This is a genomic window from Lactococcus petauri (assembly GCF_023499275.1).
Lineage (GTDB): Bacteria > Bacillota > Bacilli > Lactobacillales > Streptococcaceae > Lactococcus > Lactococcus petauri.
In genome coordinates, this window is sequence record NZ_CP094882.1 from 115,344 (window position 1) to 172,221 (window position 56,878).

General features: G+C 37.3%; 64 protein-coding genes (2 of these 64 only partly in view). 59 read left to right on the forward strand and 5 right to left on the reverse strand.

Translation table 11 applies throughout. The annotated features are described in order from the left end of the window. Window positions 1-203: the 5' portion of an Asp23/Gls24 family envelope stress response protein gene (locus lgb_RS00580; RefSeq protein WP_026063759.1), read on the reverse strand. The gene continues 160 nt to the left of window position 1, outside the view; only the first 203 of its 363 coding nucleotides appear in the window; its start codon is at window positions 201-203; its stop codon lies off the left edge, out of view. Window positions 204-494: 291 nt separating this feature from the next. Next, a complete protein-coding gene (rpmB, locus tag lgb_RS00585) occupies window positions 495-689 on the reverse strand; it encodes a 50S ribosomal protein L28 (RefSeq protein ID WP_003133678.1) in 195 nt (64 codons plus the stop codon). A 181-nt stretch (window positions 690-870) separates the two neighbouring features. Here rpmB and lgb_RS00590 point away from each other — a divergent pair, with 181 nt between their 5' ends. The 24 genes from lgb_RS00590 (at window position 871) to lgb_RS00705 (ending at window position 28,087) form a co-directional block, all read left to right on the forward strand. Further along, window positions 871-1,521: a DUF1129 domain-containing protein gene (locus tag lgb_RS00590; RefSeq protein ID WP_003133681.1), complete on the forward strand. Its 651-nt coding sequence runs from the start codon at window positions 871-873 to the stop codon at window positions 1,519-1,521. A gap of 103 nt (window positions 1,522-1,624) precedes the next feature. Beyond that, complete coding sequence (locus tag lgb_RS00595; protein WP_019293031.1) at window positions 1,625-3,943, forward strand: HAD-IC family P-type ATPase; 2,319 nt, start codon at window positions 1,625-1,627, stop codon at window positions 3,941-3,943. 151 nt (window positions 3,944-4,094) lie between these two features. Continuing rightward, window positions 4,095-4,964 carry a glucose-1-phosphate thymidylyltransferase RfbA gene (gene rfbA / locus lgb_RS00600; RefSeq protein WP_019292678.1) on the forward strand — a complete coding sequence of 290 codons (870 nt, stop codon included), beginning with the start codon at window positions 4,095-4,097 and terminating at the stop codon, window positions 4,962-4,964. After that, on the forward strand, window positions 4,965-5,561 hold the full coding sequence (locus lgb_RS00605; RefSeq protein WP_019292677.1) for a dTDP-4-dehydrorhamnose 3,5-epimerase family protein: 597 nt from the start codon (window positions 4,965-4,967) through the stop codon (window positions 5,559-5,561). 1 nt (window position 5,562) lies between these two features. Beyond that, complete coding sequence (locus lgb_RS00610; RefSeq protein WP_019293030.1) at window positions 5,563-5,820, forward strand: hypothetical protein; 258 nt, start codon at window positions 5,563-5,565, stop codon at window positions 5,818-5,820. 22 nt (window positions 5,821-5,842) lie between these two features. Beyond that, entirely contained in the window at window positions 5,843-6,886 is a 1,044-nt protein-coding gene (rfbB, locus tag lgb_RS00615; RefSeq protein WP_019293029.1) for a dTDP-glucose 4,6-dehydratase, read from the forward strand. A gap of 15 nt (window positions 6,887-6,901) precedes the next feature. Then, window positions 6,902-7,798 carry a dTDP-4-dehydrorhamnose reductase gene (rfbD, locus tag lgb_RS00620; RefSeq protein WP_019291773.1) on the forward strand — a complete coding sequence of 299 codons (897 nt, stop codon included), beginning with the start codon at window positions 6,902-6,904 and terminating at the stop codon, window positions 7,796-7,798. 110 nt (window positions 7,799-7,908) lie between these two features. Next, on the forward strand, window positions 7,909-9,060 hold the full coding sequence (gene cps2T, locus lgb_RS00625; RefSeq protein WP_019293028.1) for a beta 1-4 rhamnosyltransferase Cps2T: 1,152 nt from the start codon (window positions 7,909-7,911) through the stop codon (window positions 9,058-9,060). Between the two features lie 21 nt (window positions 9,061-9,081). Continuing rightward, window positions 9,082-10,023, forward strand: coding sequence for a glycosyltransferase family 2 protein (locus lgb_RS00630; RefSeq protein WP_019293027.1), 942 nt, complete (start codon window positions 9,082-9,084; stop codon window positions 10,021-10,023). Then, window positions 10,020-10,829, forward strand: coding sequence for an ABC transporter permease (locus tag lgb_RS00635; RefSeq protein ID WP_019293026.1), 810 nt, complete (start codon window positions 10,020-10,022; stop codon window positions 10,827-10,829). The genes lgb_RS00630 and lgb_RS00635 overlap by 4 nt, the downstream gene beginning before the upstream one ends. 10 nt (window positions 10,830-10,839) lie before the next feature. Then, window positions 10,840-12,000, forward strand: coding sequence for an ABC transporter ATP-binding protein (locus lgb_RS00640; RefSeq protein ID WP_019293025.1), 1,161 nt, complete (start codon window positions 10,840-10,842; stop codon window positions 11,998-12,000). Beyond that, a complete protein-coding gene (locus tag lgb_RS00645; RefSeq protein WP_019293024.1) occupies window positions 11,997-12,887 on the forward strand; it encodes a polysaccharide pyruvyl transferase family protein in 891 nt (296 codons plus the stop codon). Before lgb_RS00640 ends, lgb_RS00645 begins: the two co-directional genes overlap by 4 nt. A 10-nt stretch (window positions 12,888-12,897) precedes the next feature. Beyond that, window positions 12,898-14,232: a DUF2142 domain-containing protein gene (locus lgb_RS00650; RefSeq protein ID WP_019293023.1), complete on the forward strand. Its 1,335-nt coding sequence runs from the start codon at window positions 12,898-12,900 to the stop codon at window positions 14,230-14,232. Window positions 14,233-14,250: 18 nt separating this feature from the next. Beyond that, on the forward strand, window positions 14,251-17,184 hold the full coding sequence (locus lgb_RS00655) for a rhamnan synthesis F family protein (protein ID WP_019293022.1): 2,934 nt from the start codon (window positions 14,251-14,253) through the stop codon (window positions 17,182-17,184). Window positions 17,185-17,267: 83 nt separating this feature from the next. Next, window positions 17,268-18,509, forward strand: a complete 1,242-nt coding sequence (locus tag lgb_RS00660; protein WP_019293021.1) for a glycosyltransferase family 4 protein — start codon at window positions 17,268-17,270, stop codon at window positions 18,507-18,509. 5 nt (window positions 18,510-18,514) lie between these two features. Continuing rightward, on the forward strand, window positions 18,515-19,381 hold the full coding sequence (locus lgb_RS00665; RefSeq protein ID WP_019291782.1) for a glycosyltransferase: 867 nt from the start codon (window positions 18,515-18,517) through the stop codon (window positions 19,379-19,381). Between the two features lie 2 nt (window positions 19,382-19,383). Then, on the forward strand, window positions 19,384-20,115 hold the full coding sequence (locus tag lgb_RS00670) for a glycosyltransferase family 2 protein (RefSeq protein WP_019291783.1): 732 nt from the start codon (window positions 19,384-19,386) through the stop codon (window positions 20,113-20,115). After that, window positions 20,115-20,474, forward strand: coding sequence for a DUF2304 domain-containing protein (locus lgb_RS00675; RefSeq protein WP_019293020.1), 360 nt, complete (start codon window positions 20,115-20,117; stop codon window positions 20,472-20,474). The genes lgb_RS00670 and lgb_RS00675 overlap by 1 nt, the downstream gene beginning before the upstream one ends. Before the next feature lie 57 nt (window positions 20,475-20,531). Continuing rightward, entirely contained in the window at window positions 20,532-21,329 is a 798-nt protein-coding gene (locus lgb_RS00680) for a glycosyltransferase (protein WP_019293019.1), read from the forward strand. A gap of 36 nt (window positions 21,330-21,365) precedes the next feature. Then, on the forward strand, window positions 21,366-22,352 hold the full coding sequence (locus tag lgb_RS00685; RefSeq protein WP_019293018.1) for a glycosyltransferase family 2 protein: 987 nt from the start codon (window positions 21,366-21,368) through the stop codon (window positions 22,350-22,352). Between the two features lies 1 nt (window position 22,353). Then, window positions 22,354-23,361, forward strand: coding sequence for a stealth family protein (locus lgb_RS00690; protein ID WP_019293017.1), 1,008 nt, complete (start codon window positions 22,354-22,356; stop codon window positions 23,359-23,361). A 58-nt stretch (window positions 23,362-23,419) separates the two neighbouring features. Further along, window positions 23,420-24,847, forward strand: coding sequence for a flippase (locus lgb_RS00695; protein WP_019293016.1), 1,428 nt, complete (start codon window positions 23,420-23,422; stop codon window positions 24,845-24,847). 74 nt (window positions 24,848-24,921) lie between these two features. After that, window positions 24,922-26,295 (forward strand): DUF2142 domain-containing protein, encoded by a 1,374-nt coding sequence (locus lgb_RS00700; RefSeq protein ID WP_019293015.1) that lies wholly within the window; start codon window positions 24,922-24,924, stop codon window positions 26,293-26,295. Between the two features lie 4 nt (window positions 26,296-26,299). Beyond that, window positions 26,300-28,087: a hypothetical protein gene (locus tag lgb_RS00705; RefSeq protein ID WP_019293014.1), complete on the forward strand. Its 1,788-nt coding sequence runs from the start codon at window positions 26,300-26,302 to the stop codon at window positions 28,085-28,087. Window positions 28,088-28,507: 420 nt separating this feature from the next. Here the strand turns inward: lgb_RS00705 and lgb_RS00710 are convergent, their stop codons facing one another. Next, window positions 28,508-30,109 (reverse strand): GH25 family lysozyme, encoded by a 1,602-nt coding sequence (locus lgb_RS00710; RefSeq protein ID WP_019293013.1) that lies wholly within the window; start codon window positions 30,107-30,109, stop codon window positions 28,508-28,510. Between the two features lie 168 nt (window positions 30,110-30,277). Here lgb_RS00710 and guaB point away from each other — a divergent pair, with 168 nt between their 5' ends. The 9 genes from guaB (at window position 30,278) to lgb_RS00755 (ending at window position 36,627) form a co-directional block, all read left to right on the forward strand. Then, on the forward strand, window positions 30,278-31,759 hold the full coding sequence (gene guaB, locus lgb_RS00715) for an IMP dehydrogenase (protein ID WP_003133714.1): 1,482 nt from the start codon (window positions 30,278-30,280) through the stop codon (window positions 31,757-31,759). A gap of 125 nt (window positions 31,760-31,884) precedes the next feature. Beyond that, on the forward strand, window positions 31,885-32,061 hold the full coding sequence (rpsU, locus tag lgb_RS00720; protein ID WP_003134539.1) for a 30S ribosomal protein S21: 177 nt from the start codon (window positions 31,885-31,887) through the stop codon (window positions 32,059-32,061). 185 nt (window positions 32,062-32,246) lie between these two features. Continuing rightward, window positions 32,247-33,191, forward strand: a complete 945-nt coding sequence (gene comGA / locus lgb_RS00725) for a competence type IV pilus ATPase ComGA (RefSeq protein ID WP_019293012.1) — start codon at window positions 32,247-32,249, stop codon at window positions 33,189-33,191. Then, a complete protein-coding gene (comGB, locus tag lgb_RS00730) occupies window positions 33,130-34,149 on the forward strand; it encodes a competence type IV pilus assembly protein ComGB (protein WP_256777882.1) in 1,020 nt (339 codons plus the stop codon). The genes comGA and comGB overlap by 62 nt, the downstream gene beginning before the upstream one ends. A gap of 18 nt (window positions 34,150-34,167) precedes the next feature. Then, the gene (comGC, locus tag lgb_RS00735; protein WP_029345656.1) at window positions 34,168-34,473 is read left to right on the forward strand and encodes a competence type IV pilus major pilin ComGC; all 306 of its coding nucleotides are present in this window, start codon (window positions 34,168-34,170) and stop codon (window positions 34,471-34,473) included. Next, the gene (gene comGD, locus lgb_RS00740; RefSeq protein WP_019293010.1) at window positions 34,448-34,864 is read left to right on the forward strand and encodes a competence type IV pilus minor pilin ComGD; all 417 of its coding nucleotides are present in this window, start codon (window positions 34,448-34,450) and stop codon (window positions 34,862-34,864) included. Before comGC ends, comGD begins: the two co-directional genes overlap by 26 nt. 31 nt (window positions 34,865-34,895) lie before the next feature. Continuing rightward, window positions 34,896-35,129 carry a competence type IV pilus minor pilin ComGE gene (gene comGE / locus lgb_RS00745; protein ID WP_019293009.1) on the forward strand — a complete coding sequence of 78 codons (234 nt, stop codon included), beginning with the start codon at window positions 34,896-34,898 and terminating at the stop codon, window positions 35,127-35,129. Next, window positions 35,116-35,550 (forward strand): competence type IV pilus minor pilin ComGF, encoded by a 435-nt coding sequence (gene comGF, locus lgb_RS00750; RefSeq protein WP_029345654.1) that lies wholly within the window; start codon window positions 35,116-35,118, stop codon window positions 35,548-35,550. Before comGE ends, comGF begins: the two co-directional genes overlap by 14 nt. A gap of 231 nt (window positions 35,551-35,781) precedes the next feature. Then, window positions 35,782-36,627, forward strand: coding sequence for a metal ABC transporter solute-binding protein, Zn/Mn family (locus lgb_RS00755; RefSeq protein WP_019336001.1), 846 nt, complete (start codon window positions 35,782-35,784; stop codon window positions 36,625-36,627). A gap of 70 nt (window positions 36,628-36,697) precedes the next feature. Here lgb_RS00755 and lgb_RS00760 read toward each other — a convergent pair whose 3' ends face one another. Then, window positions 36,698-37,582 carry an RluA family pseudouridine synthase gene (locus tag lgb_RS00760; RefSeq protein ID WP_019293007.1) on the reverse strand — a complete coding sequence of 295 codons (885 nt, stop codon included), beginning with the start codon at window positions 37,580-37,582 and terminating at the stop codon, window positions 36,698-36,700. A 75-nt stretch (window positions 37,583-37,657) separates the two neighbouring features. Here lgb_RS00760 and lgb_RS00765 point away from each other — a divergent pair, with 75 nt between their 5' ends. From lgb_RS00765 to lgb_RS00790, 6 genes are all read left to right on the forward strand, one after another. After that, window positions 37,658-39,946: a PBP1A family penicillin-binding protein gene (locus lgb_RS00765; RefSeq protein WP_019293006.1), complete on the forward strand. Its 2,289-nt coding sequence runs from the start codon at window positions 37,658-37,660 to the stop codon at window positions 39,944-39,946. A gap of 168 nt (window positions 39,947-40,114) precedes the next feature. Then, the gene (locus lgb_RS00770) at window positions 40,115-41,950 is read left to right on the forward strand and encodes an acyltransferase family protein (protein ID WP_019293005.1); all 1,836 of its coding nucleotides are present in this window, start codon (window positions 40,115-40,117) and stop codon (window positions 41,948-41,950) included. A 41-nt stretch (window positions 41,951-41,991) separates the two neighbouring features. Beyond that, entirely contained in the window at window positions 41,992-42,141 is a 150-nt protein-coding gene (rpmG, locus tag lgb_RS00775; protein WP_003134525.1) for a 50S ribosomal protein L33, read from the forward strand. A 5-nt stretch (window positions 42,142-42,146) separates the two neighbouring features. Next, entirely contained in the window at window positions 42,147-42,344 is a 198-nt protein-coding gene (secE, locus tag lgb_RS00780; protein ID WP_003133731.1) for a preprotein translocase subunit SecE, read from the forward strand. 108 nt (window positions 42,345-42,452) lie between these two features. Next, window positions 42,453-43,013 carry a transcription termination/antitermination protein NusG gene (gene nusG / locus lgb_RS00785; RefSeq protein ID WP_003133733.1) on the forward strand — a complete coding sequence of 187 codons (561 nt, stop codon included), beginning with the start codon at window positions 42,453-42,455 and terminating at the stop codon, window positions 43,011-43,013. Window positions 43,014-43,059: 46 nt separating this feature from the next. Further along, a complete protein-coding gene (locus lgb_RS00790) occupies window positions 43,060-44,337 on the forward strand; it encodes an MATE family efflux transporter (protein ID WP_019293004.1) in 1,278 nt (425 codons plus the stop codon). A 37-nt stretch (window positions 44,338-44,374) separates the two neighbouring features. Here lgb_RS00790 and mscL read toward each other — a convergent pair whose 3' ends face one another. Next, on the reverse strand, window positions 44,375-44,755 hold the full coding sequence (gene mscL / locus lgb_RS00795; protein ID WP_019291438.1) for a large-conductance mechanosensitive channel protein MscL: 381 nt from the start codon (window positions 44,753-44,755) through the stop codon (window positions 44,375-44,377). 325 nt (window positions 44,756-45,080) lie between these two features. On the opposite strand from mscL, the gene rpsJ reads away from it, so the two are divergent. From rpsJ to rpsH, 20 genes are all read left to right on the forward strand, one after another. Next, window positions 45,081-45,389 (forward strand): 30S ribosomal protein S10, encoded by a 309-nt coding sequence (rpsJ, locus tag lgb_RS00800; protein ID WP_003129973.1) that lies wholly within the window; start codon window positions 45,081-45,083, stop codon window positions 45,387-45,389. 14 nt (window positions 45,390-45,403) lie between these two features. Next, entirely contained in the window at window positions 45,404-46,027 is a 624-nt protein-coding gene (rplC, locus tag lgb_RS00805; protein WP_003133737.1) for a 50S ribosomal protein L3, read from the forward strand. 22 nt (window positions 46,028-46,049) lie between these two features. Beyond that, on the forward strand, window positions 46,050-46,676 hold the full coding sequence (gene rplD, locus lgb_RS00810; protein WP_003133739.1) for a 50S ribosomal protein L4: 627 nt from the start codon (window positions 46,050-46,052) through the stop codon (window positions 46,674-46,676). Further along, window positions 46,676-46,972: a 50S ribosomal protein L23 gene (locus tag lgb_RS00815; protein ID WP_003134519.1), complete on the forward strand. Its 297-nt coding sequence runs from the start codon at window positions 46,676-46,678 to the stop codon at window positions 46,970-46,972. Before rplD ends, lgb_RS00815 begins: the two co-directional genes overlap by 1 nt. A gap of 15 nt (window positions 46,973-46,987) precedes the next feature. Next, window positions 46,988-47,821, forward strand: a complete 834-nt coding sequence (gene rplB / locus lgb_RS00820; RefSeq protein WP_017368757.1) for a 50S ribosomal protein L2 — start codon at window positions 46,988-46,990, stop codon at window positions 47,819-47,821. A 213-nt stretch (window positions 47,822-48,034) separates the two neighbouring features. Beyond that, on the forward strand, window positions 48,035-48,313 hold the full coding sequence (rpsS, locus tag lgb_RS00825; RefSeq protein ID WP_003133742.1) for a 30S ribosomal protein S19: 279 nt from the start codon (window positions 48,035-48,037) through the stop codon (window positions 48,311-48,313). A 15-nt stretch (window positions 48,314-48,328) separates the two neighbouring features. Then, on the forward strand, window positions 48,329-48,676 hold the full coding sequence (gene rplV / locus lgb_RS00830) for a 50S ribosomal protein L22 (protein WP_003133743.1): 348 nt from the start codon (window positions 48,329-48,331) through the stop codon (window positions 48,674-48,676). Between the two features lie 12 nt (window positions 48,677-48,688). Further along, window positions 48,689-49,342 (forward strand): 30S ribosomal protein S3, encoded by a 654-nt coding sequence (gene rpsC, locus lgb_RS00835; RefSeq protein ID WP_003133744.1) that lies wholly within the window; start codon window positions 48,689-48,691, stop codon window positions 49,340-49,342. Between the two features lie 3 nt (window positions 49,343-49,345). Then, complete coding sequence (gene rplP / locus lgb_RS00840; RefSeq protein ID WP_003133745.1) at window positions 49,346-49,762, forward strand: 50S ribosomal protein L16; 417 nt, start codon at window positions 49,346-49,348, stop codon at window positions 49,760-49,762. Beyond that, a complete protein-coding gene (rpmC, locus tag lgb_RS00845; RefSeq protein ID WP_003133747.1) occupies window positions 49,759-49,968 on the forward strand; it encodes a 50S ribosomal protein L29 in 210 nt (69 codons plus the stop codon). Before rplP ends, rpmC begins: the two co-directional genes overlap by 4 nt. Window positions 49,969-49,986: 18 nt before the next feature. Next, on the forward strand, window positions 49,987-50,247 hold the full coding sequence (gene rpsQ / locus lgb_RS00850; protein ID WP_003133748.1) for a 30S ribosomal protein S17: 261 nt from the start codon (window positions 49,987-49,989) through the stop codon (window positions 50,245-50,247). Between the two features lie 21 nt (window positions 50,248-50,268). Beyond that, a complete protein-coding gene (gene rplN, locus lgb_RS00855) occupies window positions 50,269-50,637 on the forward strand; it encodes a 50S ribosomal protein L14 (RefSeq protein ID WP_003133749.1) in 369 nt (122 codons plus the stop codon). 157 nt (window positions 50,638-50,794) lie between these two features. Further along, window positions 50,795-51,100 (forward strand): 50S ribosomal protein L24, encoded by a 306-nt coding sequence (rplX, locus tag lgb_RS00860; RefSeq protein ID WP_003133750.1) that lies wholly within the window; start codon window positions 50,795-50,797, stop codon window positions 51,098-51,100. A 19-nt stretch (window positions 51,101-51,119) separates the two neighbouring features. Then, window positions 51,120-51,662 carry a 50S ribosomal protein L5 gene (rplE, locus tag lgb_RS00865; protein ID WP_003133751.1) on the forward strand — a complete coding sequence of 181 codons (543 nt, stop codon included), beginning with the start codon at window positions 51,120-51,122 and terminating at the stop codon, window positions 51,660-51,662. A gap of 19 nt (window positions 51,663-51,681) precedes the next feature. Then, a complete protein-coding gene (locus lgb_RS00870; protein ID WP_003129946.1) occupies window positions 51,682-51,867 on the forward strand; it encodes a type Z 30S ribosomal protein S14 in 186 nt (61 codons plus the stop codon). 228 nt (window positions 51,868-52,095) lie between these two features. Further along, the gene (locus lgb_RS00875; protein WP_029345653.1) at window positions 52,096-53,697 is read left to right on the forward strand and encodes a Na/Pi cotransporter family protein; all 1,602 of its coding nucleotides are present in this window, start codon (window positions 52,096-52,098) and stop codon (window positions 53,695-53,697) included. 350 nt (window positions 53,698-54,047) lie between these two features. Then, entirely contained in the window at window positions 54,048-54,449 is a 402-nt protein-coding gene (locus lgb_RS00880) for an ArsC/Spx/MgsR family protein (RefSeq protein ID WP_019293002.1), read from the forward strand. A 100-nt stretch (window positions 54,450-54,549) separates the two neighbouring features. Next, on the forward strand, window positions 54,550-55,503 hold the full coding sequence (locus lgb_RS00885; protein WP_019291434.1) for an L-lactate dehydrogenase: 954 nt from the start codon (window positions 54,550-54,552) through the stop codon (window positions 55,501-55,503). Further along, a complete protein-coding gene (gene rfbD / locus lgb_RS00890; RefSeq protein ID WP_019293001.1) occupies window positions 55,500-56,366 on the forward strand; it encodes a dTDP-4-dehydrorhamnose reductase in 867 nt (288 codons plus the stop codon). The genes lgb_RS00885 and rfbD (lgb_RS00890) overlap by 4 nt, the downstream gene beginning before the upstream one ends. A gap of 333 nt (window positions 56,367-56,699) precedes the next feature. Continuing rightward, window positions 56,700-56,878, forward strand: partial view of a 30S ribosomal protein S8 gene (rpsH, locus tag lgb_RS00895; protein ID WP_003133755.1) — the beginning only. The gene runs 220 nt beyond the window's last position; 179 of the gene's 399 nt are visible here — the first part of the coding sequence; the start codon lies at window positions 56,700-56,702; its stop codon lies beyond the right edge, outside the window.

The following is a 56,878-nucleotide window of genomic DNA, read 5'->3' on the forward strand; positions in this document are numbered from 1 at the left end:
GTTTGGTTATCGGTTGTCGTAACGACAACACCTTTAGAATAGTTTTCTTGTCCGAGGATATTACGGAAATTGTCTTTTACAGCATTTTTGCTTGTCATGCCGACAACGCCGAAAATTTCAGTAGTGCTTGCACCTACAACAGTAGCGATAACATCTGTTGCAATGTCAACATTACCATGTTGAGTATTAATAGTAACGGTCATTTTCATATGCGTGCTGTTGAATCATACAGCACTTTCCTCCATAATAATTTATGTATCACTTCATTTTATCATAATTTTGTAAAATAGAACAGTTGTTTTATTGGTTTTTTGGTCAATTTAGCCTTGTAAGTGCTTTAGGGGAGGGGGTCTTAAGTCGAAAGAGTTTTAGAAGATGAAAAAACCAAAGATCAACCGTTAATTATGACCTTTGGTTTTTAAAGTGTTGGAGAAAGAGAAGAAAATAAAAAAGACCAGTAAATAAGATTCACTAGCTTTCTTTATTTTATCCAATTATACACGCTCAACGCCTGCAGGCAATTTTTTCAATGCTTTAGCTGAAGCCCATACAGTTTTGAGTTCACCGTTTTCAAGAATTTGAACTTTTTGAAGATTAGGTTTAACTACACGTTTAGTTTGGTTCATAGCGTGTGAACGGTTATTACTTGATACAGTCTTACGACCAGTAAAATAACATTCTTTTGACATGGTTTGGTTCCTCCTTAAAAATTTTATGCTTTTTTTAAAGAGCATCTCTAAAAATTCAGATCTGAAACACAATTCTTACAGAAACCCTCAAAATAACATACCAAATTAGTATAACATTTTTTTATTAAAAAAATCAAGTTTTATTTCCAAATTTCACCAAAATTTTTATATAATAGGAGATATGGAAAATCTAATCGAGCAACTCACTGCCAAAAATAGCGAATATGTACATAACGTAACAAAGCAATTGATGCTTTTAGGAAAATCAGACGAGGAAATCAAAACAATACTCGCTGAAATCTTGCCGAAAATCATCGAAGGACAAAAGGAAGGTATTCTGGCCCGCAAATTATTGGGGGCACCAATGGAATTTGCGACACAGTATAAACCTGAGGAAGATAAGGTAAAACGTCAGGAAACAGCGAAAAATGAATCACCCTTCTTGATGTGGCTAGATAGTGCTTTACTTTTCTTTGGTGTGATTTCAGTGGTTATGGGACTGATGGGTCTCTTCCAGCCACAAGCAAGTGTTTACGGTCTATTGACAACGCTGGCTTCTTCCGCTCTCGCTGGTTTGGTGATGTACTGGATGTATAAATATTTTTACAGTGCACAACGCCCACAGAAAAAAGGCAAAGGTTTTGCGATGTTAGCTGTTGCGATGGTGGCATGGGCAGGCGTTTCTGTCTTGGTCGCTCTCTTACCAAAATCCATCAATATTGTACTTGCTCCGTACATTACAATTATTCTCGGGGCAGCCGTGATGGGGATTCGCTTTCTTATTCAACGTAAATTCAATGTGCAGTCTTCGATGGCACGTCAAACAAAGTAAACTAATTAACCCTGTCCTCATTGTGACGGGGTTTTATTTCGAAAATGTAAGGTATTTGCTTCTCTAATAATGTTAGGATAGAATAAGAGTTAGGAGAGAGCTTATGTCATTTAAATATGAAGGTTTGTCACAAAAAGAAGTTGAAAATCGTTTAAAATCAGGTCAGGTCAATATCGCAAAGAATGAGAGCAGTAAAACATACGGCCAAATTTTTGCGAGTAATTTGCTGACTTTTTTTAACTTAATCAATATTTTCCTTTTTATTTTAGTGCTTTCAGTGGGCTCGCATCGAAATGCGCTTTTCATTATTGTTGTTGCAGTGAATGCAGGAATTGGTTTATATCAGGAAATTAAAGCACGTCGCTTGCTCGACAAGCTCTCTTTATTGAATACAAGTAAGGTCAAGACTTTTCGTCAAGGGAAACAGATTGAATTAAAACAAGAAGAGCTTGTGCTTGATGACATTATTCTTCTGGGACTTGGAGATCAAATTCCATGTGACTGCCAAATCATTGAAGGGCAAGTGGAAGTAAATGAAGCTTTGCTTACCGGAGAGGCTGACGCGCTGACTAAAAAAGCAGATGCAGAACTTTTTTCGGGTAGTTTTGTCACAAGCGGGACAGCTGTTGCACGGGTTGTTCATGTAGGAAAAGACAATTATATTCATCAATTAGCCCATGAAGCTCAAAAAATAAAGAAACAGAAACGAATGTTGCGTGACAGTTTAGCAAAAGTTGTACGTATCGTAAGTTTCATTATGATACCCTTGGGAATTTTGCTTTACCTCAAGTTGTTTTATGTCATTGATACGGGCCACAAACAAGCCGTTCTAGGAACGGTTGCTGCCCTAGAGGGTATGTTCCCACAGGGGTTGATTTTATTGACCAGTATGGCTTTAACGTTGGGAGTTATCAACTTAGTGAAGCAAAAAGTTTTGGTTCAAGAGCTGCATACGATTGATGCGCTTGCACGAGTGGATGTGCTGTGCTTGGATAAGACAGGGACCATTACGACGGGTGAAATGAAAGTGGAAAAGATTGAGAGTCTGACTGAACATTCTGAGCCGCACATTGTCCATATTATGGGGAATCTTCTAGAAAACCTCCCAGATCAAAACGTCACTGCACAAGCCTTAAGGAAGTATTTTGCTTCATTAAAGGATTACAATGTTTCTCAAGTGTTGCCATTTTCTTCTGAGAGAAAATATAGCGCAGTTGAGTTTACAGAAGGGACCTTTTATTTAGGTGCTTGGCAGTTTTTGTTTCCAAAGGGAAGTGTCGTGTTAGAACAGCACGCACAAAAGTATGCAGAAAAGGGTTATCGTGTGTTAGTCTTGGCCCGCTCAAAACAAGCACTTGATAGAGACCGACTTCCTGAAGACCTAACTGCAGAAGCGCTCATTGTTATTTCTGATGTTTTACGTGACGATGCTAAACAGACTCTGGCCTATTTTAAAAAGCAGGGTGTACGTTGTAAAATCATCTCTGGAGATGATCCTGTAACAGTATCGGCAATTGCGAAGGCTGTTTCCTTACCGGATGCCGAGCAGTATGTTGATGCCAGTCAACTAAAAACAGAGGCAGAACTGGAGTTTGCAGTAGAAAATTTTCAAATTTTTGGTCGTGTCTCCCCACAACAGAAAAAAATGATGGTGCAAATCCTGAAGAAGCAGGGGCACACAGTAGCGATGACTGGAGATGGTGTCAATGATATTTTGGCCTTTAAGGAAGCTGATTGTTCGATTGCCATGCGCGAAGGTAGTGAAGCGGCGAAACAAACCGCCAATCTTATTTTGATGGATAATAACTTCTCGGCGATGCCTTATATTGTTAATGAGGGGCGACGCGTAATTAATAACTTAACACGTACAGGCTCTTTATTAATGGTGCGGATGATGTTTTCGATAGCTTTAACTGTGTTGACTTTATTTGCGGGGAGTGTCTATCCTTTTGAGCCAATCCAGCTTACTGTTTTGACCGCGTTTTTTGTCGGGATTCCCTCTTTTTTCTTGAGTTTTGAGTCAGACTTTTCAAAAGTTGAAGGTCGTTTTTTGCGGACGCTGTTTGAGCGTGCGTTTCCTGTGGGTTTTAGTATTGCTGTTGGCGCAATACTTATCGTTACAATAGGCGGAGTCTTCGGTATTTCACATCCTGAACTTGCGATGATGACGGTTCTCTTTTCTGCATGGAACTACGTTTTGATGCAGCGCAAGATATTTTGGCCTATTAAGCGCTACCGCTTATGGATTTTCACAATCACACAGCTTTCGTTTTTTGTAGCTTTAATTGTGGGTACGGATTTTCTTAATTTAGCATGGCCGAGTCCGCTTCACTTTACATTACTTATCCCATTTCTGATTGTTGCACCTCTTGCACAATATTTACTGACAAAGGGAGCCTTATTCATGTTTAAAAAATTATAATTGAAACATACTAAACAAAAGGTGCTAGAGCGTTGCTTCTAGTCCTTTTTGCTCCTACCTCAGGCAGAATTAGAATGAAATAAAAGTAAAAATATGCTATAATTATGCTGATTAACTATAATAAAATAGAAGAAATAAAGTGAGGTACCTCATGAAAGGGATTATTTTAGCAGGTGGATCAGGAACGCGTTTGTATCCACTGACTCGTGCAGCAAGTAAACAATTGATGCCCGTCTATGATAAACCAATGATTTATTATCCATTATCTACACTGATGTTAGCTGGGATTAAAGATATTTTGATCATCTCAACACCAGAAGATACACCGCGTTTCCAAGAACTCTTGCAAGATGGTTCTGAATTCGGACTAAATTTGCAGTATGCTGTTCAACCAAGTCCAGATGGTTTGGCTCAAGCTTTCATCATCGGCGAAGACTTTATTGGTGATGATTCAGTTGCTCTTATCTTGGGTGATAACATTTATCATGGCCCAGGGATGTCTAAGTTACTTCAAACTGCTGCAGCCAAAGAAAAAGGCGCAACTGTGTTCGGTTACCAAGTGCCAGACCCAGAGCGTTTTGGTGTTGTTGAGTTTGACGAAGACATGAACGCTGTTTCAATTGAAGAAAAACCTGAGGTACCAAAATCTGACTACGCAGTAACAGGGCTTTATTTCTACGATAATGATGTTGTAGAGATTGCTAAAAACATCAAACCTTCACCACGTGGAGAGTTGGAAATCACAGATGTGAATAAGGCCTATCTTGAACGTGGTGATCTCTCTGTCGAACTTATGGGGCGTGGCTTTGCATGGCTCGATACAGGAACACATGAAAGCTTGCTCGAGGCAGCGCAATATATTGAAACAGTTCAACGTATGCAAAACGTTATGGTTGCTAACCTTGAAGAAATTGCATGGCGTATGGGCTATATTTCGGAAGAAGCCGTACGTGAACTTGCACAACCGCTTAAGAAAAACGCATACGGTAAATATTTACTTAAATTGGTAGGTGATAAATAAATGACGGATAACTTTTTTGGAAAAGAACTTGCAGCACGCAAAATTGAAGCTATTCCAGGTATGTTAGAATTTGATATTCCGGTTCATGGTGATAATCGCGGCTGGTTTAAAGAAAACTTTCAAAAAGAAAAGATGCTTCCACTCGGTTTCCCAGAAAAATTCTTCGCAGAAGGAAAATTACAAAATAACGTTTCTTTCTCACGTAAAAATGTTTTGCGCGGTTTACACGCTGAACCATGGGACAAATATATTTCTGTAGCAGATGGTGGACGTGTTTTGGGCTCATGGGTAGATCTTCGTGAAGGCGAGAGCTTTGGTCATGTTTACCAAACAGTGATTGATGCCAGCAAGGGCATTTTTGTACCACGTGGCGTTGCCAATGGTTTCCAAGTTTTAAGTGATACTGTTTCATACTCTTACTTAGTAAATGACTATTGGGCTTTGGAACTTAAACCAAAATACGCTTTCGTCAATTATGCAGATCCAACTTTAGGTATTGAGTGGGAAGATCTTGCACATGCTGAAGTGAGTGAAGCAGATAAAAATCACCCACTGCTTGCAGATGTAAAACCCCTAACCGCAGATTTACTCGGCTAAAATGAAGGTCAAACATCTACAAAGTAAAAGAATACTAGAGTTTTGGCAAGTGAATAAGGAAAATGAACAACCTGTGTGGGTAAAGAAGGCCTTTGCTTCAGGTGGATTTTCTTGGTTAAATGATAAAACATTACGTATTGTTAATACTGGTGGTTTGATCAAGATTAACGCTGCTCAAGATGAATTTCTGGTGTTTAATGGCAAATATTTAAAAATTGTGTCAGCGCAGAAATTCAAACAAGACTATCGCTTGCAATAAAAAATATACTAGAGGAAAAACAATGACTGAATTTAAAAATATCGTAGTCACTGGTGGTGCTGGATTCATCGGTTCAAATTTCGTACACTACGTTTATAATAATCATCCAGATGTACATATTACCGTTTTAGATAAATTAACGTATGCGGGAAATCGTGCCAATATTGACATGATTCTTGGAGATCGTGTAGAGCTTGTCGTTGGTGATATTGCAGATCCAGAGATTGTGGATCAGGTTGCTTCCAAGGCAGATGCGATTGTGCACTATGCGGCAGAAAGCCACAACGACAACTCACTTAAATCACAAGATGAGTTTATCCAAACGAACTTTATTGGGACATATACCTTGATACAAGCGGCACGAAAATATGATTTACGCTTCCATCATGTATCGACAGATGAAGTTTATGGTGATTTGCCTTACCGCGAAGATTTACCAGGACATGGCGAAGGCGAAGGTGAGAAATTCACTGATAAAACACCTTACAATCCATCAAGTCCTTACTCTTCGACTAAAGCAGCATCGGACTTAATTGTCCGTGCTTGGGTACGTTCATTTGGCTTGAAAGCGACAATTTCAAACTGTTCAAATAACTATGGACCTTACCAACACATCGAAAAATTTATCCCACGTCAAATTACAAACATTTTATCAGGGATTAAACCAAAACTTTATGGCGATGGTAAAAATGTGCGTGACTGGATCCATACAGAAGACCATTCTTCTGGCGTTTGGACAATTTTGACCAAAGGTCGTATGGGTGAAACTTATCTTATCGGAGCCGATGGCGAAAAAAATAATAAAGAAGTTTTAGAAGAAATCTTAACGGAGATGGGACAAGCACCTGACGCTTATGATCGTGTAACTGATCGTGCTGGCCATGATTTGCGCTATGCTATCGACAATACAAAACTTCGTACAGAACTTGGCTGGGAGCCTAAACACACAGACTTTGAGTCAGGCTTGAAGGCAACAATTGATTGGTATACTGAAAATCAAGACTGGTGGAAGGCAGAAAAAGCTGCTGTTGAAGCAAAATATGCTGAAAGCCAAAAAGTTCTCTAAGATAAAGGAATAAATATGATTTTAATTACTGGTGGAAATGGCCAACTTGGTACTGAGTTACGCCATCTTCTTGATGAACGGGATGTAAAATACTTTGCAGCAGATGTTAATGAACTTGATATTACGGACAAAACTGCTGTTGATGCTTTCTTTGACAAAAATAAACCAGAATTGGTTTATCACTGCGCTGCCTACACTGCTGTAGATAAAGCAGAAGATGAAGGTAAAGCTCTTAACGAAAAAATTAATGTTGATGGCACACGTCATGTAGCTGAGGCAGCTGCTCGTGTTGGAGCAACACTTGTTTATATTTCAACGGACTATGTTTTCAATGGTGATTTACCTGTTGGTCAAGAATGGGAAGTTGATGCGCCAAAAGGCCCTGTTTCAGAATATGGACGTACAAAATTACTCGGGGAGCAAGCAGTTGAAGCATCTGGTGTGAAATTTTATACGATTCGTACAGCATGGGTATTTGGTAGCTACGGACCAAATTTTGTTTTTACAATGCAAAATCTCGCCACTCGTTTTCCAGAAATCACCGTTGTTAATGATCAACACGGTCGTCCTACTTGGACCCGTACATTAGCAGAGTTTATGGTCTACTTGGTTGATCAACAAGCAGAAGCAGGTTATTATCACCTGACAAACGATGCTGCACCTGGAGAAGATGTAACATGGTTTGATTTTGCTAAAGAAATTTTGAAAGATACAGATACAGTTGTAAAACCTGTAGATTCAAGTAATTTCCCATCTGCCGCGAAACGACCATTTAATTCAACGATGAGTCTTGCTAAAGCGAAAGCTACAGGATTTAATATTCCAACATGGCAAGAAGCTCTTGCACAATTGTTGACTATTGGTGACTTAAGAGAAAATAAAGATAAAGTCAAAGGCGAAACAGCAAAATAAATATGGCATCGACAAGTTTTGGAGATGATAAAAAACAGCGAAATTCTGTCTTTAAGGCAGAATTCTCGCTTTGAGAGGTTAAAAGTTTGCGCTTGCAAACGTAGAAAAACATGAAAAAACACATTTTTATTATTGGTAGTCGTGGATTGCCAGCAAAGTATGGAGGGTTTGAGACTTTTGTAGAAGAGTTGGTTAAACACCAAAGTAATCAAAATATTAAATATCATGTGGCTTGTCAAAGCGAGAATTCAGATATAGAAGTTGTGGATGGTCATTTTGATTATCGAGGGGCTGATTGCTTTGTTATTAATGTGCCAAACATTGGACCAGCGCGTGTAATTGCATATGATGCTCTGGCAATTAATGCAGCCTTGAAGCAAATTAAAGAGGAACAAATTATTGAACCAGTCTTCTATATATTAGGAAATACGATAGGTGGGATTATTGGTCACTATGCTCATAAAATTCACAAGGTCGGCGGAAAGCTGCTTGTCAATCCAGATGGGCTTGAGTGGAAACGTACCAAGTGGCCGAAACCTGTGCGCCGCTATCTTAAGCATGCGGAGAAAAAAATGGTCCGTTGTGCGGATATGATTATTAGTGACAATCAAGGTATTCTTGATTATTTACGTGCAGAATATGGTCAAGTCAAGAGTGAGGTGATTGCTTACGGTACGGAGAAGTTCAATTCAAATTTGACAGAATCAGAAACTCTGGTAAAATATAAAACTAGTGATTATTATTTGATTGTAGGGCGATTTGTGCCTGAAAACAATTATGAATTACTCATTCGTCACTTTATGAAAAGTAAAACGAAGAGGGATTTAGTGATTATTACAAATCACGAAGGAAATCCTTATTATGAAGAACTCCGAGCTCAGACAAATTTTGACAGGGATCCTCGGATCAAATTTGTGGGCACAGTTTATGATCAAAATGAATTGCGTTTTATCCGCGAGCAGGCTTTTGCTTACCTGCATGGTCATGAGGTGGGCGGAACCAACCCAGGTCTTCTTGAAGCCATGTGGTCGACTCCAGTCAATGTCGTCCTTGGTGTGAATTTTAATCGGATGACTGCGGGAGATTCCGTCATTTATTTCGATAAGGAAAACCTTTCAAACGTGCTTTCAGAAGTTGAAAAAATAACAGCTGATACACGTCAAAATTTACAAAACAAAGCAAGACTAATTATTGAAGAAAAATACACATGGGAACACATTTGTGCCCAGTATGAAACCTTATTTACAAAAATAAGCGACTGAAACCGAAAGAGGCCTCTCAACATGCCCAAAGTTAATATTTTAATGTCGACTTACAACGGTGAAAAGTTTGTTGCTGAGCAAATTGAAAGCATTCAGAAACAAACATTTCAAGATTGGAACTTGATTATTCGAGATGATGGGTCCAAGGACGAAACCGTTAAAATAATCGAGCATTTTGCCAGTAAAGATCATCGAATTAAAGTAATTAAAGCCAAAAACGTTGGTGTAATTCAATCTTTTTATCAATTGGTAAAAGCTGATATTGCTGATTTTTATTTTTTTGCTGATCAGGATGATTACTGGCTACCAGAAAAATTGGAAATTATTCTGGTAGAAGCAGAAAAGCATGATAGTAATATCCCTACCATGTACTACACGGACCTTAAGATTGTTGATAAACAACTCAATATCTTATCGGAAAGTATGATTCGCAGTCAGTCCGATCATGCCAATACGGAACTGGTTCAAGAACTCACAGAAAACACTGTTACTGGTGGTGCGAGCATGATTAATCATGCTTTAGCACAAGAGTGGCAAACCACTGAGGATATCATCATGCATGACTGGTATTTAGCACTTCTAGCTACCGCAATAGGGAAATTGGTTTACATAGATCAACCAACGCACCTCTATCGCCAGCACGATGCGAATGTTCTGGGGGCAAGAACGTGGACGAAGCGGATGAAAAAATGGTTACGGCCACATCTTTGGTTTGAAAAGTATTGGTGGCTTATCGAATCTAGTCAAAAGCAAGCACAAAAACTTCTGACAGAGAAGCTGGATAAGTTATCATTGTCGAACAAGGTGCTTATCCAAGACTATGTTGATTTGCTCAACATGCCAAAGGAAAAGCGACGTCTCACACTCAATCAGTACAAGTTACGAAAGAATAAAAATTTCCATACTAAAATCTTCCGTACTCTGATTCTTACAAAATTTGCATATAAAGGAAAAAATAAATGAATTTCTTCAGCCGTAGAAATCAAATTCTACTTAAAGAACTGATTAAAACAGACTTCAAACTTAGATATCAAGGGAGTGCTATTGGTTATTTATGGTCAATCCTCAAGCCTGTAATGCTCTTCTTGATTATGTATCTCGTATTTGTACGCTTCATGCGTTTTGGTGAAGGAACACCTCACTTTGCTGTAGCACTGCTCTTAGGGATAACCATCTGGAATTTCTTTGGTGAAACAACAGGAATTGGAATGCTCTCGGTCGTAAGTCGAGGGGATATGCTTCGAAAAGTGAACTTTTCAAAATCAGTTATCGTTTTTTCAGTTGCTGTCAACGCTTTTATTAATTTGATGATTTCACTTGCAGTGGTGACTGTCTTTGCCTTAATTAACGGTGTTCAGATGTCATGGACAGTTATTTTTGTCGTTCCACTCTTATTAGAGCTTATCCTTTTTACTACAGGGATTTCCTTTATACTTGCTACATTTTTTGTCTATTTTAGAGATTTGGGGCCTATTTGGGAAGTTGTCATGCAGGCCGGATTTTATGGCACACCGATCATTTATCCAATTACTCAAATTTCAACCAATCATCTTACCGTAGCAAAATTTCAAATGTTGAACCCAATGGCACAAATTATTCAAGATATGCGTTACGTGTTAACCTTTAGTAATAATACGAATCCGACCTTATGGCAACTTTGGGATAATTCATTCGTAATTGCTATCCCTTATGTTCTTTCCGTCCTCATTTTTGGTTTAGGATTGTGGGTATTCAATAAAAATTCGAATAAATTTGCGGAAATTGTTTAAGGAGGAAAGAATGTCAGAAGTAGCAGTAAAAATAGATCATGTAAGTAAATACTTCCGCCTCCCAACTGAAGCAAGTACGAGTCTACGTACAACTTTGGTCAATCGCATGCGAGGCATTAAAGGATATAAAGAACAACATGTTCTCAAAGATATTGACTTTACCGTTGAAAAAGGTGACTTTTTTGGAATTGTTGGTCGTAACGGTTCAGGTAAATCAACACTTTTAAAGATTATCTCTCAAATATATACACCAGAAAAAGGAACGGTTACCGTTAATGGGAAACTGGTCAGTTTTATTGAGCTTGGTGTCGGCTTTAATCCAGAACTTACAGGTAAAGAAAATGTTTATCTTAATGGCGCAATGCTTGGCTTTTCTACCGAAGAGATCGATCAGATGTATGATGATATCGTGGAATTTTCTGAACTCCATGAATTTATGAACCAAAAGTTAAAGAACTACTCAAGTGGAATGCAAGTGAGATTGGCCTTTTCAGTCGCAATCAAGGCTAAAGGTGATGTACTTGTTCTTGACGAAGTACTTGCTGTGGGAGATGAAGCCTTTCAACGTAAATGTAACGATTATTTCTTAGAACGCAAAGCTTCAGGTAAAACAACGATTTTAGTCACTCACGATATGAATGCCGTGCAAAAATATTGTAATAAAGCAATTTATATTAAAGAGGGCATTGTTGAAAAAGGCAATATCCAAGATATCACCAACAAATATTCTGAAGATAATCTTGCAAGAAATAATACATCCGTTGGAGAAGAAGCAACTGTTGCCGCAAAGATTGCAATTGAACCAGTATCTCCTCTTTCGCTTTCAAAACCAGAAGATAAGTTTATTGCAAAATTAAATGTACAACTTTTTGATGAAACATTGGATAAATCAGATTTATTTATTTCTTACAGCCTTCACGATGTAAAACGTGGTGGAATAATCTACGATAGTGGTTCAATGCCAATACACACAGTAGACACTATTGAAATTCCGATGGAGAATTTTCACAATACCGAATTCGGCTTAGTTGCAACAATCCGGATGAAACGGCGTGTAGCAGAGGATGGGTTCATTGAAACTGAGCTTCTGACTGCCTCGCCGTTACTTAGCTTTGTTTATCGTGATTCTTCAGACAAACGCACTTATGGACTTTTAAAAGAAATCAAATGATCCCAAAAAAGAAAATCAAACTGTATTCATGGAAAGCACCTGGTGATAAACCTAACTTTGGGGATGAACTTGGTCCGGAAATTATCCAAAACCTATTCTCTTACCTTGAAGTGGCTTATGAACCAGATATAAAAAAAGCAGATCTGCTCTCTGTTGGTAGCCTTTTGCATATCCTACTTGATTTAGAGTGTAATCGGCCAACGAAAAAGGTACATATCTGGGGCAGTGGAACAATCTACCCACTTCAGGCAGAAGTAGGTTCGATCAAAGAAACATATCCCTTGCATAACTTTTCAGAGCTTAATTTTTCGAAACTAAAATTTCATGCAGTACGTGGAAAGCTTACGCAAGAAGACTTGAAGCTCCCACCCCTGCCGCTAGGTGATCCAGGACTTCTTGTTAATAAAGTTTACCAAGAAAGCCCCAATAAAGAAGATAAAATAGGAATCATTCCTCATTTTGAGGAAGCAGACCACCCTTTTATTCAAAAATTGGCTGCAGATCCAAGATTTAAAATTATTGATGTATTACGGGCACCACAAGCAGTAATCACTGATATCACCTCTTGTAAACTTGTTTTTTCTTCCTCACTTCATGGACTAATCGTTGCTGACAGTTTTAAAATCCCTAATCTACATATGAATCTCTCAGACCGTCTGGTTGGGGGAGATTTCAAATTTGAAGATTATTATTCAGCAATAGGAAAAGAGCATAAGTTGGCAGACTTGGACTTGATGTTGAATCAAGATTACCAAGAACAACAAATTGCAGCATACTTCCCTATCCAAGGGCTTGAAGAAAAACAGCAAGCCTTATTAAAAGCCTTCCCCTATAGAAGAACGAACTATATTTATTCATTATTAGCTAAACTAAAAATCATTTCATAAGGAGAAAAAAATGAACACGACGGACAATAGAAAATTAAAGCTCCCTGCAGAGAAATTCTTTATCATCGTTGTGCTCATTTTTGGTGTATTCTCAACCTTTCTCACACCGCCGATGACGACAGGTGATGAAGGTTATCATCTAAGTTATGCTTATAATCAGTTTTCATCGAAACATCCAGAAGTGATGACCACACCTACTCTCAGAACATTAGAAGTTGAAGCTATAGGAGGTGTGACAGGTAGTACAGCAAATATCAGTATCAAGGATACTATTTTCAAAAAAGTGGATTTAGAGAATGATGGTATTCGCTTCAATTTAACGAATAATGGAAATAGTTTTGTCCCCATTAATTTTATGCATCTCCCAGCTTCCATAGGTGTGTTAATCGCCCGTTTTATCTATCCAAGCATTGGTGTGATGGACTATGGTGGTAGACTTGCTAATCTCCTGTTTTTCGCTCTTTGCTTTTACTTTATTATCAAGAAAAGTAATCAGGGTAAGTGGTTGCTCGTGATGCTCTTTACTGTTCCTTACCTTATGAAGATTGCAAGTCCGAGTTACGATATCTTTAGTTTTATTGTCTTTGCAATGTTTGCGCTCAACTTTTTAGAGTTAACACAAATCAAGAATTTTAAAGAGTTGAGTAAAAATCAAAAAATTTATAGTTTAGCGACTATCTTGTTGCTCTTTTTAGCGAAGAAAAATTATGTTTTCTCTCTCTTTGCCCTTATTGGATTACCAATGGTCTATAAACCTGTTGTTACCACGATTAAGAAAATGAAGAAACACACAATAATTGTGTTATCTACATTAATTGTTGCCTTGGTTATAGCAGGACTTGTTCTTTTTAACAAAAAACTTGGCTTAATTCATTTTGGAAAAGTATTTTTTAATAACTATTTAAATTTTGCAACTATGGGCCCTAACGCACGAAGAATGTGGATGATTACTCCAATGAATCTTCCAGACTTTTTCAATATCATATGGATTTTATTATTCTGCTGGGTTGCTATGGGGGAGTTCAGACGTGTGTATCCTAAATGGACAGTATGGAGCTCAGGAATGACTTATTTTATTAACTGGATTGGTATTTTCGCAGGCTTCTATATTGGTCAGAGAGCGCTCTCGACCTTCGATGAACTCTCTGGTCGCTATCTCCAGCCCCTGATTATTTTCTTCCTTCCAGCATTACAAAACTTGGGCGCAAAGTATAATATCCAACTTTCAGAACGAACAGTCGCAAATATTGCAAAAGTCTCTACAATTACGATAATGGTTCTTTATTTATTTATCGTTTTCTATCGAGGATTTATTCTAAGAGTAAAACCGACAGGAGTTGTTTAAAAAGGAGTAAAAACCCCCATGAATGATAAGGTTTCTGTTGTAGTCACTTGCTACAATCATGAAAAATATATTGCAAAATGTATCAAAAGTATCTTTGAACAAACGTATCAAAATATTGAGCTTATTGTCTTTAACGATGGTTCTACAGATCGTTCGGGAGAGATTATCTCTTCGTTACTTCTAGAATCTCCTTTTAAAGAAACAAAATACTTTTCAGGCGCGAATCAAGGTGTAGTAAAAGTTAGAAATGCGGCCCTAGAACAAATAACAGGTGAGTACTTGTTGTTTGTGGATAGTGATAATTTTTTGAATAAAAATCATATTGAAGTCTTACTCAAAGAAGCAGAGAAAAATGGGGCAGATATTGCTTACTGTCAAATTTGGGATTTCGAAGCGAAACACAATATGTTACGTGAAAACCTTGACTTTAGCTTGGAAGATGAACTTGTACACAATTCAATTGACATGTCATCTTTAGTTAGAACAAAAGTTATAAAAAATGTTAAATTTGATGAAAATTTAAAAAATTTAGAAGACTATGATTTCTGGCTTAACTTAATTCTTAATAATGGTGCGAAAGCTTTTTTTGTAAGAGAGACGAAATTAAATTACAGAGTTCTTGATGATTCACGAAGTCAAAGAGACGACTTTGAACAATATTTTGAAAGTTATCTTTATATTTTGAATAAGTATAGAGAGGTTCTTGGAGATAAACATGATCAAGCACTTAAGGAAAAACTTACTTCCATAAATGAAATTGCTGAGGAGCGACTTCTCTTAATACAGGATCTAGAGAAGGTATTACATTATAATGAACAGCAACTCCAGATCAAGGAGCGACAGCTCAAAGTTAAGGAGCAACAGCTCCAAAATTTAGTCCAGTCAAGAAGCTATAAATTAGGGCATTTTATTATACATAACACGAAACGTACCCTATTTGTCTTAAAAAGACCTAAGCTATTATTAAAAGCTCCTAAAAAAATATACTGCAAATTGATGGGAAATGTCCATCCGCTTCTAGAAATACGTAAAGATTTGCTTCGGCCTTTCCGAAATAAAGCGCGTACGAAAAATAACTACCACAATCCGAAACGTGCACTCGTTTACGTGGTGTATGCAGATGGTAAAAAACTTCAAGAATACAAAATCATTTTCTTGAGAGCACTTGCTAAACTGTCCAATGAGATTATTATTGTGGTCAATGGTTCCCTCATTCCAGAAGATAAGACGATTTTGGAAACTTATGGTCGCGTAGATATTCGTCCCAACGAAGGCTACGACACAGCAGCGTTTAGACAGGGAATCCTTACACTGGCAAAGGATTCACTTTCGCAATTTGATGAACTATTGCTTGTCAATGATACAAATGTAGGCCCTTTTGTTGACCTAGAATCTACTTTTGAAAAAATGGCTTCACAAAAATTGGACTTCTGGGGTATTTCATATGGTGAGCCGCAAGCAGATTTTACCGGATATAATAAGTATAAAACTATTCCGATTCATCTTCAGTCTTATTTCCTTGTTATTGAAAAAAGTATGTTTACCTCCCGAGAGTTTATAAAATATTGGGAGGAGATGGACGATACAAATTCCAGAAACAAAGCTATTGGAAAGCACGAAACAGTCTTTACAAAGCATTTTGAATACTTAGGGTTTAAACATGCTGCAGTGAGCAACAATAATGGTGACAGTGCAATGTATATTCATCCATTGACGATGTTAAAAGATTTTGGTGTTCCCCTTGTAAAATATACAGCATTTTCAAACTATACGGATGATAAATTTTTGTGGCAAGGTATCTCGAGAAAAACCCAGGTTCCAGAACTGATTGAATATATTAAAACTAATACAACTTATCCTCCTAATGTTATTGACGGTATAATGGAAGAAATTAAGCATAAAACGCCTAAAGAACACATTTTGATTATTGATGGTGTAGAAAATGCTATTCCACAATGCACACGCTACCGAGTTGAAAATAAGGCGGCCCAATTAAGAGCACTTGGTTTTGATGTATGGACGGTGAATGCTTCCGAATTTAAAATGGGCTATGCCGAAAATGCGAGCCACATTGTTATCTATCGTACCGGTTACTCTGAATTACTAGAACAACTTTGTCATCTTGCTCAAAAATATAATAAACCTGTCTATTACGACATTGATGACCTTGTTATTGATACAAAATATACGGATTTATTATCCTATACGCAAGATCTTTCAGATATTGAAAAGTATGAGTACGATAGCGGTGTGAAATCTTATGGGAAAATGATGGCTTTGTGCGATAGAGTCATTACAACCACGCAAACCTTAAAAGAAGAACTTGAAAACTATAGCTCTGAGGTAATTATAAACAGAAATCTTGCCAGTGAAGAATTGGTAAGATTAAGTCAAGAAACGCTCAAAGATTATACACAAGATTCTTCGAAAATTAAGATAGGATATTTTTCTGGCTCAATCACACACAATGAAAATTTTGAAATGATAAAACCTGCAATCATGCAAATTCTAGAAAAATACCCACATGTAGAACTGCACTTGGTCGGCTATATTGACCTTCCACAGGACTTGAAAAAATACACAGAGCAAATCATAATGAATGACTATGTGGATTGGAAAGATCTCCCTAGATTAATTAGCCAAATGGATATCAACTTAGCACCGTTGGTTGACAGTGTTTTCAATCGTGCAAAATCAGAGATTAAATGGCTCGAAGCCGCACTTGTAAAAGTGCCTACTGTAGCTAGTCATTTGGGATCATTTGAAGAAATGATAAATAATGATGAAACAGGAATCTTGGCCCAAACCGACGAATGGTATGAAAAACTAGAAGTACTTATTGAGAATCCTGACAAACGACAAAGAATTGCAGAAGCAGCTTACGGCTTTGTTTTAGAGAATTGCACAGTCAAAAACCATAAGGATGAATTTACAGAGAGCATAAGTATCTAAACAAAAATTTTAAGATAGGACATGAGACTCTATAATGACCACATCAAAACAAGCAACATACTTTAAAAGATAAGGAAACAATAGTGAAAAATATTTTATTCGTCTCTCCGACAGGCACCCTTGATAATGGTGCTGAAATTTCAATTTTTTATCTGATGAATGCGCTTGTTCAACGTGGCAATAAAGTTATAAATGTTGCCCCAGGTTATCAGGGTGAAGATAAAAAAAGTTACAAGGATAAATTTGAAGTTTCTGGTATTGAAACACATATTCTTCCCGCAGGAAAATGGTGGTGGGAGGATGCTCCAGGTGGGCTTCCGGAAGATGAGAAGGTTCGTGCTTTCTATTATCGGGAAAATATCGCCCAAATTAGAAAACTCATTCAAGAAAATAATATTGATCTCGTGGTTACCAATACAGTCAATATGTTTCAAGGGGCTGTTGCCGCAGCCTGTGAATCGATACCACATTTCTGGTTAATTCACGAATTTCCCGAAAATGAATTTGCCTATTACAGAGATAAGATAGATTTTATTGAAGAGTATTCAGAAGAAATTTACAGTGTAACAGGCCTCCTCAATCAAAATCTGAATTCTCTTTTCCAGAACAAAGAAATCAAAAATTTTATTCCTTACAGCGAAGTGGATATCTCACCTTTGAAAAAAGGAGAAAAAATCCGTTTTGTCTCTGTCGGTCGCTTGACAGAGCGCAAAAACCAAATGGAGCTTTTACAAGCTTATCATAAGTCTGGAAAGACAGATGTGGAGCTTCTTTTGGTTGGCGCTCAAGATGAGGATTATAAAACTAAGTGCTTGAGTTACATCAAGAAGCATAACCTGAAGAATGTGAAGTTAACTGGCCACCTTGAACAGCCTTGGGAAGTACTCACAGACAAAGATATCTTTGTGAGCTCCTCAGCTCTAGAAACCTTTGGTTTGGTCTATATCGAGGCTTTACTCAAAGGCTTACCAGTAATAATCTCGGATAATCCAGGCTATGAATCTGCATATAACATCTTCCAAGAAGGTGAAAAATATCATCTCGGAAATATTGAAGAATTATCTGAAATATTATCAAGAAATTTAACGGATTTTGAGGCAAAAAAGGAACACAGTATCAATAAAATTCCGGAAGTTCGGGAAAAATATTCTTTAGAATTTGTTTACAAAGAGTTTATTGAAAGTGCAGAGAAAGTACAAGGCAATAGCAAAAAAACTCTACGACATATAGAAAATTTGGTCACTTTGAATACGGAACGTTCAAATCCACCGAGCTCGAAAATAAAAAGAATCGTTAAAAAGGTTCTTTTGAAAATTAAGAAATGATAACGATGAATATAACTATTTCTTTAGTAGCTTATGCACAAAAATTCACAGAAACTGAATCTTTCGAGTCACTCCTTAGGATGAGTGACATTATCAAAAACAAGCTTAATATCATTGTTTTTGATAATGGAAGTACGGACTATTCCGATGTCGCTCTACCTTCTGGTTTTCATTCACTCACCTATATCTATAATAAGGACAATGTGGAGCGTGGGACACGCATAGCATACGAGACTTCTCTCACTCACTCTAATGATGAATGGCTGATGCTACTCGATGATGATACCTCCCTTACAGAAGACTATCTGAGTCTTTTGCTTGCTGAATTAGGAAGTAAGATCAGAGACACAGAGATTGTTGCCTACTGTGCAAAAATATACGATGGTGTAACACAGATTTCCCCAACGGCAAGTGAAACGTTGGATATGCTCTTATTTCCAAAGGAAGCAGGAGTCTACAAACAAGATATATCCGGCATTTCTAGTACTTTAACGCTGAGAAAAGCTTTTATCGAAGATATAGGGGGCTTTTCTAAAGAGTTTCCCCTCGATTATTTAGATCACTGGCTGTTTTCTCAGATTATCTTTAACCAAAAAAAGGTGGAAGTCTTAAACTGTCAATTAAATCATCAACTCTCAGTGCAAGACTTGTCGAGTTTGTCAGAGGAGAGATTTTATAGCATTTTTAGCAGTGAATACAGGTTCTATAAAGCCTATAAGCCGGAGTTGTTCTGTCAACTTAATAAAAAATATGTTAAAATGGTTCTAAAAGGTTTTTTGAAAAGAGATTCTGGAATCAGATGGAAGAGCTTGATTAAAGTGATGTTAAAAGTAAAAACCAACAAACCCGAGGGTAAGAGAGGACTTGAATAAAGTTGATTAATGAAGCAAAAATTCTTCTAATCATTCCTGCGTATAACGAGGGAGAAGGCATTGCAGAGAACATACGAAAAGTAGAGCAGTATAGAGCAAGCTCTCCTTATAATTTAGATTATGTGGTCATTAATGATGGCTCTACAGATAATGAAGAAGAGGTTTTAAGAGAGAACAATATTAATCATGTTGAGCTTATTCAAAATCTAGGTATTGGTGGTGCTGTGCAAACAGGCTATATGTATGCAGATGAAAATGGTTATGACATTGCAGTGCAGTTTGATGGAGATGGGCAACATGATATTGAATCGCTTCCTCAACTTGTCGATCCAATTATAAATAACGAAGCAGATTTTACTGTTGGTTCTAGGTTCCTTGATGATAGTAATTCAGAATTCAAATCTTCAAGAACACGGCAAATTGGGATTAAAGTTCTTTCAGCTTTGATTCGTTTGACTTCAAATATTCGTATAATGGATGTTACTAGTGGCTACCGTGCAGGTAATCGTAAAGTTATCGAACAATTTGTGAAGAGATATCCACGTCAATATCCTGAGCCAGAAAGTTATATGCATCTTTTTGCGAAAAATATTCGGGTGAAAGAAGTTGGCGTGAGAATGTTTGAACGTACCACAGGAACATCCAGTATAAATCTTTTAAAAGGTGTGAACTATATGATTAGCGTTTCGCTCGCTGTCCTTGTATCATCGATGATTGGGAAGGAGAAAAATTAATGCCCATTCAATTACGTGTTTTAGCAATTATTTTCTCAATTATCTTTTTTATTTATGTTATTCAACTTATAAAAAAAGATAAAGCTGAGATACGCCATATGCTCAAATGGTTCATACTTGCAATAATTATTTTATTTGGTGCGCTTTTCCCTGAATTAGGAAGTAGCATTGCCCATTTTATGGGGATACAGACTTTAACATCTTTGGCTTTATTTATATTAGTGAGTTTGTTGCTTTTTATATCTTTGAAGTATCAAATGTCACTTATCTCCGCGGAAAAGCAGATTAAAAATTTAGTTCAAGAAGTTTCTCTATTGAAAAAGAAAGTGGAGAAAACTAAAAATTCAAATGAAAATTAAAGCTCTTTTTAATAAGCAGCTATGCTGTTGTTGAGAGTGAGCAGAGGAAAGCTACTTATGCAAGATAAACAATTTGCACATACTTTTGTTATTTGTGCATATCAAGATTCACCATACTTAGAGAAATGTATTAAGTCATTATTATCACAGTCTTCAGTGAGAGAACAAAAATCAAAAGTTATTCTATACACTTCAACTCCCACGAGTTTAATGATTCAGACGGCTGAAAATTATAGTATTGAATATTTTGTAGGAACAGGTGGAAGTATTGGTGCCGATTGGAATGGTGCCTTATCTTTTGTACAGACAAAATATGCGACCATCGCTCACCAAGATGATACTTATGAACCGGAGTATGGAACCAAGATTATTCAAGCTTTCCAAAAACAAGAAGATTTAAATATTGTTTTTTCTGATTACTATGAGACTGATGAAAATGATAATCTCAGAAAACGAAATATTAATTTAAAAGTTAAAACTTTTGGCCTACGTCTACTTTCTCTATTTAAGAATAAGTCGTATCAACGTAGAGTTTATTCTTTTGGCAACTTTATTTGCTGTCCTGCTGTCTCCTATAATATGGAGCGACTGAGTGATTTTAAGTTTAATGAAGAACTTCGTATGGCTTTAGATTGGGATGCTTGGGAGCGTATTATGCGTCGATCAGGTCATATTAAATATTTACCCGAAAGATTGATGGCGCATCGTATTCATAGTGAGTCGGAGACAAGCGCAAATACAGTAGATAAAAATAGAGAAAAAGAAGAATATGCTATGTTTCGTCGTTACTGGGGTGAGAAAATGACCCAGTTTCTTATGAAATTTTATGTAAATAATCAAAAGAGTAATTCATAAGCGACAAACAGTGAAAATGAATAGGAATAAAGTTGTATGGCAAATCCCGACTTACCAATGATATCTGTAATAGTCCCTGTGTATAATGCGGAGCAATATTTAGCTGAATGTTTGGACTCAATTTTAGGTCAAACTTATCAGAATTTAGAAGTAATTTTAATCAATGATGGCTCAACAGACAATTCTTTAAAAATCATTGAGAAATACGCTGAAAATGATGTAAGAATAAAAGCTTTTTCAATTGAAAACTCTGGACCTGCTAAATGTAGAAATTTTGGTTTAGAGCACTTTTCAGGCGATTACCTGATGTTTATCGACTCAGATGATTATATATGTAAAGATTTAATTGAAAATCTTTTTTCATATGTAAAAACAGATAGTGAAATTGCAATGTGTAAATTCTCAAAGGATGTACATAAAGTGGGGGCAGGAGATAAGAGTTTAATTACTCAGACTGAGATGTTTGTAGATAGTGTCAAACAAATGTATTCTCCTAGTTTTGCTTCTTCAGGACCAGTTTGTAAACTGTATGGTCGAAAAATATTTGATAAGCTTAGATTTCCTATAATCGCTATGTACGAAGATGCTGCAATTAGCTTACAGGCCCTTTCTTTTGCTAGTAAAGTAAGTTTCATAGACTATTTTGGATATTATTATCGCTTTAATCCTGAAAGCATAACAAATACAAAAATCTCGGAAAAAAACTTTGCAATATTTGATAAAAATAGAATCGTTTTAGATTTTATAACTAAATATGAACCTGAAGCTTACGATTTAGCAAAAAAAATATGTATCAATGATAATGATTACGTAATGCTAGAATCAACTCGTGTAAAAGGGCAAGTTTCAAAAGAACTTTTTTCGCGATTATTTAGGCAAAATCAAGAATTTTCTAAAGGAATGGGATGGAGAAGATTAGTATATCTTAAACCATCAATTCTGTATATAGGATTGAAGATGATTAACAAAGTATACTATAACGATAGAGTAAGGAACTTTTTTAAGAAGGTTCTAGGAGTGTAAAATGGCGGATAAAATAGATTTTGTAATAACTTACTTAGATGGAGCAGATCCAGAATGGATTAAAGAAAGAAATTATTATCGTGAAAAGATTCAAGGTATTACACCACACGAAAATGGTGATAGCAGGTATAGAAATATGGATAATTACCATTTTCTTTTGCGTTCTATAGAAAAATTTGCACCGTGGGTCAATAAAATACACATTGTGACATGGGGACATGTTCCAGAATGGTTAAATACAGAAAATCCCAAAATTAATGTGGTTAATCATAAAGATTTTATCCCTGAAGAATATCTTCCAACCTTTAATACAAATCCAATTGAGTTGAATTTTGATAGGATTCCAGGTCTTGCGGAGCAATTTGTTAATTTTAACGATGATATGTTTTTAAATGCTCCGACCAAACCTACTGACTTTTTTGAGAATGGACTTCCGAAATTGCAAATTATGCATGCACCTTTTATGCCAAGTGATGCAATATTTTCAAATAATATTCTAGCTTTTAATAAAGTTGCTGATACAAAATGGCTGATAAATCCTAAGATGTTTTCATTGAAAAACGGTTTATTTGCTGCATTATCGAACCTCTACCTATTACCTATTCTCAAATTTTATGGAAAATTCCTTGGCTTTAGAGAAGATCATCTGACAGTTCCGTTGACTAAAACGATATATCGCGAATTTAGAGAGGCACTGCCAGAGTATTTTGATTTTGTGAGTAAGGGTAAATTTAGGAACTCTCAGGATATTCGAGGTATTTCTAATTGGGCAATTGCAGATTATGCCCGTGCAACAAATCAATTTGAACCAATGAATTCTTTTAAATTTGGTAGTCTAGTTAATTTAGGAACAGACGTTGATTTTGAAAAATTATTTAAATCAAAATATAAAGTTCTTTGCTTAGAAGATGGAGATTTTGTTGCTGAAGAGGACTTTGATGATGTTGTTAACAAAATGAATACGGCTTTTGCAAAAAAATTCCCAAATAAGAGTGGTTTTGAGAAATAAATAGTAGATAGGATGGGCGTTGTAGTGTTTCTTAGAAACATTTTCAACTAATAAAAAGATGAAATTTGTTAAGAATATGCTGTATAGTACAGTCTATCAAATGTTAAGCATAATTGTTCCCCTAATTACAACTCCTTATGTTTCTAGGGTTCTTGGAGCTACAGGGATAGGGATAAATGCTTATACTTACTCTATTGTGATGTATTTCGTGTTAGCGGGCGGGTTAGGCATTCAGTTGTATGGGAATCGAGAGATTGCCTATAATCAAAGAAATATTGAAGAAAAAAGCAAGGTCTTTTATGAATTGGTTATTTTAAAGTTTATAGCCATATTCATTGCTTCTATACCTTATTTGATTTTTTCAATGTATCAAGGAGACTTGAAGATTTATTTCATGCTTCAAGGCCTCGCATTATTAGGTTCAGCATTAGATATTTCTTGGTATTTCATGGGTGTAGAGAATTTTCGGATACTAGTTGTAAGAAATACTATTGCTCGATTACTCCTTCTTATCTTAACGTTTGTATTAGTTAAAACAGCAAATGACTTGTGGATATATATTCTCTTAACCATGTTAGCTCCCCTGTTAGGTAATCTTACTGTTTGGCCTTTTTTAAAAAAAGAGTTTGTTCCTGTAAAATTTAGAGATCTGAATATTCTAAGACACTTAAAACCTACTCTACTACTCTTTTTACCACAAATAACGATGACGATTTATCTCTCCTTAAATAAAACAATGCTAGGAATTATGGATGGTGTTGTGAGTGCTGGCTATTATAGCCAGTCGGATATGATTATTCGTACAGCTTTTACTTTAGTTTCTAGCTTTGCTTCGGCTTTCTTGCCACGCTTATCGAGTCTTTTTTCAGAAAAAAAACATTCTGAAATTAAAAATTTAACATTGAAATCGTTTGATTTAAGTGTAGCATTATCTATTTTAATCATGGCAGGGATTATGGGAGTCTCCCAGACATTTGCTATATTTTTCTTTGGGAAAGACTTTGAAGAAGTTGGTCCTCTAATATTTGTACAAAGCTTGATGATTTTATTTGTTGGTATTGCTGTCGTAGCTGGGAACCAGTATTTATTGGCAGCCAACAGAACTAAGGAATATACGATTTCTGTATCTATCGGGCTTGCTGTTAATGTTATTTTTAACTTTATTATGATTCCCTTCTTTGGCGTGATGGGAGCAGTGATAACAACTGTGTTAACTGAATTATCAGTAGCGCTCTATCAACTATGGGCAATCCGAGATGTTTTTACATTGAAAGAAATAATGCATGGTTTCTGGAAATATCTTATTGCAGGATTAGCTACTTTTATAGTTGTATTTGTCTTAGAACAAATAATGAACGTTAGCGTACTAAGCTACACTATTCAAGCAGTACTAGGAACGTTAGTTTATGCTTTAATTGTATGGCTATTACAAGCTCCAATTGTTGCGGAAGTCAAAAATATAATTCGATTAAGAAGACAGCACTAGGAATTTAAAATATTATTGTGAAAGTTAAAAATTATTTTAAATATTTAATAATAGATATAGGATGAAAATTATTGATGGAATATGTGTCTAAAAATTTAAAAAAATTAGCGAAAGATGATTTTCCAGTTCATAAGCTTTATATTGTATTAGTATTATTGTTCGGTATCATTTTTTCTACAGCCATGCCAATTTTTCAAGAGCAAGACGGACAATATCACTTTGCGACAGCGAGCGCAATGGCAGATCTCCCGGTAAATCTTTCAAATTATGGAGAGTATGCAGTTGGATCGGGAACAGATAACCAAAGACAATTTTATCAGAACGGGACTCACTTTCAACAATTCTATTTGCAAAAAGTTCAAATTATTCCACAAGAAGATGTTCCTCGAAAAATAAATGCACTTAGTAGTAAATTTAACTATGATTATATGGGGCACATTATTCCTGCATTAGGAGTTTGGATTGGTTATCACATTTATCCTTCTCTTGGTGTAATGACAGTTGTGGCTCGCTTACTTAATCTTTTTGTATGTGCAATTATGATGTTTTTCATCATTAAATGGGTGAAAAAAGGTAAGCTTCTTTTTGCTTGTGTGATGCTGAGTCCTGTAGCAATTATATCTTTTGCGAGTTTATCTTATGATGCTATTAATTTTGTTTGGGTAGCCTTTCTTATTGCCTATATGATTAATATGTTAGTATCCCCCAAGTTATCCCTAAAGAAAGAAATTCCCATTATAGGGGGGTTAGGAATAATTGGTATTCTATGGTTTAAAACAAATTATCTCGTTCTGTTCGTTATGCTCGCGATAATTCTTTTTAATTATTTAATTAATAGATATTATGGAGATAATCTTGGACAACAGAGGGCTAAAAGAAAAATAATAACAATTATTTCTCTTGTGAGTCTGGTAGCTGCAAGTGGAGCTTTCTATTATTGGTCACATGGAAATGGTGGAGTACGTCATGTTGTGGCAAGACTTTGGGCATCCTTTGGTATTATTAGTACGCCTACACCAAATTTAATCAGTCAAACTCTTTTAGCACAGTCTAATAGAGGACAGAATGGTTTGCCTTATTGGATAGCGGGAGTCTGGTTTGCTTTATTAATATGTATATTATTGGTTGAAGACAAGTATGTGAAATCTAAAATTGTTTCGTTTGGCGCTTTAGGTGTGTTTGGAGTATCTATTTTAGCAGTATACATGGCTTTTATTTCTTATAATAATGCAATATCAGGTCAGATTTATGGTGTGCAAGGAAGATATTTCACTCCAGTACTATTGCTTATGTCTCTTTTCATAAGTAATGAGAAATTTAAGTTAAAGATTAAACCTAAAGGTACGATAATTTTTATTATGATTATTATTGTTATTGTTTCAAATACATTAATTGTTACCAATACTTTGTCGAATATGCATGGTCTATTCGTAGAAATGAGAGGATAGTTGGATGACAATTTATAAATATAAAAAGTATATTAAGATATTCTCAATCTTGGTAACAATAGTATCTTGTTTTTATATTTCTTCTGGAAATGTTCTAGCTATAGATAAAGAGAAAGTTACTTTTAACATCTCAGCAACTCAGGAGGGCGGACCAGCAGCTTCCTCGAATATTGTATATGAAAATGTTCAAACGGCTTATGAAAATATAATGAAGGGGACTATTCCTGATGAGCTAGAAAAGACAGTTCTTTGGAATGCAGCTCTGTCTGATAATCAACAATTTATAGAGTTGGGGAGTGGATTAAAATTAGGGCAAGGGATAACTCATGATTCCGCAGAAGCTAAAAAAATAATACAGATATTATTCCAGTCTAATTTTGAAATTTTTCAATTCCTTAATGGAAACCCTCGTGAATCCATGAGTGATATCAAATCTTTTCTCACTGATGAGAATGGTCAGGGTTCTGCAAAAATTGAAAAGGGGCTGCTTGCAGTTATTAGTAACAGTACGATTATTAATCTAGTAGACTTAACTGAGAATAATCAGAATATATCTGTTGATTTGGATGGAACCAATAGTGGAGTATCTTTTGAATTTGTAGGAGTGTCTGATAATTCCAAGAGTAAAGTAGGAACTTACGTTTTAGAGAATAATCAAAAAATTGCTTATAAGATAACGGTATCAAAAGATTTACTTAAGGATGGGGAGCAAGTACTTAGTATCTTAACTCCATCTAATGTAATTATTGAGAGTTCCTCAGTTCCACTAGAAAAAAAATCTGTATTACCGACAATAATTCCTGAAAATTATTATCAAGGATTAGCTGTGACAAGTGATAATTATGAGTTACTCAAACCCCAAATATTTTCCGTAACATCTGAGAAATTAAAGAGTACATTTTCTAATGAAAATTATTATACTTTACCACAAAGTGATGAAGATATTGTCGTCACAGGTGAGCTTTCGGTATCCCCAATTGTAACGGAAGAAGTGAATTTTTTATTCACTACCGTACCACTAACTGCTCAGTTAAATTTGCATAGTTTTAATATGCAAGATGGTTCAAATGTTAAACAACCTTCAAATTTTCAAGTTACTGCTCAAGTAGGAGAAGGAACTACTGCAGCAAGTGCATTAGCGGCACCATTAAGCTCTGCGGGAATAAACTTTGTTCTGATTGATGGTGAAGAAAATAAACTTGTGAAAGATGCTCAATATGTATTAGGTAAGAAGCAAGATAATAAATATTATATTTCGTCTCACTCTGGCTGGAAAGAAGTTAAACAAAAAGATTTAACACAACTTAACACTGATGATTATACTGTAATGAGTGGTGGAAATATTTATAACTTCGGCGAGAGCGAAGGAATACCAATGGCTGTCAATCCCCAAAACTGGAATAGAGATTTCCAAGCTATTCAATCAAAAAATCAATCTCTTTTAGGAATAAGGGGCTTAGGACAAGGTAATCAATACTTCCTTATGCAAGTTAAGGCGCCAAGTGGATATAATAAAATAGACCAACCTCATTATTTTACTGTTCATAATGATAAAGATAGCACTCAGATAAGTAGAAATTCAGATTCGATAGGTTTTGCTCAGAGTCAAGCTGTTGGCTTAAATGGCCAAATTCCTGGTTATATAGCTGGTACTAATGAATTTAACATTTTATCAGTTACATCTAATACAGATAGTTTAAAAATAAATGTAAAAAAAAGCATCATTTTTCCGATTGTATTAATAATATTTGTGATTGTCTTGATAGGGTTAGTCCTTATTTGGAGATTTTAACAACAATAATGATTTATGTGAAAGATACTACTTTTAATAAGGGTGTCTTTTTATGTTTTTTAGAGAGAATAAATTTAAAACCAATTTACTGGGATTTATCAAAAAAACTGGGCAAGTACCAATCCTTCCACAGAAATAAGCTATACGTGGTAAGCCTACTCACCAGAAAGCGAAGAAAAGATGTGGAAAATTAGTTCCTCTAGTTTATAGTAATTTAGAGTTATAATCTGCTTTTGGTCAGACTATAATTTTATTAATAAATAAAGATCAAGAAGTTAAATTACAATTATTAAAGATGTACTTAGAAAAATACAAGAGGGGATGAAAAAAATATTTCCTAAAGAAATATTGTAAGTTAATTTTTTATATTAATACATTATTTACAACAAAACTCCGCGTGATTCACGCAGAGTTTTGTTCTTATTTTAATGTGTCGTAAAAACGATTAAGGAATGCGGCCATCTCACCACGACTGATACTTGCATCAGGTCGGAAAGTAGTTGGTGTATAACCTGTTGTGATGCCCTTTGTTTTTAACCAGTTGATATCGTTTTTGAACATATTATTGTTGATATCTTTAAATGACGAAGTATATGTTCCGGAGGCAGGAGCTTTACCCATGGCTTTTGCAGTACGATGTAAGAAAGCAGCCATTTGTCCACGTGTCACAGTTCCATTTGGAGTATAGTGTGGTGCAGTACCATTTGAAATGTTTGCGGCAGTTAACCAAAGAATTTGATTTTTGTATTGGTTAACGTCAGTGTAAACATTGAATGGCGGGGTATAAGCTGGCGATCCAGCTAAACGGTGAAGAAATACGGCCATCTCACCACGAGTAACATTTGCATTAGGATTATAAGTAGTTGGTGTGTAACCAGTGGTGATTCCTACCTTATAATTCCAGTTGATATAGTTTTTATAAATAGATTGAGAGATATCCTTAAATGGCGAAGGATTTGGATTTTTCACGGGGAGATTAACAAACTTCACTGAGATTCTTGGTAAATCTCCACTGAAAATATTTGCATAGTCAATGCTTACATCCAATGGGCTACGTCTGCTAAAGTTTGTAAAGTACATTTGACTTGTATACTGCCATGAACCAAACTGAGTGTTTTGAAGATTAGAAGCACTTGGTTTTCCATACAGATACTGAGCAATCCACATGTTTTTTGCCCCCAACTTACTTGGTTCCATCTGTCCAACTCCATCCACTGCCCAAGCTTTTGAAGCATAGTGACGTGTGCTTACAAATCCTTGCTTTTTAAGTTGATCCGCAAAGTTTTGTGAGGCAACCGTCCAGTCCCAGTAAGGCATGGTTCCCACGCTATCTTTTGGAACATATTCGGCATCGTTAATCATGACAGTACTTGTTGAAAGACCGTACTGTTTAGCAACATTTGCAAAGAAATTAGCTTCTGCTCGTGCAGTATTGTTAACAGTCGCTTGAGCCGTTTTTCCTGATTCTGAGAAATGTGAAAAGTGGTAAACAGCAACAGTTAGTCCGGCATTTTTAGCCATTTGAATTTGGGCTTTAGCTGCTGGGTTAATGTAGGTTGTGCTCTCCGTCAGTTTAACAATCACTGTCTTAACACCTTGTGCTTTAAGTTGATTGAAATCACTTTGTGTCATCCAATCTTGCCACGAAGCAATGTCGACAGCATCTTTTCGTGGTAGACTTGTATCATTGGATACTAGGTCAGAGGGGGCATTTCTTAAACTGGCTTGGGCTGTCTCCGCATCGTCGGCAATGGCGCGACGCACTCTGCTGGAAACTTTTGGAGTCTCAGTATCCTCTTGGATTTCCTCCTTTACTGTTTGCCCATCTTCATCGACGGGCGCTAAGTTTCCTTGAGCATCAATAGGAGCGGTCATTGGATTTTCTTCGGTTTGTACTTCAGCGTAATACCCCATTGGGTGATTGTCCACAGGTACTTCAGCAGTATCTGCTTGTGCTGCATGAGCAGCAAGCGCGATGAAACATAAACCGGTAAATACGGCTGCTTTTCTTAAATTGATCATTATTTCCTCATTATTATTTCTTTATTTACACATCTTTTATTTTAACAAAAACCTTAACTCAATTAAAGCCTTTTGCGAAAAAATATTGACAAATATGGTGAAAAATCATTGAAATCCCTAAAAGATAGTGATAGAATAGTAAAAATATATATTTGGAGGATAGATTTAATGTCAAATTGGGAAACAAAGTTTTTGAAGAAGGGTTACACTTTTGATGATGTGTTATTGATTCCAGCGGAATCACATGTACTGCCAAACGAGGTAGACATGAGTACCAAACTAGCGAAGAACTTGACATTGAATATTCCGATGATATCTGCTGCAATGGATACTGTAACAGATAGTAAAATGGCTATTTCAATGGCACGTCAAGGTGGACTTGGTGTTATCCACAAAAATATGAGTATTGCTGAACAGGCTGAAGAAGTGCACAAAGTAAAACGCTCAGAATCTGGTGTTATTACTGATCCATTCTTCTTGACACCTGAGCATAAGATTGAAGAAGCGGAAAACTTGATGGCGACTTACCGTATTTCGGGTGTACCCATTGTTGAAACTTTGGAAAATCGCAAGCTTGTGGGTATCTTGACTAACCGTGACCTTCGTTTTGTTTCAAACTACAATCAAGAAATCAAGAATGTAATGACTTCTGAAAACTTGATTACAGCACCTGTGGGAACTTCATTGCGTGAAGCTGAAGAAGCACTTCAAAAACACAAGATTGAAAAATTGCCATTGGTTGACGAGAGCGGTAAGCTTGCAGGTTTGATTACAATCAAAGACATTGAACGTGTGATTGAATTCCCTAACGCCGCAAAAGATAGTCAAGGTCGTCTTTTAGTAGCTGCGGCTGTTGGTGTAACCTCTGATACTTTTGATCGTGCTGAAGCTCTCTTTGCAGCTGGTGCCGATGCTATTGTCATTGATACTGCACATGGTCATTCGGCAGGTGTATTACGTAAAATCAAAGAAATTCGTGAACATTTCCCAGAACGTACATTGATTGCAGGGAATATTGCCACTGGTGAAGGTGCACGCGCACTCTTTGAAGCTGGTGTTGATGTTGTTAAAGTCGGAATTGGTCCAGGTTCAATCTGTACTACACGTGTTGTCGCAGGTGTAGGCGTGCCACAAATCACAGCTATTTATGATGCGGCAGCAGTTGCACGTGAATACGGTAAAACAATCATCGCCGATGGAGGAATCAAATACTCTGGCGATATCGTTAAAGCTTTGGCAGCAGGAGGAGATGCAGTAATGCTTGGCTCAATGCTTGCCGGTACAGACGAATCACCAGGTGAATTCGAAATCTTCCAAGGGCGTAAATTTAAAACATACCGTGGTATGGGTTCACTTGCAGCAATGAAGAAAGGTTCAAGCGACCGTTACTTCCAAGGCTCTGTCAATGAAGCAAATAAATTGGTTCCTGAAGGTATCGAAGGTCGGGTTGCCTATAAAGGTACAGCGACCGATATCGTTTTCCAAATGGTTGGTGGCTTGAAGTCAGGTATGGGCTACACTGGAGCAGCTGATATCCTTGCTTTACATGAGTCAGCACAATTTATCGAAATGTCAGGTGCTGGTTTGAAAGAATCTCACCCACACGATGTTCAAATTACAAAAGAAGCTCCAAACTACTCCGTACAATAAGCGAAAAGGCAGAGACAATCTGCTTTTTTTATTTTATACATCTAGTTGACAAATATACAGCCTTTTGATAGAATGTTAGGAGTGCTCTTTAAGAGTAAATACGAAAATGAAATGGGGTGAAATCAATGTCAAAAACTATCGTTCGTAAAAATGAATCGCTTGACGACGCTCTCCGCCGTTTCAAACGTTCAGTAACAAAAGCTGGAACTCTTCAAGAGCTCCGCAAACGTGAACACTACGAAAAACCTTCTGTAAAAGCTAAACGTAAATCAGAAGCTGCACGTAAACGTAAAAAATTCTAATTGAAAATTTTGAACCTGCCTTTGGGCAGGTTTTTTTATTACTCTTGTCTCTATTATGCATTGAGAAAGGGTATCAAGTAAGCAACAAAGCTTATTATAAATTATCTGCTCATTTTTTCAAAAAAATTGTGATAACTTGCTAACTTTATCGTGTTAATAAGTAAGCTTAGTTAAGGAGGTCAATCATGATACAGGTTTTGGCAAAAAACCTTTTACAAAAAGCAGTAGATCAGATGGTGCACGATCTTTATTTAGTAGCATTAGAAGGAAAGTATTCTCTCTATTTTCGTACAACAACAGAAAGGAGGTTTGAAGGAGAACTCACCCTTGAGCAAGGGCAAGCACTGATTGCTCATATGAAATTTTTATCTGGTATGAATCTAGGAGAAAGTAGACGAGTACAGTTGGGGGCTTGCACTTATATCTTAGATAAAGGTGAGCAGCGCTTACGTTTATCTACTGTCGGTGATTTTCATGGTCAAGAAAGCTTGGTTATTCGACTCTTGCATCATCAACAAAACCAACTTCATTTTTGGAATTCAGAGATCTTTAATACTATTATTGGGGGAAGAGGCCTTTACCTTTTTTCAGGTCCTGTAGGTTCAGGTAAGACCAGTCTTATGTACAAATTTGCAAGGGAGCATTTTAAAAATCAACAAGTTATTTGTATAGAAGATCCTGTGGAGTTAGTAGAAACTGAATTTTTGCAACTTCAAGTCAATAAAGTAATAGGGAATGATTATGATTCCTTGATTAAGCTTTCGCTGCGACACAGACCTGATTTACTTATTGTTGGTGAAATTAGGGATAGTCAAACGGCAAAAGCTGTTCTTCGTGCAAGTTTGACTGGGTATACAGTATTCTCTACTGTTCATGCACGCTCAATATCAGGTGTAATTGCACGCTTAAAAGAACTTGGATTAAGTGATTGGGAGCTACAATCCAGTCTTCAGCGGGTGATTTATCAACGATTAATTGCAGGAAAGGGATTGCTTGTTTGTGAAAAGGAAAAGTTTGAAGAATGGAAACCAGACGAATGGAATGACCAGATTGATCAGTTGGTTGCAGATGGATTTATCTCAGCTGTTGCAGCTGCGCGCGAAAAAATTGAGTTTAGCAAAGCAGATTAAGCTCATTCAACTCATGAATAATCTTTTCAAAAGTGGCTTTCACCTCTCTGAAATTATTGATTTCCTTGAACGATCGGGTCTTACGGAAGCATACTTTATTTCCAAAATGCGTGAAGGTTTACTTAATGGGAAAAGTTTCTCTGGTATTTTGGCGAAGCTAAATTTTTATGAGGATGTTGTGACTCAGCTCTCTTTGGCTGAGTCTCATGGGAATGTTGAGTATACTTTAGGATTGATTGAAGAAAAACTGATACGTGTTTTGAACATCCGCAAAAAGCTTGTCCAAGTTGCCACTTATCCGATTGTTCTTCTGGCATTTCTAATCTTTATTATGCTTGGATTGAAAAATTATTTACTGCCCCAACTGGAAGAAAACAAAGGATTAGCAACTTATGCCATACAGAATCTTCCGACCCTCTTTTTAGGGTGGCTCTTCAGTTTGTTCGTTTTCTTTTATCTGTGCAGATACTATTGGAAGAAAAAAACTGCTTTAGAAGCGCTGAGGCTAATGGTCAAAATACCTTTTGTTGGCCGTTTTGTCCAGCTTTATTTGACAGCTTATTTTGCAAGAGAATGGGGAAACTTAATTGCTCAAGCTGTCGATTTACGTCAGATTTGTTTTATTATGCAAGAACAAAAAAGTCGAATTTTCAAAGAATTCGGTTTTGAGCTTCTTCAAATATTAGATAGTGGTCAGAAGTTTGAAGATGCTCTTCGATTTTACCCCATATTTACCAAGGAGCTCTCATTAATTGTGGAATATGGTGAACTAAAGTCCAAGCTAGGGAAAGAGTTAATGATTTTTTCTGAAGAAAACTGGTCGCTCTTTTTTGAAAGGATGGAAAGAGCAATGCAACTTATCCAGCCTATCGTTTTCTTGCTCGTGGCGCTGTTGATTATTTTAATTTATGCGGCAATGCTACTTCCTATATATAGCAATATGGGAAACTTGATTTGAAAGAACATGGAGGAATGAATGAAAAAAAAGAGACTCAAAGCTTTTACTTTGATTGAAATGCTTGTCGTCTTACTTATTATCAGTGTGTTACTTTTATTGTTTGTCCCAAATTTGGCTAAAGAAAAGAAGAATATCCAAAATACGGGTCAAACAGCGGTTGTTAAGGTTGTCGAAGGTCAAGCCGAACTTTATCAACTTGATAAACAGGATAGTCCTAACTTAGGGAAGCTTGTCTCCGACGGTTTAATTACGCAAAAACAAGCCGATAGCTACAATGATTATTATACCAAGAACCCTAATGCAAAACGTAATGTATCGAATTAAAGCTTTGACCTTACTAGAGAGTTTACTAGTCCTTTTCCTTTGCTCTTCTGTTCTTTTTCTCTTTTCAGGTTCGGTCAAACAAAGTGTCAGGATAGCACGCGCAGAGATTTTTATTTTACAATTTGAGCGACTTTATAAGGATACCCAGCGTATGGCAGGATTAAAGGGACAGCAACAGACATTGAGTGCGAGTAATGGCACACTATACAGCCAAGAGGAAGTGCTGAAAGTTCCAGAGGAGGTTGAAATAAATGATTTTTCTATTACTTTTGATCAAAAATCAGGCAACTCGAGCCTACAAAAAATTACAATATTTCTTCCTTATCAGAAAAAAACCATCTCTTATCAATTGGAAATTGGAAGCGGGAAATATAAGAAAAAAATCACTTGAATCATATCTTCTATTAGAGAGCTTAATTGCTATGAGTTTGCTTGTCTTTTTCGTCACGGTTATTTTAGAACAAGTTATTCAGGTTAAGAAACAAACGGAGATGGAAAATAAGGATATCGAAGCCTTAAATGTCGCTCATATGGCAATAGATACGGGGAAAAAGCATTTGAAATTAAATGGTGTGGAGATTTCGATTGAGGAAACTACTTCGCAAATGACTATCCGTGAGTCGGGAAAGGTATTGATTGTTCTTGAAAAAAATTAAAGTTACAGCCTTTACTCTCCTGGAATCACTCCTTGCTTTACTCGTGTTAGTAGGTACTTTTTCCCTTTTTCTAGATATTACTAAAATTTTTCATGAAGAAGTAAAACGAGCAACAATAGATCACACCCAAGATTGGCAACTTTTTTGCAGTCTACTGAGAAGCGAACTTGAGGGAGCAAGCTTAGATAAGGTAGAAAATAACTATCTTTATGTACGCAAACATGTTAATCTAAGATTTGGGCTTTCCTCTAAAGGCGATTTTCGGAAAACTAATGCTAATGGGCGAGGTTATCAACCCATGATCCATCATATAAAAAATGCTAAAATTAGCCAGAAGGGAGGGCAGGTAAAAATTATATTGTCTTTTGAAAAAGGAGGAGACCGCATATTTCTTTACAAGTTCTCAGAAAAAGAAAGTTAAGAGCCAGTATTTTACTCTATACACTAGTCATCTCCCTTCTTTTCAGCTTGCTTTTACAGTATTATTTGCAAGGAGCTATTAATGCTAGAAAACAACGCTTATTGCAACGGAATCAACTCCAACTGCAGTTAAGAGAAAAGATCATACAGCGTGAAAAACATGACAAATGAAAAATAGTTAACTGGTAGTTAACCGGTTGACTTTGTTTTAAATTTGTATTATACTAGCTTTATGAAAAAATATACCCTTCTATTACTTATCCCAGTCTTGCTCTTATTGACAGCTTGTCAAAAAACAGCAAGTGAGAAACCACAAATTGTGACAACATTTGAGCCAATGTATGAGTTTACGAAAGCTGTCGTTGGTGATAAAGTTGACATTATTAATATCGTTCCTGCTAATCAAGAAGCACATGATTTTGAGCCAAGTGCAAAAGACATGACTACTTTGACAAATGCAGATGCTATTATTTATAATTCAAAATACCTTGAAAAATGGGCCCCTTCTGTAAAAAATAAAGGTGTTAAAATAGAAGCAAGTACACCCGTAGAAAAAATTGGTGATGACCCGCATACATGGGTAAGCCCTAAAGCAGCCTTACTTGAAGTCCGCTATATCGCAGATGAATTATCAAAAAAATTCCCTGAATATAAGGAAGATTTCACTAAAAATGCTGATGAGTATATTGGAAAGTTGAAAAAAATAGATCAAGACTTTGATCAATTGAAAAATGCTAAAAATAAAACGTTTATCACACAGCACGAAGCTTTTGGCTACCTGGGCCGTGATTATGGATTGACAACAATTGCCATTACAGGCCTTGATCCTGAAGCAGAACCTTCAAGTGCAACATTGATTAAACTGAAAAATGAGATGCAAAAAGCAAATTTAAATACTGTTTATTTTGAAGATAACTCTAGCAGTAAGCTAGCGGAGACTTTAGCCAAGGAAGCAGGAGCCAAGTTGTTGGTGATTAACCCTGTTGAGGGATTGACCGATGAACAAAAAAAATCAGGTGAAAGTTACCTGACAATTATGGAAGAAAACCTAAAATCACTGAAAGAAACAATTAAATAAGACTTAAGCTTATTTTAAGAAGCGTCCACTATAATAAAGACCTTCCTAAAAAAATCTTTTCATAAAACTCCTAAGGCCTACTTTTCGAAAGTAGGCTTTTTTTGCCTTGTTGAAAAGTCTGGCTAGGTGCTTTAATTTCTATTAATTCCTCTGTGAAAGGATGAAGGAAATATATTTTTTCTGCGTGAAGCATCAAGCGCTGATTTTTTAACGCTAAATTATAGAGGGGATCACCGACGATAGGATGCCTTTCACTGGAAAGGTGAACTCGTATTTGGTGCGTACGGCCGGTATCAAGAGTACATCTTACAAGGGAGTGCCTGTGTTCTTTTTCGAGTACAGTCACATGCGTAATGGCTCTTTTTCCATTTTTACTGGTGACATATTTTTTTCGGTCGTGCCGATCTCTTCCAATATTTTTATTAAGAGTTAAGCTTTTTTCGTTAAAATAACCTTGTACAACTGCCAAATAAGAGCGATGGATTTTATTTTCCTCAAACATTTTACCCAGAATGGGCAGAATCAATTGGTTTTTGGCAAAGAGGACTGCTCCAGAGGTCTCCTTGTCCAAGCGATGAACGACATGTACGGGGTGCTTCAGGCGAGCTGTCACGTGATTTTGTAGGGCGATTTCCTCAGCAGTGTTGCCATGAGTTTTCATGCCTTCGGGTTTATTTACAATCACAAGGTGTTCATCTTCATACAGGATATCGGCAAGATGAGGGTTGCCTACGGCAACATCCAGCTGCCTGAAATCGTCGTCATCAAAAATAAGAGTAACTTCGTCTTGGGGCTTTATAGAATCCTCCCAGTCTGCCAATGTGCCGTTAAGGAAGACATGTTTTTTGATTCGTAAAAGGTGTCTTTGTTTGCGTGGAACGAGCCAAGTGTGCTCCAGTAAATGCGAAACACTTTGCTTTTTAATTTTTTTTGGTAAAATTAAACTAAATTTCATATAGAATATTGTAACACAAAGGCTTTTTTGTTAGAATAGGCAAAATATAGAATACAAAAGGATTTTTAAAAAATCATGTCAGAAAAAGATCAAAATTTTAGTCGTCGTGCTAAAAACAAGAAATCATCTAAAAAAATAGAAAATAATAATGAAGAAGAAAAAGAGCTGAAAGAAGCGGAAATTCCGCTTGAAGACCTTAAAGGCATAAAAAAATATTTAAGAATGATGGCGCCTTATACAGAAAAAATAAGGCAATTTTTACGTCCAGTAAAACGTTTCTGGAAAAAGTATAATTTAACTAAAATTACTATTATTGCTATTTTGGTTATGATTCTTGCTGTTGGTTCTTATTTGTTCTATTTGGCAAAAACGGCCAATGTATCCATCTTGCAAAAATCCATTGATGCGCAAACGCAAATTGTGGACAAAAATGGTGATGAAGCAGGATTACTTTATGGAAGTAAAGGAACAACAGTTAAGTTTGATGCCATAAGTGACAATATTAAAAATGCCGTAGTCGCCACCGAGGACCGTACTTTTTATAAGAACCATGGAGTTAATCTGAGTCGCTTTAGCTTAGCAGTTGTTACTTTGGGGCGTTTTGGTGGTGGATCTACCATCACGCAGCAGTTGGCCAAAAATGCCTACCTTACTCAGAAACAAACGATTGACCGTAAAGCCCGGGAATTTTTCCTCGCTTTAGAAATCAATAAACATTACAGTAAACAAGACATTCTTACAATGTATCTGAATAACGCTTATTTTGGGAATGGTGTTTGGGGGATTGAAGATGCCAGTAAAAAATACTTTGGAGTCTCAGCAAATGCAGTTACCGTAGATGAGGCCGCTACGCTTGCGGGGATGCTGAAAGGTCCAGAAATTTATAATCCACTTTACCAGGACGGAAAATTTGCGACACCGCGACGAGATACGGTACTGCAGAACATGGTCAGTGCAGGATACCTCACGCAGTCAGAAGCAGACAGTTATGCATCGGTCGATCTGGCCTCTCGGGTAAAAGATACTTATGTTTCTCAGTCAGAAGCTTACAAGTATCCAAGCTATTTCAATGCTGTGATTGCGGAAGCTGAACGCAAATATGGCCTTAGCTTGCAGGACATTATGAATGACGGTTATAAGATTTATACAACTTTGGATCAAAACAAGCAGGCAGGGATGCAGGTCACTTATGACAATGCCGCACTTTTCCCACAAGCTGCAGATGGCACGCACGCACAGTCAGGTTCGGTGGCAATCAATCCGAAAACTGGTGGCGTCGAGGCTCTTGTTGGCAATGTCACATCAGAAGACCATAACAGTTTCCTTGACTTTAACTATGCCACACAATCGAAACGTTCGACAGGTTCAGTTATCAAACCGTTAATCGCCTATCTGCCCGCAGTCCAAGCAGGTTGGCCAATCGATAAAGTATTGGAAGATAAACCAACCACTTATCCAGGTAATTGGACACCGCAAAATTACAGTGGAGAGTACCTGGGTACTGTACCAATGTATCAAGCTTTAGCTAACTCCTACAATATTCCTGCTATTAATACTTATCGTGATATCACTCCAGAAAAAGGGAATGCTATTGGGCGTGAATTTGGTTTGAATCTCAATAAAAAAGATGAAAACAACACTTTATCAACCGTTCTTGGTTCTGGTGTCGAAACAAATCCTTGGGAAATGGCTCAAGCTTTTGCAACTTTCGCGAATGAGGGTGTAATGAACAGCGCGCATTTGATTACTAAAATTGAAAATGCAGCTGGGGATACAATCGCAACAGCCAACGTGACACAAAAACGGATCATGACCAAAGAAGTAGCAGAGAAGATGAATTCCATGATGTTGGGTACATTTACCAACGGTTCAGCTTGGAATGCTGCACCGGCAAGCTATGCAATGGCAGGTAAAACAGGGACAAATAATACGACTGACCAATGGGTGGTTGGTTATACACCTGACATTGCGATTGCACTATGGATTGGTTTCCCGAATGAGACAAATGAGCAGCAACAGCTAGAAGGTTCTTCTGAGGGGCAACCTTCAGTCATCTTCCGGAATATAGCCAGCTATTTGCTTCCTTATACAGATGGAACTGCCTTTACAGCTGAAAATGCCTATGCCATGCATAATATTGCACCGATAACTCCAGCTTGGACAGCTCTACGTGATCAACAAGATGCAATTGTTTATCAAGAGCAAAGTGCACAAAACAGTTCAGGAAATATGCCACAAACAGAAGATTCTAGCAGTGATTCTTCTGAAAAAGGCAGCGGATTTGATTTCCAAAAAACAGTAGATGATGCTAAAAATGCTACCAAAGATGTTTGGGATAAAATTACTGGTTTTTTCGGTAGGTAAATTGTTCTAAAACAGCATGAAAAGTGATAAAATAAGGGTAGTGCATAGATGAGAAAAAGAGTCATGGCACGGCTCTTTTTCTTGCAAATATATGAAAAAATTTATTGGAATAAAAATATAAAAAGAGAATAATAAAAGTGAATCTTACTTTTTAGAAGGAGGACAGTTTTGGAAGCAAAAAAACGCTACGTAACAGGTTTTAATGGCTTACGTACCCTTGGGGTTCTTGCTGTCATTTTGTATCATCTTTATCCACAGAAAATCCAAGGGGGATTTTTAGGCGTTGTTCTCTTCTTTGTGTTGTCGGGATACTTAGTCACGGATTCACTACTAAGAGAATATACTAAAACTAAAAAGATAAGACCACTTAAGTTTTGGGGGAAAAGAGCCAAACGTATTTATCCTATGCTCTTGGCTGTTTTCTTGATTGTTTCGCCTTATTTGTTCTTCTTCCAACAAAATCAGATGAAGGGCCTCAGGTCAAACTTTCTCTCAAGTATTTTTATGGTGCAAAACTGGTGGCAAATTCAGCAAGGATCATCCTACTTTGCTGATGCTGCAGGAGAATCACCTTTTAAGCATATATATTATCTGGCGATTGAAGGGCAATTCTTTATTTTCTGGCCGCTCATTATGATTTTTTTAGTGAAGGTCATTCGGAGTAAGAAGCACAGTTTCCTTTTGACAAACTTTTTAGCCATCCTCTCATTGATACTGATGATTGCTCAGTATAAGGTGGGGCAAGATCCAACGCGTGTGTATTATGGCACAGATACCCGTATTTTTAGTCTCCTGATGGGGGCAAGTATGGCTTTCATTTGGCCAATGAATAAAATGCCTGCCAAATTGAATAAAAAAGGACAAGCTTTTGGACGTAACCTTTTATGGGGCGTTCTTGCACTGACTTTAGTCTTATATGTTTTTATGCCGGCGCAAAGTCCAGTGACTTACTATGGCGGCCTTTGGTTTGTCAGTCTCTTGACAATGCTATTAATCCTTTTGGTTGTTCATCCGGGCTTGAAAGCAAATAAAATATTTTCAAATAAACTTTTTGATTATATTGGCTCACGTTCGTATGGGATTTATCTCTGGCAATTGCCAGTCTTTGCTTTAGTTGCTGCTAAAGTCGTTAATCCGACAAGTTGGTACAACGTCATTTGGCAGTTGGTCTTGATTTTTGCCTTATCTGAGTTTTCATATCGCTTTATTGAACGTCCGCTCGTTGCTTATGATTACAGCAACTTATGGCCTTGGGTGATGACAAAAGTTGAGCAAATTAAGCAGGAAAAATGGCGCGCCTTACCCGTCCGCGTAATCCTAGTGTCCGTTTTAGTGCTTGTATCACTCGTTATGATTCTTACTTCTCCAAAATCACCACATGATCAGCAAGTGTTAGAAGCTCGAATTATGGAGCAACAAAAAGCGCTTGAAGCTGCAAACTTAAAAGCTGCTAATGCCCGTGTCAGCACGCCACTGAAGACTATCGCTGAAAAATATGGCGTTGATCCAGTGGTTGCCGAAAGAGCAAGCAAGATGCAAATTTTTGCAGTTGGTGATTCTGTGATGGTTGCAGGGTCAACCACTCTACAGGAAGCCTTCCCAAGAATGACGATAAAAGCTGTTGTTGGTGAGCAAGTAGATGGTGGAGCGACCATTTTAGCAGAGAATAAAGAAGCAGTTGAAAAAGCAGATGCTGTCTTAATTGGTCTTGGAACTAATGGCACACTGACCGTTGGCAACACAAATTACGTGGAAAAAATTATGGAAGAAGTTGGTGATAAACCGGTCTTCTGGATTAATAATCAAATGCCACGTCCGTGGGAAAGCAATAACAATGAACAATTAGAAGCGATGGCTAAGAAGTATCCTAACTTGACAATCATCGATTGGCATGGCTTATCAGCAAATCAAAGTTCATGGTTCTATAGTGATGCTATCCATCCGAAGGACCAAGGGGCAATTAATTATACACGCCTTGTCTTAGAAAATATGACAAAAAAATAGAGAGATTTGTATTTTTCTCTTAGTTCTGCTAAAATAATAGCATGTTAAAAAAAGCAGGATTGGCCTGTACGGTGTGCGGTTCGAGAAACTATTCTCTTCAACTGTCCGGTACAGCAAAAGAAAAACGCATAGAAGTCAAGAAGTTTTGCTCACGCTGTGGCAAACATACTTTGCATAAGGAAACGAGATAAGTCAAATGTTTAAATTTATTGGAAGTGTTGTCAAAGAAATGAAGTTAACAACGTGGCCGACACGTAAGCAGTCTGTCATTGATTTTTTCATGGTTATTGAATATACAGTTTTCTTCCTCATCTTTTTGATGATTTTTGACTGGGTAACACAAAATGGTATCACAAGTGCTGTACAGCATCTGCTTCCATTTGTACGTAATTAGTGATATAATGAAAGAAGAGGCGAAAGCCTTTTTCTTATACAATCCGTTCAGAACATGAACTCATAAATTTGAAACTAAAAAAATAAAAAACAATAAAGAGGTACTCCAATGGACGAAAGTACATTAACAAGTTTTGACCAAGGCTGGTTTGTTATCCAAACTTATTCTGGTTATGAGAAAAAAGTAAAAGAAGATTTGCTTGAACGTGCAGAACTTTATAACATGGCAGATAAAATTCTTCGTGTTGAAATTCCGACAGAAACAGTTCGCTCAGAAGTGAACGGTAAGATGAAAGATGTTGAAGAAAATCTCTTCCCAGGTTATGTTTTGGTAGAAATGAACATGACAGATGAAGCTTGGTTTATCGTTCGTAATACACCGAACGTTACAGGTTTCGTTGGGTCACACGGTAACCGTTCAAAACCAACGCCACTTTTTGAAGAAGAAATTCAAGAAATCCTTATTGGTATGGGTAAAGTTGTACGTGAAATTGATTTTGATATCTTTGTGGGTAAACGTGTACGTATCATTGATGGCGCCTTCTCAGGATTTGAAGCGCCAATCACAGAAGTCCTAGGCGACGATAAGATTAAAGTTATGGTCGATATGTTTGGTCGTGAAACACCAGTAGAGCTTGATTTACACCAAATCGAAGAAGTTGAAGGATAAAAAATAAGAGCGTATCGTTAAGGGTGCGCTCTTATTTATTAGGGATATGAAATCTACAAAAGAAATATTAAAATTTGCGCTCCCAGCCGTAGTTGAGAATTTTCTGCAGATGCTGGTGGGGATTAGTGATACCTTTTTAGTCACCCGAATTGGACTCACAGCTGTAGCAGGTGTGTCACTAGCCAATAATATTATCACCGTTTATCAGGCCGTTTTCATAGCTTTAGGGACAATTTTATCAAGCTTCCTTGCACGTGAAATGTCAAAGAAAATGGTGAACGCAGGGGTAAAGCTCACTGCATTACTGGGAGGGACTATTGGGATTCTTACGGCTCTTTTTGCACAACCTCTCGTGCACTTTTTTGGTGGGCGTGGGGAGGTAGCGACTTTAGGTCAAGAGTACCTCCTTTTGGTTGGTGGGACAATTATTTTGCTGGCCTTAATGACCAGTTTTGGAGCCATTATCAGAGCAAATGGGGACAGCCGTACACCCATGTATGCGAGTCTCTTTGCCAATATTTTAAATATCGCTCTCTCAGCCCTTTTGATATTTGTTTTTCATATGGGAATTATGGGAGCTGCCTTAGGAGCAATCTTTTCGAGGGGCGTAGCGCTTCTGTATCTCTGGAAAAAACTCAAAGATAAGGATTTACAACCTACGAAAAACTTTTTCTCTGAAAAAATCAGTAGAGAACTGATCTTTTTAACAATTCCGGCCGCTGGTGAACGTTTGGCGATGCGTCTAGGAGATTTGGTAATCATGGTGCTGATTATTGCTCTTGGAAATCGGGTTTTTGCAGGAAATGCGATCGGCGAAAGTATTACTCAGTTTAACTATATGCCGGCATTCGGTTTAGCTACCGTAACAGTTATTTTGGTGGCTCAAGAGTTTGGACAACATAACTATGGAGCCATTCAGTCATATATTAAAAGAACCTACTGGCTAGCGACAGGGATGATGTTGAGTATTGGTTTGCTTCTTGTCTTAGTTTCTACATCATTAAGTAATCTTTTTACGACAGACACTGTCGCTATAGCTTCAAGTAACACAGTTATCCTCTTTTCTTTTTTGGCAACTTTTTTTGTCACTGGAACGACCACTTATACGGCGGCTTTTCAAGGAATAGGTAATGCAAAACTTCCTTTATATACAACAATTATCGGGATGCTTATTATACGTGTGGGTCTCGGCTATATTCTAAGTCAAACATTTACCTTGGGCTTAGAAGGCATCTGGTTTGCCGTGCTTGCAGATAATTTTTTCCGCTTTGTCTTTTTAAAATTCAATTTTGATAGGAAAGTTAGAACTTTTCTTACACACTAAAAACCTCTATTATAATAGAGGTTTTTAGTGTGTAATGTTATTTTGAAAGTTCTTTTTCTTTCAAAAGGTCACGGATTTCACGCAGAGTATCTAATTCATCGTTAGAAACAATTTCTTCTTGCTCTTCTTTCTTAGGGAAAAGCTTGTTGATGGCTTTTATGAGAATGAAGATGACAAAGGCTGTAATCAAGAAGTTTAAAACATCATTTAAGAAAGCCCCATAGGCAAAAGTTGCACCAGCAACCTTAACTGACATTTGTGTCAAAGCGCCATCTTGAACAAAAAGACCAATAAGTGGGTTGATAAGGTTATTTACCAAAGAAGTGACAATGGCCGTAAAAGCAGCACCAATGATAACCCCAACTGCCAAATCTAAGACATTACCACGTAAAATAAATTCTTTGAATTCTTTAATCATAAGTTCTCCTATATTAATTAATATGTATTTATTACTATTATATAGTATTTCTAAAGCCATGTGAATTATTCTGTCGCAAAATATTCACGTAAAGTAAGGGCTAGAAGTAAAAGAGAAGACATATGAGTGAGCTAAAAATAAATTAAATAAAAAGGTATTATGCCCTTGACAAGACAAAGTCGCTTTGGTAGAATAGATAGGTGCTGTAAAAATTACAGTATTAGCGACGAAGCGAGAGGTTGCGACACACCCGAAAGTATTGCCATACTTCAGTGTCGGTTTTCCCGCTGAGCTAGCCTATTAACAAATAGACGAAGGAGAAAAAATGGCAACTAAAAAAATCCGTATCCGCCTCAAAGCATACGAACACCGTATCCTTGACGCTGCTGCTGAAAAAATTGTAGAAACTGCAAAACGTACAAACGCAGAAGTAAGTGGTCCAATCCCACTTCCAACTGACCGTAGCGTCTACACAGTTATCCGCGCGACTCACAAATACAAAGACTCTCGCGAACAATTTGAAATGCGTACACACAAACGTTTGATCGACATCATCGAACCAACACAAAAAACTGTTGATTCATTGATGAAACTTGATCTTCCAAGTGGCGTAAACATCGAAATTAAATTATAAGAAAGGTAATTCTCATGTCAAAAGGAATCTTAGGGAAAAAAGTGGGAATGACTCAAATCTTCACAGACAACGGTGAATTAATCCCCGTAACTGTGATCGAAGCAACTCCGAACGTTGTGCTTCAAACTAAAACTGTCGATACAGACGGTTATGAAGCTGTTCAAGTTGGTTTCGATGACAAACGTGAAGTTTTGTCTAACAAACCTGCCAAAGGTCATGTAGCTAAAGCTAACACAGCTCCTAAGCGCTTCATTCGTGAATTCAAAGGAATCGAAGGCTTAGAAGTTGGATCAGAAATTAAAGTTGATACTTTCGAAGCTGGAGATGTCGTTGATGTTACCGGTACTTCTAAAGGTAAAGGTTTCCAAGGACCAATCAAACGTTGGGGTCAATCACGCGGGCCAATGGCTCACGGTTCACGTTACCACCGTCGTCCTGGTTCAATGGGTCCTGTTGCGGCTAACAAAGTTCCTAAAGGTAAACGCCTTGCGGGACGTATGGGTAACAAAAAAGTTACTGTACAAAACCTTGTTATCGCACAAGTACTTCCAGAACAAAACGTTATCCTTGTAAAAGGTAACGTACCTGGATCTAAAAAATCATTGATCGTTATTAAATCAGCGATCAAATCTAAATAATAAGGAAAGGAGATAGATTATAATGGCAAAAGTATCATTATTTAAACAAGACGGCACACAAGCTGGTGAAGTAACACTTAACGATGCAGTATTTGGTATCGAACCAAACGAAACTGTAGTATTTGATGTCGTTCTTTCACAACGTGCTAGCCTCCGTCAAGGTACACACGCTCATAAAAACCGTTCACTCGTATCTGGTGGCGGTAAAAAACCATGGCGTCAAAAAGGAACTGGACGTGCCCGTCAAGGTTCAATCCGCTCACCACAATTCCGTGGTGGTGGTACTGTCTTCGGTCCTAACCCACGTAGCTATGCTTACAAACTTCCACAAAAAGTACGTCAGTTGGCTCTTAAATCAGCTTACTCACAAAAAGTTATCGACAACACACTCTTGGCTGTTGACGAGTTGAACTTCTCAGCACCAAAAACTAGCGAATTCGCTAAAGTTCTTGAAGCTCTTTCAATCGAACGTAAAGTGCTTGTTGTTCTTCCTAACGAAGGTAACGAATTCGCAGAACTCTCTGCTCGTAACCTTAAAAACGTGAAAGTATCAACTGCTAGCTCAGTAAGCGTACTTGATCTTGTAAACACTGACAAAGTTCTTGCTACTCAAGCAGCTCTGTCTCAAATTGAGGAGGTTCTTGCATAATGTCTCTTTATGACGTAATCCGTAAACCAATTATTACAGAAGCTTCTATGCAAGCAATGGATCAAAAGAAATACACTTTTGAAGTAGATGCTCGCGCACACAAACTCCTTATCAAACAAGCTGTTGAAGCAGCATTTGAAGGTGTTCAAGTTGCATCTGTAAACACAATCAGCGTTAAGCCTAAAGCTAAACGTGTTGGTCGTTACACAGGTTTCAAACCTGGCTACAAAAAAGCAATTATCACTTTGACTGAAGGTTCAAAATCTATTGATATCTTCGGCGAAGACGCAGAATAATAGAGGAGGAAAATCGTGGGAATTAAAGTTTACAAACCTACCACAAACGGTCGTCGTAACATGACTGGTAGCGATTTTGCAGAAATCACTACAAGTACTCCTGAAAAGAGCTTGCTTGTAAGTCTTAGCAAAAACGCTGGTCGTAACAACCTTGGCCGCATTACAGTACGTCACCACGGTGGCGGACACAAACGTAAATACCGTTTGATCGACTTCAAACGTACAACTGATAACGTAAAAGCTAAAGTTGCTACAATCGAATACGATCCAAACCGTTCAGCTAATATTGCCCTTATCGTATACGAAAATGGTATCAAATCATACATTCTTGCACCTAAAGGTCTTGAAGTTGGTATGACAGTTGTATCTGGTCCTGAATCAGATATCAAAGTTGGTAACGCATTGCCACTTGCTAACATTCCAGTTGGTACTTTGATCCACAACATCGAGATGAAACCTGGTAAAGGTGGACAACTCGTACGTTCAGCTGGTACATCTGCACAAGTACTTGGTACAGAAGGTAAATATACACTCGTTCGTCTTCAATCAGGCGAAATGCGTATGATTCTTTCATCTTGTCGTGCTACAGTTGGTACAGTTGGTAACGAACAACACAACTTGATCAACTATGGTAAAGCGGGTCGTACACGTTGGCGTGGTATCCGTCCAACAGTTCGTGGTTCTGTAATGAACCCGAATGATCACCCACACGGTGGTGGTGAAGGTAAACAACCTGTTGGTCGTAAATCACCAATGACTCCATGGGGCAAACCAGCTCTTGGTCTCAAAACACGTAATAAAAACGCACGTTCTAACAAACTTATTGTTAAACGTATCAACGATAAATAATTTTGCAGCATAAGGCAAGCTTTACTTTTGTTAAAAAAGTTAAGTTTGTATCTGTGCGTAAGATATTTTATTGAGGTGCCTTCTCGGCGTCTTACTAAAATTGATAAATCTTGTCAACTTTAGTAAGATGTCGAGAAGATATCTATATAAATCATCCGCCAACCTGGCCCTAGTAGCCAGCGTGGTATCAAATTTAAAGGAGAACTCAAAAACATGAGTCGTAGTCTTAAGAAGGGGCCTTTCGCTGACGAGCATTTGATGAAAAAAGTCGAAGCTCAAGAAAACGCCGAAAAGAAATCAGTGATCAAAACTTGGTCACGCCGTTCTACAATCTACCCTAACTTTGTAGGACTTACAATTGCTGTTTACGATGGTCGCAAACACGTTCCCGTTTATGTTCAAGAAGATATGGTTGGACACAAATTAGGTGAATTTGCACCAACTCGTACATACCGTGGTCACGCTGCTGACGACAAGAAAACTAGACGTTAATAGGAGGAGAACAAAATGGCAGAAATCACTTCAGCTAAAGCAACTGCAAAAACAGTTCGCGTTTCACCTCGTAAAACTCGTCTTGTTACAGACTTGATTCGTGGTAAACGTGTTGCGGATGCAATCGCAATCTTGAAATTCACACCGACTAAAGGTGCTGCAGAAGTTCTTAAAGTAATGAACTCAGCTATCGCTAATGCAGAAAACAACTTTGGTCTTGAAAAAGCTAACTTGGTAGTTAGCGAAACTTTCGTCAACGAAGGACCAACAATGAAACGTTTCCGTCCACGTGCGAAAGGTTCAGCTTCACCAATCAACAAACGTACTAGCCACATTACAGTAGTAGTGGCTGAGAAAGAATAAGGAGGTAAAATCGTGGGTCAAAAAATTCATCCAATTGGTATGCGTGTTGGCGTTATTCGCGACTGGGATGCCAAATGGTATGCTGAGAAAGAATATGCGGATTACCTTCACGAAGATTTGGCAATTCGCCAACTCGTTCAAACAAAACTTGCTGATGCTTCAGTTTCACTTATTGAAACTGAACGTGCTGTAAACAAAGTTATCGTTACTTTGCACACTGCAAAACCAGGTATGGTTATCGGTAAATCTGGTGCTAACGTTGATGCACTTCGTGCAGACCTCAACAAACTCACTGGTAAACAAGTTCACATCAACATCGTTGAGATCAAACGTCCTGACTTGGATGCTCACTTAGTTGGTGAAGGAATTGCTAAACAACTTGAAGCACGTATCGCTTTCCGTCGTGCTCAAAAACAAGCTATCCAACGTGCTATGCGTGCAGGAGCTAAAGGTATCAAAACTCAAGTATCTGGTCGTTTGAACGGTGCGGACATCGCCCGTGCAGAAGGATACTCTGAAGGTACAGTTCCACTACACACATTGCGTGCGGATATCGACTATGCTTGGGAAGAAGCAGACACTACTTACGGTAAACTCGGCGTTAAAGTTTGGATCTACCGTGGTGAAGTTCTCCCAACTAAAAAATCTGTGAAAGGAGAAAATTAATCCATGTTAGTACCAAAACGTGTAAAACACCGTCGTGAATTCCGCGGTAAAATGCGTGGCGAAGCTAAAGGCGGTAAAGAAATCGCATTCGGTGAATTTGGTCTTCAAGCGACTACTTCTCACTGGATCACTAACCGTCAAATCGAAGCAGCCCGTATTGCTATGACTCGTTACATGAAACGTAACGGTCAAGTTTGGATTAAAATCTTCCCTCATAAATCTTACACAGCCAAAGCTATTGGTGTGCGTATGGGTTCAGGGAAAGGTGCTCCTGAAGGTTGGGTATCACCAGTTAAACGTGGTAAAATCATGTTTGAAATTGCTGGTGTAAGTGAAGAAGTAGCACGTGAAGCTTTGCGTCTTGCATCTCACAAACTTCCAGTCAAGACTAAATTTGTAAAACGAGGTGACGCAGAATGAAATTGAACGAAACAAAATCACTTCTCAAGGATCTCCGCGCTTTGTCAATCGACGAATTGGCTACACGCGAAGCTGAATTGAAAAAAGAATTGTTTGAACTTCGTTTCCAAGCTGCAGCTGGTCGTCTCGAAAACACAGCGAAACTTGACGAAGTGAAGAAAACAATTGCACGTGTTAAAACTGTGCAACGCGAATTGACTAAATAGATCGGGAGAAATACATAAATGGAACGTAATCAACGTAAAGTTTATCAAGGCCGCGTGGTTTCAGACAAAATGGATAAAACTATCACAGTTGTCGTAGAAACTAAACGTAACCACCCAGTCTATGGTAAACGCATTAACTACTCTAAAAAATACAAAGCTCATGACGAAAACAATACTGCCAAAACTGGTGATATCGTACGTATCATGGAAACTCGTCCTCTTTCAAAAGACAAACGTTTCCGCTTGATCGAAATCGTTGAAGAAGCTGTAATTATCTAAGCTAACTAGGAGGAAAAAAGCATGATTCAAACAGAAAGCCGTTTGAAAGTTGCAGATAACTCTGGTGCCAAAGAAATCTTGACTATCCGTGTACTCGGTGGTTCAAGCCGTAAATTCGCTGGTATTGGTGATGTTATCGTAGCTACAGTAAAATCAGCTGCCCCTGGTGGAGCTGTTAAAAAAGGTGAAGTTGTTAAAGCTGTTATCGTTCGTACTAAATCTGGTGCTAAACGTCCTGATGGATCTTACATCAAATTTGACGAAAACGCAGCAGTTATTATCCGTGACGATAAAACACCTAAAGGAACACGTATCTTTGGCCCAGTAGCTCGTGAACTTCGCGAAGCTGGTTACATGAAGATTGTTTCTTTGGCACCTGAGGTTCTCTAATATTTAGAGGATGTCGAAATAGCGGGAGAGTATCCCGCTATTGATGTCAAAATCAACAAAAGGAATTTTATTCCACATTTATAAATCCACTTCTATCATAGATAGAAATAGTCCCCTACATGTAGGGTGCCCAGAGGGCGTAAGAAAGGAATATCAAATGTTTGTAAAAACTGGAGATACTGTAAAAGTTATCGCAGGTAAAGACCGCGGTACAACAGGTAAAGTAATCAAAGCTTTGCCAAAAATGAACAAAGTCATCGTTGAAGGTGTTGCTATCATGAAGAAACACCAAAAACCAGACGCTGTTAATCCAAACGGCGCTATCCTTGAAATCGAAGCACCTATCCACGTTTCTAACGTACAAGTGCTCGACAAAAACGGTGTAGCTGGTCGTGTTGGTTATAAAGAAGTTGACGGCAAAAAAGTTCGTTTCAACAAAAAATCAGGCGAAGTCCTAGACTAAGACGGGAAGGAGAAAGAATATGACTAATCGTTTAAAAGAAAAATACTCTAACGAAGTAGTACCAGCATTGACTGAAAAATTCGGTTACACTTCAATCATGGCAGTGCCAAAAGTTGAAAAAATCGTGCTTAACATGGGTGTTGGGGATGCAGTAAGCAACTCTAAAAACCTTGACAAAGCCGTTGCTGAATTGGCTTTGATCTCTGGTCAAAAACCGTTGATTACTAAAGCTAAAAAATCAATCGCGGCTTTCCGTCTTCGTGAAGGTCAAGCTATCGGTGCGAAAGTAACTCTTCGTGGCGAACGCATGTACGAATTTTTGGATAAACTCGTAACTGTTTCTCTTCCACGTGTACGTGACTTCCACGGTGTATCAAACAAAGCGTTTGATGGACGCGGAAACTACACACTTGGTGTGAAAGAACAATTGATCTTCCCAGAAATCTCATACGATGATGTTGATAAAGTACGTGGTTTGGATGTTGTTATCGTAACAACTGCGAACACTGACGAAGAATCACATGAATTGCTTGCTAAACTTGGCATGCCGTTTGCTAAATAATAGGATAGGAGAATAACTAATGGCTAAGAAATCTATGGTTGTTAAAAACCAACGCCCTGCAAAATTCTCAACGCAAGCCTACACTCGTTGCGAACGCTGCGGACGCCCACATTCAGTTTACCGCAAATTTAAACTTTGCCGTATCTGTCTTCGTGAGTTGGCTTACAAAGGTCAACTTCCAGGCGTTAAGAAAGCATCTTGGTAATTTGAAATTGATATAAAAAGGGCATGTCAGAAGCTTAGCTTATTGCCCATGCAATCTCCACGGGGGATTGTGGTTCTAACATATAAAAATACTTTCTCAAATGAGAAAGTTTTTTTGTTTTATAAAAGAGGTTTTATTACGATATTATTTCTTTGTGAAATTAAAATGAGATATACTTAAATATAAGGAATAACAAATTGAGCATGAATTAAAACTGGAGAATTTATGATGACCATCTACGACATCTTTTTCTTATTAGGCGGTTTGGGCCTTTTTTTATACGGTATGAGCTTGATGAGTGATGGTTTAAGCTTGATTGCCGGATCTCAATTAAAAAAAATATTGCAACGTCTAACACGGAATAAATGGTTTGGCGCTCTTTTAGGTTTTATTATAACAGCTATCATTCAAAGTTCGACAGCAACAACGGTCATGGTTTTAGGATTTATTGATTCTTCATTAATGAATCTGAGTCAAGCTGCAGGAATCATTATGGGGGCCAATGCTGGCACGACCTTAACGGGCATTTTATTTACATTTAATATTCAAGACATTGTTCCCTTTGTTATCTTTATCGGCACGATTGCTACGCTGTTTATGAAGCGCAAAACTTTCAATCATATGGGGATGATTTTGCTAGGGTTTGGGCTCTTATTCTTAGGGCTAAATCTGATGAGTGTATCCATGGTTCCTTTAAGAGAAGCACCTCTCATGGCGGAACTGTTTACTCATACGCAAATGCCCCTCGTGGGTTTATTGGTTGGTTTTGCTGTTACCGCTTTGATCCAAAGTTCAACTGCTTCAGTAGGTATTTTATTAACGATGGTTACTGCGGGGATTGTAGTAGATTTGCATCAAGCTATATTTATCCTATATGGTTTTAATGTGGGGACTGTTGTGACGACTCTCCTAGCTTCACTCCGTGGAAATAAAACAGCCAAGCGAGCTGCAATGGTGCACGTATGGTTCAATATTATTGGAGCGCTTATTTTCACTGTTTTGACTGTTTTGCCTTTTGGGTTTGTGAGTCTTATTCAGAATACTTCCGAGAATATTGCGCTACAGCTGGTTTATGCACATATTGTTTTTAATGTTGCAACACTTTTTATTTTGCTGCCGCTCTCGAGATTTATTATTCAGTTGGCGGAAAAGTGTGTTAAAAATGCACCAGATGATACAGCGCACCTGAAACTAAAATTTATTGATCGAAGGTTACTCCGCACACCAGAGATTGAAGTTGAGCAGATCCTTAAAGAAATTCAAAGAACATTTGAACTTGTGCAAGAGGATTTTGCCGAAGGAATGAATGTTCAACGTAGAGAAAAAAATAGCACGAGTCTTATGAATGAAACTTTGATTAACTACTTGGTACAGGAGATTAATCGGGCACTTGTCACTCTTAATACAGTTGAGCTAAAGGATAAATATGCTATTTCTGTCGGAAGGGCATATAAAATTATAAATTATTTGGCCCAGATTGAGGCATATACCAAAGATATCGTGTTGACGCTGAATGTTTACGATTACTCGGAGGAGGAAGAGGACAAGGAAAAAAATGAATTGGCCATTAAGCTAGTCATGGAGTCTATCGTACCATTAATAGAGAGGATGCTAGATCAAGTTTTTACATTCCTTAAAGATAAACAACATCAGGAAGAAGAAACAATACTGGATGAGATTAAAAAGTTAGAGCGAGAAATTCTTAATCTTACTCAAGTCAATAGAGATTTACTACGATCAGACTTTGAAGATATTCGAATTCTTAACAATTTACGAAAAATAAGTACGGATATCCTGCATATCGCAGAAGTATTGAATTATAAAGTGTAAAAAAAGCAGTATGAAAAGTACTGCTTTAAAATCAAGTTTTTAACAGATTGAAAAGAGAATTGTAATTGTTTTTTGTCATAAATTTTTTGAGTAAAGGGCCGCTTGGGACCAAAGAACTTTTCAAGGTGTCTTCAACATGATTGAGTGATTAACTACGGTCTTAGTATACTATAAAGTTAAGGATAGGTAAAATGAATCTTTTTGATAGTTATAATTATATATATTAATTAATTATTTGAAGTTTTGATTATATTTAATAATTCTTTGTATTAAATAGATTTATTTTACAAATTAAAAAGAAAGCTCTACAATGTTTATAGAAAAAGCACAGATATTATAAAGGAGAAAAAATGATTACTATCTACTATCGCAACTCTTGTTTATCCAGTAGAAAGGCGATAAATTGGCTGAATGAACATCATATTCCTTATCGAAAATGTACGATAGATTGTGTGAGCTGTGAAGACTTGTCGTATATGCTTCGACTAACTGAAAATGGTATTGATGATATCGTGAAGTCGACGAAGCGTTGCACAGAGGATTTGCACCGAAAAATTCTTCAGCTCCAACAGATGCATTTTAATGAGGCAGTCGTTTATCTCAGCGAAAATTTTGAAGTGTTACAGACACCTTTGATTGTTGATCATAATAAATTTTTAGTGGGCTATCATTCCGAAAACATTCGGCAGTTTGCTCCACGCTATTATCAGATGAGCAGTATTTTTCTACATCAGTATAAACGCCAAATTTAATTAAACAAATTAATATCTATCATTAAATTAATTCATTTTACAAATGTCTAATTATGGCTTAATATAGAGATAGAGAAATAATACAGAAGGAAGTGTAAATATGCAAGTAACAAATAGAAAAGTAGTCGTTGTTGGAACAGGATTTGTCGGAACAAGCATTGCTTATTCGATGATTAATCAAGGAATTGTTAATGACCTTGTGCTGATTGATGTGAATCAGGAAAAAGCTGAGGGGGAAGCTTTGGACCTCCTTGACGGAATTGCTTGGGGTCAAGAAAATGTAAATGTCAAATCTGGCGGTTATGAAGAATGTAAAGATGCAAACGTAGTTGTCATTACAGCAGGGATTAATCAAAAACCAGGACAAACACGGTTAGAACTTGTAGATACAAATGCTAAAATAATGAAATCTATTGTGGATGAGGTAATGAAATCTGGTTTTGATGGCGTCTTTGTTATTGCTTCTAACCCTGTAGATGTTCTGACTTACTGTGCTTGGAAAGCTTCAGGTCTACCAGCTTCTAGGGTTGTAGGAACGGGAACAACCTTAGATACGACACGTTTTCGTAAAGAACTCGCGACAAAACTTGAGATGGATCCTCGAAGTATCCACGGTTATATTATTGGTGAACATGGGGATTCAGAAGTTGCGGTATGGTCGCATACGACGGTTGGTGGTAAACCAATTCTTGAATTTATCGTGCAAAACAATCGCTTAGAAGTTGGCGATTTACAAACTTTATCAGACAAGGTGAAAAATGCCGCTTATGAAATTATTGACCGTAAAAAAGCGACTTATTATGGTATCGGAATGAGCACGGCTAGGATAGTAAAAGCCATTCTAAATAATGAACAAGCAGTTCTTCCTGTTTCATCATACCTAGAAGGTCAATATGGTGAAGAAGGTATCTTCACTGGTGTTCCATCCGTCGTAAATCAAACTGGCGTAAGAGAAATTATCGAATTAAATATTGATGCATACGAACGTAAAGCTTTTAAAAACTCCGTTAAACAGTTGCGTGAAGTGATTCAGTCACTAGAAAGTCAAGAATGAATCTGATTATAGGAAAAAATGGTTTGTTGGGGCGGGAACTTTGCTTACGGTTTGATAGAGAAAAAATTCCTTATCTGGCTACGGGGTCACACGAGCTAGATATCACCGATAAAGTTGCAGTCGATGCGTATTTTTCTCGTCATAAACCACAAATTATTTATCTTTGTGCAGGCTATACTGCAGTCGAAAAAGCAGAACAAGAAGAGCGACATTTAGCCGAGCAGGTCAATGCTGTCGGTACCGAAAATATTGCACAGGCAGCTGAGAATGTGGGGGCATTATTACTTTATGTCTCTACTGATTATGTCTTCAGCGGCAACTTAGAGCTTGGGAAAGAATGGGAAGTAGACGATGTTCCACACCCACAAACCCACTATGGTTATACAAAACTATTGGGTGAAAATGCTGTGCAGAAAAATACTACCAAACATTATATTATTCGTACAAGCTGGCTTTTTGGATGCTACGGTAATAATTTTGTCTCCACTATGAAAAATAAAGCCAAGAATAAAGATGATCAAGTAATTATGGTGGTCAATGATCAATTTGGTTGCCCAACTTGGACTAGAACATTAGCTGATTTTATGATTTACTTGGTGCAGCATAAACCAAAATATGGTATTTATCATCTGACCAACGCAAAAGTTGAAGCCGAAAATATTTCTTGGTTTAAATTTGCAAAATATATTTTGCGCCAAGAAGAAGTCAAGCTTTTACCCCTTGCTACAGTAGAGCTTGCATCAAATGTGAAACGACCTTACAATTCCACATTGAGTATAAAGAAAACAGAAGCTATTGGTTTTTCAGTGCCAACCTGGCAAGAAGCTTTAAATACTATGCAGAGGTTAGAAAATGGAGAATAGATGATGGAAATTCTTATTATTTGTATCTTATTAAGTTTCCTTGTCTTTAAAATATTTTCTTTTTCCAAAACCTCGGTTCTTCAGGAAAAAACGGAAGAGAGAGAAGAATAACTCTTTAGTCGAGATATCTTTATTAATGAGAAAACACAGCGTATATTTTAGAAGCTGTGTTTTTTATCTATCAAAAATTAAATGGAGGAAGAAACACCCGAGCCTATTGACACGAGAGAAATAATTTGATAAACTATATAAGTTCGGTCTTTTTAAAAAGACCTCATTAATTTGAAAGTGGGATTGAACAAACCCAAACTACAAATAAGGAGAAATTACATTATGGTAATGACAGACCCAATTGCAGACTTCCTCACACGTATCCGTAACGGAAACATGCGTCGTTTCGAAGTTGTTGAAGCACCTGCTTCAAAAATCAAACGTGAAATCGCAGAAATCCTCAAAGCTGAAGGTTATGTGAAAGACGTTGAGTACGTTGAAGATAACAAACAAGGTGTTAT

What these genes read in the sequence shown, in the direction of transcription:
- mscL (WP_019291438.1), bottom strand. Translation starts at nt 44,755, where the DNA reads ATGATTAAAGAATTCAAAGAATTTATTTTACGTGGTAATGTCTTAGAT.
- lgb_RS00880 (WP_019293002.1), top strand. Translation starts at nt 54,048, where the DNA reads ATGATTACTATCTACTATCGCAACTCTTGTTTATCCAGTAGAAAGGCG.
- comGB (WP_256777882.1), top strand. Translation starts at nt 33,130, where the DNA reads ATGGATTTATCTCAGCTGTTGCAGCTGCGCGCGAAAAAATTGAGTTTA.
- comGC (WP_029345656.1), top strand. Translation starts at nt 34,168, where the DNA reads ATGAAAAAAAAGAGACTCAAAGCTTTTACTTTGATTGAAATGCTTGTC.
- lgb_RS00645 (WP_019293024.1), top strand. Translation starts at nt 11,997, where the DNA reads ATGATCCCAAAAAAGAAAATCAAACTGTATTCATGGAAAGCACCTGGT.
- rplE (WP_003133751.1), top strand. Translation starts at nt 51,120, where the DNA reads ATGACTAATCGTTTAAAAGAAAAATACTCTAACGAAGTAGTACCAGCA.
- lgb_RS00680 (WP_019293019.1), top strand. Translation starts at nt 20,532, where the DNA reads ATGCAAGATAAACAATTTGCACATACTTTTGTTATTTGTGCATATCAA.
- rplV (WP_003133743.1), top strand. Translation starts at nt 48,329, where the DNA reads ATGGCAGAAATCACTTCAGCTAAAGCAACTGCAAAAACAGTTCGCGTT.
- lgb_RS00765 (WP_019293006.1), top strand. Translation starts at nt 37,658, where the DNA reads ATGTCAGAAAAAGATCAAAATTTTAGTCGTCGTGCTAAAAACAAGAAA.
- lgb_RS00875 (WP_029345653.1), top strand. Translation starts at nt 52,096, where the DNA reads ATGACCATCTACGACATCTTTTTCTTATTAGGCGGTTTGGGCCTTTTT.
- lgb_RS00630 (WP_019293027.1), top strand. Translation starts at nt 9,082, where the DNA reads ATGCCCAAAGTTAATATTTTAATGTCGACTTACAACGGTGAAAAGTTT.
- lgb_RS00815 (WP_003134519.1), top strand. Translation starts at nt 46,676, where the DNA reads ATGTCTCTTTATGACGTAATCCGTAAACCAATTATTACAGAAGCTTCT.
- comGD (WP_019293010.1), top strand. Translation starts at nt 34,448, where the DNA reads ATGCAAAACGTAATGTATCGAATTAAAGCTTTGACCTTACTAGAGAGT.
- guaB (WP_003133714.1), top strand. Translation starts at nt 30,278, where the DNA reads ATGTCAAATTGGGAAACAAAGTTTTTGAAGAAGGGTTACACTTTTGAT.
- rfbB (WP_019293029.1), top strand. Translation starts at nt 5,843, where the DNA reads ATGACTGAATTTAAAAATATCGTAGTCACTGGTGGTGCTGGATTCATC.
- lgb_RS00710 (WP_019293013.1), bottom strand. Translation starts at nt 30,109, where the DNA reads ATGATCAATTTAAGAAAAGCAGCCGTATTTACCGGTTTATGTTTCATC.
- lgb_RS00650 (WP_019293023.1), top strand. Translation starts at nt 12,898, where the DNA reads ATGAACACGACGGACAATAGAAAATTAAAGCTCCCTGCAGAGAAATTC.
- rfbD (WP_019291773.1), top strand. Translation starts at nt 6,902, where the DNA reads ATGATTTTAATTACTGGTGGAAATGGCCAACTTGGTACTGAGTTACGC.
- lgb_RS00605 (WP_019292677.1), top strand. Translation starts at nt 4,965, where the DNA reads ATGACGGATAACTTTTTTGGAAAAGAACTTGCAGCACGCAAAATTGAA.
- lgb_RS00700 (WP_019293015.1), top strand. Translation starts at nt 24,922, where the DNA reads ATGGAATATGTGTCTAAAAATTTAAAAAAATTAGCGAAAGATGATTTT.
- rpsJ (WP_003129973.1), top strand. Translation starts at nt 45,081, where the DNA reads ATGGCAACTAAAAAAATCCGTATCCGCCTCAAAGCATACGAACACCGT.
- rpsU (WP_003134539.1), top strand. Translation starts at nt 31,885, where the DNA reads ATGTCAAAAACTATCGTTCGTAAAAATGAATCGCTTGACGACGCTCTC.
- lgb_RS00610 (WP_019293030.1), top strand. Translation starts at nt 5,563, where the DNA reads ATGAAGGTCAAACATCTACAAAGTAAAAGAATACTAGAGTTTTGGCAA.
- rpsQ (WP_003133748.1), top strand. Translation starts at nt 49,987, where the DNA reads ATGGAACGTAATCAACGTAAAGTTTATCAAGGCCGCGTGGTTTCAGAC.
- lgb_RS00885 (WP_019291434.1), top strand. Translation starts at nt 54,550, where the DNA reads ATGCAAGTAACAAATAGAAAAGTAGTCGTTGTTGGAACAGGATTTGTC.
- rpmG (WP_003134525.1), top strand. Translation starts at nt 41,992, where the DNA reads ATGTTAAAAAAAGCAGGATTGGCCTGTACGGTGTGCGGTTCGAGAAAC.
- lgb_RS00790 (WP_019293004.1), top strand. Translation starts at nt 43,060, where the DNA reads ATGAAATCTACAAAAGAAATATTAAAATTTGCGCTCCCAGCCGTAGTT.
- rplP (WP_003133745.1), top strand. Translation starts at nt 49,346, where the DNA reads ATGTTAGTACCAAAACGTGTAAAACACCGTCGTGAATTCCGCGGTAAA.
- lgb_RS00675 (WP_019293020.1), top strand. Translation starts at nt 20,115, where the DNA reads ATGCCCATTCAATTACGTGTTTTAGCAATTATTTTCTCAATTATCTTT.
- rplN (WP_003133749.1), top strand. Translation starts at nt 50,269, where the DNA reads ATGATTCAAACAGAAAGCCGTTTGAAAGTTGCAGATAACTCTGGTGCC.
- lgb_RS00595 (WP_019293031.1), top strand. Translation starts at nt 1,625, where the DNA reads ATGTCATTTAAATATGAAGGTTTGTCACAAAAAGAAGTTGAAAATCGT.
- lgb_RS00870 (WP_003129946.1), top strand. Translation starts at nt 51,682, where the DNA reads ATGGCTAAGAAATCTATGGTTGTTAAAAACCAACGCCCTGCAAAATTC.
- cps2T (WP_019293028.1), top strand. Translation starts at nt 7,909, where the DNA reads ATGAAAAAACACATTTTTATTATTGGTAGTCGTGGATTGCCAGCAAAG.
- rplX (WP_003133750.1), top strand. Translation starts at nt 50,795, where the DNA reads ATGTTTGTAAAAACTGGAGATACTGTAAAAGTTATCGCAGGTAAAGAC.
- lgb_RS00685 (WP_019293018.1), top strand. Translation starts at nt 21,366, where the DNA reads ATGGCAAATCCCGACTTACCAATGATATCTGTAATAGTCCCTGTGTAT.
- rfbD (WP_019293001.1), top strand. Translation starts at nt 55,500, where the DNA reads ATGAATCTGATTATAGGAAAAAATGGTTTGTTGGGGCGGGAACTTTGC.
- rplC (WP_003133737.1), top strand. Translation starts at nt 45,404, where the DNA reads ATGTCAAAAGGAATCTTAGGGAAAAAAGTGGGAATGACTCAAATCTTC.
- rplD (WP_003133739.1), top strand. Translation starts at nt 46,050, where the DNA reads ATGGCAAAAGTATCATTATTTAAACAAGACGGCACACAAGCTGGTGAA.
- rpmB (WP_003133678.1), bottom strand. Translation starts at nt 689, where the DNA reads ATGTCAAAAGAATGTTATTTTACTGGTCGTAAGACTGTATCAAGTAAT.
- nusG (WP_003133733.1), top strand. Translation starts at nt 42,453, where the DNA reads ATGGACGAAAGTACATTAACAAGTTTTGACCAAGGCTGGTTTGTTATC.
- lgb_RS00695 (WP_019293016.1), top strand. Translation starts at nt 23,420, where the DNA reads ATGAAATTTGTTAAGAATATGCTGTATAGTACAGTCTATCAAATGTTA.
- lgb_RS00760 (WP_019293007.1), bottom strand. Translation starts at nt 37,582, where the DNA reads ATGAAATTTAGTTTAATTTTACCAAAAAAAATTAAAAAGCAAAGTGTT.
- lgb_RS00635 (WP_019293026.1), top strand. Translation starts at nt 10,020, where the DNA reads ATGAATTTCTTCAGCCGTAGAAATCAAATTCTACTTAAAGAACTGATT.
- rpmC (WP_003133747.1), top strand. Translation starts at nt 49,759, where the DNA reads ATGAAATTGAACGAAACAAAATCACTTCTCAAGGATCTCCGCGCTTTG.
- lgb_RS00665 (WP_019291782.1), top strand. Translation starts at nt 18,515, where the DNA reads ATGAATATAACTATTTCTTTAGTAGCTTATGCACAAAAATTCACAGAA.
- lgb_RS00755 (WP_019336001.1), top strand. Translation starts at nt 35,782, where the DNA reads ATGAAAAAATATACCCTTCTATTACTTATCCCAGTCTTGCTCTTATTG.
- rpsS (WP_003133742.1), top strand. Translation starts at nt 48,035, where the DNA reads ATGAGTCGTAGTCTTAAGAAGGGGCCTTTCGCTGACGAGCATTTGATG.
- lgb_RS00655 (WP_019293022.1), top strand. Translation starts at nt 14,251, where the DNA reads ATGAATGATAAGGTTTCTGTTGTAGTCACTTGCTACAATCATGAAAAA.
- rfbA (WP_019292678.1), top strand. Translation starts at nt 4,095, where the DNA reads ATGAAAGGGATTATTTTAGCAGGTGGATCAGGAACGCGTTTGTATCCA.
- secE (WP_003133731.1), top strand. Translation starts at nt 42,147, where the DNA reads ATGTTTAAATTTATTGGAAGTGTTGTCAAAGAAATGAAGTTAACAACG.
- lgb_RS00640 (WP_019293025.1), top strand. Translation starts at nt 10,840, where the DNA reads ATGTCAGAAGTAGCAGTAAAAATAGATCATGTAAGTAAATACTTCCGC.
- comGE (WP_019293009.1), top strand. Translation starts at nt 34,896, where the DNA reads ATGAGTTTGCTTGTCTTTTTCGTCACGGTTATTTTAGAACAAGTTATT.
- lgb_RS00590 (WP_003133681.1), top strand. Translation starts at nt 871, where the DNA reads ATGGAAAATCTAATCGAGCAACTCACTGCCAAAAATAGCGAATATGTA.
- lgb_RS00705 (WP_019293014.1), top strand. Translation starts at nt 26,300, where the DNA reads ATGACAATTTATAAATATAAAAAGTATATTAAGATATTCTCAATCTTG.
- comGA (WP_019293012.1), top strand. Translation starts at nt 32,247, where the DNA reads ATGATACAGGTTTTGGCAAAAAACCTTTTACAAAAAGCAGTAGATCAG.
- lgb_RS00690 (WP_019293017.1), top strand. Translation starts at nt 22,354, where the DNA reads ATGGCGGATAAAATAGATTTTGTAATAACTTACTTAGATGGAGCAGAT.